Genomic DNA, 57671 nt, shown 5'->3' with positions numbered 1-57671 from the left:
GACGGAGATGATCCTTTTATCCGTCAGATATTCAGACATTGCCGGGCCCCATCCCTCACCATACCCGTTGTCGACGGTGCTGAGCGGATTGAACGCAAGTGTTAATGGAACGACGGGGCCGCAGAGGTTGTTGGTTTTAACTTCCGGCAATGAAATTGAAACGGTGTATAAACCAGTGCGTGAATCAACACCTGATTGAACGAAACTCAAGAAGTTAAACGCGTTGGAGTGGACAGCGGTAGACGCGGCCATGGGCGATCCCCTCATAGGGTAATAGAATCAGTTAATGACGATAGGAGTTGACGCAAGAAGATCTGCTGTATAGGTCGCCTGGCGCATTGTGAACCACGTCTCTATAGGTAAGGCGTGTACAAATACGTCGCACATCCTGTGCGTTCGCCATATCAACGGAGGTCGAAACTTTCATTGAGGTGCAGTGGTTCTTAATCGTGAGTACTTCGAATACCCACGACATTGCGAACGTCCAGTGCCCACGCATCTTACATGCCTTCTAATCTGTCTTGTCATTTCAAAATCGGCCAATTAATGGCCGCTCGGACAAAACACTAACAGCATTTTCGGTCGTGCGAACCTAACAGATCTGCTAGTACCAAAACTCGAAATTCAGGCGTAAAAACTGTTCTCAATGAACGCGGCGTCCACTCACCAGCCGACGATAAACGAATCAATGCAAGGAGTTCCAACCGTGGCCGATCCAAACCCTGCGCCGACAATCGACGCAATAGAAGCTGATAACACCATTGATCTCGTGAAACTGGGGCCGGCCCGGCTTATCACCTATATCGACTACGACGGTATCGCCGAAGGGCACTATGTTGATTTGAATTGGCGCGGCTGTGACCCCAATGGCGTTGTGTATGACGACCTGAGGTCTGGCGTAGAAGTGACCAAGGACAATCTGTCGACCAGGGGCGTGCAAATCGACATTGAAAACAAAACGCTCAAAGATGTGGATCAGGGCTGGGTATTTTACTCGTATCGGGTTGATTCAACCGGCACTGCGGGCGATGAGTCGAACCGGATCTTTTTTTACGTCGGCAAACGTCCCCGGGCCAAGCCGTACCTGCCGGTGTTGCAGATCAAGGAGTCCCATGACCTGCATCTGGACCTCGCCACTGTTGGCATGACAGCGGGTGTTTGGGCTGGGCCTTACGAAGCCATGGCCGCGGGCGATACCCTTAATTTCCACTGTCGTCGTTTCGATTCCAGTGGCAAAGAGCTGACGCCGGCGATTGAAAACTCCGAAACAGTGTCTAAAGAGCAGGTCGGTAAACCGTTTCCGCTGTTCCTCAGCAAGTCTGATCTGAACCGGATCGCAGGCGGCCGGATTGAAGTGAACTACGGCATCCAATACGTCGACACACCGGACGAAAGGACATTGTCGTCCCTGCAGGTGATACACATCATCCCGCCGACATCACCTGTGTTACCAGCGCTGGAGATCGTCGGCCATACCCCGGGCCAAGTGATCAGCCCGGCACGGTATGCCGGCGGAATGCCGGTCCGAATCGCAGCCTATCCCGGCATGAGCGTCGGTGACCGGGTGTACTGTTACGCAAACTCTGAGGCGGACGATGCTGAACAGCTTGTCCTGGAAACGCAGGTAGATGCCTCAACGATTGACAAAGGCTTTATCGAGTTTTTCATCGATTCGCGGTGGTTGAAAGCCAGCAACGGTAATGCCATCGACTTGCGATACCAGTTCGCCTGGATTGGTACCGCAATGTCCGCTCCTTCTTACCCCGCGACGGTTCGTGAAGCTTTGAACTTACCAATGGCAATCGTCGTAGGGGCTGTGCCCGGTGAGGATCCGGTAGAAGGTGAGGGTGAGCTGGACGTTTTTGCCCTCAATATCAAGGGCGTAAACATCAAACTTGATGAGCTGACCAGCTACCAGCCTGGTGACGGGATTGAGATGCTCTGGGATGGGTATGGCACAACAGGCCACTACATCGCCACTGATCCAATCCCGGAGGATGCGCGTACGTTCAACATCCCGCCCCAATACATACCGGCGAACTTCGGTAAAACAGTGCAGGTGTACTACAAGGTGACACCGAGAGGCGAGACAGCGGCTGAAACATCGGGTGTATTTGGTGTACGCGTCTTGGGAATACCAGCGACAAGATACCCAAGTATTCAGTCCAGACAAGCGCAACAGGCTGGCGGAAAGATCTCTGTGAAAGCGGTGCCCGCTGCGGGTGAACTTTTCTCCTATCCAACCGGTTGGCCCTATATCCGTGCAGGCCAACGCGTGAACGCCGTGCTGGTCGGGAGAAATATTGCGAACAACGAGCGCCTGACCCTTCCGATATTCGACAACCACACTGTCAGTGCATCCGAAGGCAGCAGCCAGAAGCTTGAGATATACGTGAAACAAACTGAGTTGGCGAAATTCAAATTGGAACAAGTCGCCGTTCAAGCGACGATTACTTATGAGCCCGGTGCAGAAATAACTCTACGAGAAACGCATTTTACATTGGTTTCTTGATGTCATTTGCTTTGAAAAAAAACAAGTTTTTATAATTTAATTTTAGTGAGGTTTAACGTCATGGCTGTTAAAAAAGTAACGCAAGCAGAATACCTTGCTTGGATGGCCAGTTCATCGCGCATGAACGGTTGGGGTGCGTTCGTCGCCTACGATCGTGACAAGTGCAATCAATTGTTGCTCCAGGAATACATTGCAAAATTCGATGAAAATGAGTACGAATACGCGATCGATGACACCTACGCAGATGGGGACACTATTTGGAATTGGGTCACCAATTATCAAACAGACACGCCACGATTGAGTTTTGAAAATAATCCTGATGACGCTGGTAACAACGTCGCAGAGGCGAACTTGAGCATAGCGGTTGTCGGAGGCGTGACGGTCCAACTGACCGGTGCTTCCAAAAATCCCGAAGTGACCAAAATCAATTCTTATGATCCGCTAGACCACCCCGAGCTCAAGGCAGACAGGGTGATGCTTAGCGATATCCAGGGTGGAGTGGATAAAAATGGAAAGGTAGTACTTGACCTGGGGGCCGATGCGACACAGAGGCGCATTTGGGAGTTGAGTGGATCGCGCTACCAGCATGAGCGTCGTATGGGCGGCGCTTTTATGAAACGTAAATTCCGGGAAGCAGGCCCCGAGCGCAGTACGTTTCCACTTGGACAACTGGCTTATACCGACCAGGACTATCTGAAGCCGCATAGATTCCAGTCACGCATTGTTATGGAACAGGGTGCGAATTTAGCGAAAGCATCTAACTTTGGCAATGGTGCATTGGAATTGCGCATTGCAATGAAAGACCAACCATTAGGTGGTTTTCCGGGGGATGATTGGTTGTATCCGTTTCCGAGTGATCGGCCGGAGATTGATGCTAGTTTGATGATCGGTAATAAGCTGCTGATGCGTGAGATCATTGCCATTGGCGCCAAGCGGGTTTTTAACTCTGACGATGCGACGTTTGAAGAAGCGGTTGACGGCGGGGGAAACATTTGGAGACTAAAAGTTAACCCCTCCAACGGTTTTTTATACGTGCCATCGACTGAATATTCTGCGGACCGCTATAGATTTCGGTGGTTCGAAATACCTATCTACATTAATCCCGACCATAGGTTGACCGTCACAAATTATGGTGATGGGAATATGGGGGTCGGCATGGGGACAGTCGAGCATGGTATCGGATGCGGCGTCTGGATTGGTGACGATTTGCAGATCAAGCAGTTTAGTATGGGTGTTAATATCAGCGGTACGTTTTCGTTTGAAATTGATCCGGATCTTCGAAGGATTATCGTTAAGGTTGTGAACTTCAAGGTGGATGTTGCAGTCAAGGAAAAAGGAGAAATATCCGATGCGGTCGCGGGGTTCATCAATGCTGAGAATTCACCTTTAAAACAACAGATCACAGAACATTGTAAGTCTGAGGTTGCCAAGATTTTCGTTAATGCATTTGAGCCCATTGACGCGTTTGTGCTGCATAGTCTCTTATTTACCAGTGAAGACGCGATAGAACTGAAAAGTGTTCATGCCCCTGTTGATCTGGTTAGTTTTGGCTCCATTAGTCCACGCTTGACCACCTTTGCCATAAATCCTCAGGAAAAACTCCTCGGTTACGGTACTGCCCACACCTTTGCAACCTCACCCGTCACAACGGGGGTAAAGTGGAGTGTAAAAAACATTGATGGCACCACGAGCGGAGCCGGACAAATCAATGAAAGTACCGGGCGATACACCGCGCCCGGGCTTGACGACATTGATGGTACTTTCAAGCGGGTAAAAGTGACGGCCACTGCCGCAGGTCATACCAGCACAGCACTGGTAACGATTGCCGCCCGCGCTATTACCCTCAATCCGCTGGTGCAAACGTGTGATGCCTCCAGTGAGGGCTCAGCGGAAACGGTAGCGTTTTCAGCCAATGCAATGACCGGCGCGTTGAAGTGGTCGGCAACGGAAGGCGAAATTCCGGAAGACGCTAATGAGGATCGGACAAACGTTTACACGGCCCCGTTGAAACAGCCGTTTGAGGATAAAACATTTACCATTGACGAAGTCAAGGTAACTAACACTACGGGGCAAGTACAGTCCTCTTTTGTTGTGGTGAAGCATAATAGGCAGGGCTTGACGATTGATGTTGAACTTGACGGACAAGCTCCCGGGAAAGCGCAGTTTTCTGCATCGCTCGGCAGTAGACCGGTTCCTGATGCCGTTTGGAGTTGCTTTCCTGCGGAGGGCGCCGGTTCAATCGACCAGAACGGTCTTTATACTGCTGACCCTACCAGTCAACATCAATTTGTTATTATAACTGCCAATTTCACAATGAATGGCTGGTTGATGGGCGATAACTTTTCTATACAACCCCTGCCCTTGGGAGCATTACCGCCAAAACCTGCCCCTGAAATCCCACAATAGCCCTAAGAGGTAATCGCGCAATCAGCGAAACGCCTTTTTTGTAGCCTGACGCAATTGTTCATTCCTCTGAAAAGTTCAGAGGACTTTCCACGCACGCCCACATTATTGTTTTGAGGATCATTATCATGGCCGGCAACTCACTTACCGATATTTTAGAAAAAATGACTGCAGGCTCCATCATGGAAAAATGGGGAGCGATATGTGCGTTTGACCGCGAGCGAGTTAACCTGATTTTACAACAACAATGGTTGAAAAAATACGAGGGATTCAACCACATGCCGGGGTTTTCCGGGAAGGTGTATTTAAATGATGCGAAAACAGAGGAGGGCGAACTGACTGATATTGTATTGGGTACACCTTTGTTGTCATTTGAACCCTCAGTGCTCAGTAACTCTAAAGCCAGGCTGACACTCAGTATCCTGAGTGGGACGTTTACCGCCCAGGAAAAGAACATGGGTGTGATGTACAGCTACGCCATCACAGAAGCGCAAGGTTACACGGTCACGCTGCATTTGGATTTGTCGTACGTCAAAGGAGAGGTTGATCTGTTCGGCCGGGTGATCCTGAATATCTCCCAGGGCACCACGTTTTCATGCAATCTGGCGGCGCCAGCTACCAGCCAGGAAAAGCTTGGGGCGTTCTTCGACGAGCGATTCAAGGCACTGGATCCTGAACGGCAAGTATATGAACTGGGGATGCTGAACCTGAGCGGGGTCAGTGATTTGCACCCTGACAGTTTCAAAATTCTGACGCAACGAGCGCCTGGCGCAGCGGTGGCCGGGGCTTTGAACGCTGCAGATGGCGCTGTCGTGGTGATGGTTAAACTTAAAGGCAGCGAACACGGTGGGGACTATCCGTCGCCTGAGACCTTCCCCTACCTCATTCCTGATGATGAAGAAAATGGACTCAAGAAGTACTCGGCGACGATGGTGCTGGCCAGGGAGTTCAGCGGGCGTTGTGAACACGAGAAGCTGGAGTTGATTCAGAGCCTGCTTTTCCCGGAGGGGAAAAACGTTTTCGTCGAGCATTCGCGTTTCGAACCTCATGACATGGTTATTTTCGGTAGTCTGGACCCGTCTAAAACCTCACTGACCATCGAGCCCTCGTTATACAGCCTCAAGGCCGGTGGTGAACCGCTCAACTATCTAGCCTATTTGAACGGTGAACGTGTCGCTGCGCAATGGAGCGTCAAAAGCCTCAACACTTTCGCGTCCGGAGGTGAAATGGATCCTTACGGTAGATATATGCCAGTGGACGCAGATGAAATCGGTAAGGATGTTGCGCGCAATATTGTGACCGCGACCTTTGTTGACCCGATAACAAGGCTGGAATATGTAACTTCGGCACTGCTGTTGGTTACTGCGGAAGACATGACCGTGTCGCCCAAGTCTGCGGCGAGGCGCGCAGGCGGTGAATCCGTGACCCTTGTCGCAACAGCGCTCAGTGGGAGTACCCTGACCTGGAGCAAACCGGAGTTGGGTGACTTGGAGGTCACTGGCAATGTAGCGATCTACACGCCGCCCACCACTATGGATCCGAAAGTTCCATTTGTTACCCAGAAGATCTCGGTCACCAACTCGGACGGTGAAACTGTAACAGCCAACGTGGTGTTGTCCGCTTTTGACGCAACGGTGGCGATTAGTCCTCCTTTTGTGAGCACGCTACCTCGCTCCGGCGTCGTAGAACTGAGCGAAAGTTCGGCCGCTCCACCTGAGTTTGAACGTCAGTGGTCAGTTATCTCTGGTGGCGGAAGCGTTTCAACGAAGGGTGTGTTCACTGCCCCTGCCGGCCGTTCAAGTGAGGTCAACGTTGTCCAGTGCCTTATTTATGCACAGGGGTGGCTTGTACGCGCCGGATACAGCGTCATAAATAACCGCAACCATGTTTTGGAAGAAGGGTGGGACCAGCTCGACTCGTTTCACATAATGTCTCGCAGAGGCGAAAGAAAATTGTATGCCAATGGCTATCAACAACTGGCCCTTGATATAAAACTCAAGACGCGGGGCGACGTGCCTATTACATTAGAGGATTTGTCTACCTTGAGAATCTTCTATATGGATTCGAAACAACAAGTTGTTGATTTGCCGGCAGGGCAAATCGGTGTTCCGAAGGGGAACGTAAAATGGGCTCAAACACGTGTGACCAATGATTACACACCGGCGGGCAGTACCAACGGCAAGACGTTGACAGATAACGCTCCTGCCGCTGAAGATCAACATGTCTATGTCTACATGATGGCGAGAGATACGACCGACATCACGAAGTTTTACGCCGTGTTTCATTCGCAGGGCAGACCCTACAGTTCGCTTGATTCAACACACGAACTCCGTTCCATTGAATTGCTTCCCGAACGCAGCCCTACCGTTAATTTCGGCAATTATACCCTCAAACGAAATCGTATTGAGGGCGGTGGGCAAAGTGAAAGTGACCAGGACGATGATCGTAATTTCGATTATTTTCTCGAAACGCTGGATTACTGGGAGTTATCTTTTAAACAGCCTTCAGGGAAAGTGCTGAAGTTCATGACGGTCAAACCGATGAATAAAGGTTCGCACGTTCAGTGGGAAAGTACGTTCTATAACGAGAGGATGTTCAGTTGCACGGGCTGGGCGTTTAGAGGGATGGGCAAAAAAAGCTTGCCGCCTGTAATGACGTACAGCCCGATACTGAAGTGCTCCACTCAAGTAGGACAGGCACTCAAATCTGAAATCAATAATTTCAGTCTGTCGGAGGGGGATCTTCTTTTTTCCGTGGTTCGCCGCAAGGATGTCCGCCAGGACAGTGCTGGCGATTTCAACGAACTCAAGGCAGAAGGCATGCAGTTTTACATGACTGACGAGGAAGGCCATCAACATGCCATTGAGGTGAAGTTGAAACCAGACGATCGGAATCGAATTCAGGTCAGAACGATTGCACCGCCCACTCTCTGACGACTGTTTTACAAGCGGTGCATCGCGCACCGCTTTTACCTAATTGTTGACTGACGAGATCGAACCATGAAAAACGAAGAAAAAACGGCACTTCACTCCAATGCGTTCAACTTTCGCAGCTTTGTACAATCCGGTGTCGACCCGCGCACCGGGTTATATACCGTGGCACTTTCGCTGCACGAAGTAGAAGCCAACGATCTGCGAGGTCCGGTACCCAAACTGTCGCTTTCTTTTAACCCGACCAATCCCTTGAACTACGGGTACGGGGAAGGGTGGAGTCTGGGTTTAACGCAGTTCATCACCGATTCACAAGTCATCTCAGTATTTTCAGGCGAGACGTTCAAAGTCACGGGCGATTATGGGGACGATGCAGAAAACCCGGATGCCACTCGCCAGAAAATGAAAGAACAGAAAATCCAGAGCTTCAAATTCTACGAACTGTCCGACGATGATGCACAGCGCGAGTTTGGCGAGTACAAAGTCGTGCACGCCTCCGGACTGGTAGAAGTCCTCAAGCGCATGGGCTCAAGCCCGGAAGTGGCCATGCCGGTGAAAATGTACTCCCCTCAGGGGCATGCCGTTACATTGACCTATGGCGGCGGCGCGCAGGGACGGATGCTGAGTACCATCAAAGATAGCCAGGGCGTGTTGCTGGAAGTCATCAAGAGCTCATCCACGATTGAACTTCGAATCAAGCCGGTACGAGACGTACCGTTGGCAGTGTTCACCTTGGAACTGGACAGTGACCGGCTAACGCGCGTCAACTTGCCTGTCACCAACGACGCCGGCTGGCGTTTCGAATATGGGATCGAACGCGAGCAGCTGTGCATCAAGGAAGTCTGGACACCACTGGGTGCTCACGAGACCCTCTTGTACAACGACCTCGGCCACGGTTTCCCTGGTGGCAGCGATCGTCTGAACCTGCCCCGTGTCACTGATCATGTCACCGACCCGGGTGGTGGTCAGAACTCGATTACCGTGAAGTACAGCTACAGCGACAGTGGCAACAACTTCCTGGGTAAAAACTCGCCCATCAGTTGGACTGATGACGGGCTGGACAACCTCTATAAAATCCTCGGTACGTATGTATATGAGTCCACCGAAAAGCTGATGGTGGAGAACGACGCCGTTCGTACCGTCACCCGGACGTTCAACCGGTTTCACCTGCTGACCTCGGAAGTCACCACCCAGGGCACTCATCGTCAAACCGTCAAAACCACTTACTACGCTGATGATTCGTTGTCGTTTGACGAGCAGGTGCGTCAATGCCAGTTGCCGAAAGAGGTGGCAACACGCTGGAATTTGACCGATAACGCGACGCAATTTCGTGAAGACAAGGTAATCAGTGAGTACGACATTCACGGTAACCAGACACTTAGCGTTCAGGCCAACGGCATTACCGAAACCACATCTTATTACCCTGCCGATGGTGTGCCTGGGGTGTGGAAAGACCCCTATGGTTTTGTCCGTCATGTGAAAGAAAAAACCGTCTCCCCGGCCAAGGACCCAGCACTCGTGCCTGACTTGCAAGCCGGCGCCCCGGTTTTACGTGCACGCTACAACTATGTCGAACAACCACCTCTGAGCACCAGCGCGACTCATTGGGTGGCTCTGGCCGAAGAACAATTGCTGGAAGGCACAGGCGAAACCGCACCGCTACTGGAGCGCACGACCTACACATACTTCAACGAGCCGCTCACCCCGTTTCTGCATGGTCAGCCTAAACGCCAGGGGGTCGCACGTGGTGGCGCCAACGACCTTCACACTACGTTTACCGACTATGAATACAGCAAGCCCGCCGCCACTTTTGCGACTTTTGCCGGTGAAACCGTTTTACTCACCAAACAGACGCTGACCACTGATTTCGACAGCGTGCACAAAGAAATTCTCGAGGAGCGCTCGCTGCTCAATGGTCAGCCGATCCTCTCCAGTGATAAAGACGTCAAGATCCGTTATACCTACGATGCCTTGGGTCGGGTGCGTACCGAAACAGTGGCGCCTGACAGCGCGCTCAATAACGCCACACGTACTTACACTTACCGACTGATCCGCCCGGCTGATCAGGACCAAGCGCCGGTAACCGACCCGGTTACCCAGGAAGTCGAAGATGTCAAACAGGTAAAAAGTCGAACCTGGCTGGATGGCCTGGGTCGCCCAATCAGAGAGCAACGTCAGGATAAGGACAATGGCACCGCCGCTTTTCGCGACATTTACGAAGCCACCTATGACGCGCTGGGCCAGTTGACCACCGAGACCGAGATCGACTGGTTGGAGAAAACCGATCTCAAGTTGACCAGTACTTTCACCTATGACCTGTGGGGCCAGCAGTCCAGCGTCACCGGCCCGGACGGGGTCAAAAGTTTTACCGATAACAACCCCATCACCTTCACCAGTGAAGAATGGGTCGAAGGGATGGGCAAGACCAAAACCCTCAGTAATCGCTTCGAAAAACCGGTCACGGTCGAGCGCTTCGAGCTGGACGGCAAGACGCGTGTCAGTTTGCACAGCTACAAATATGACGGGCTGGCACGGACCGCATCGGAGAAAAACGCAGCCAACCTGGAAACCAAGTACGTCTACGATGCTTACGACCGCATGATCGAGACCACGTTGCCTGATCGCAACAAGGTTGTGCGTGAATATGCAGTGCACAGCCGTGCAGACTTGCCGACGCTGATTCGGGTCGGTTCAACCGTGCTAGGGACCCAGGCGTTCGATGGTCTGGAGCGAATGACGAAGTCAGTCACGGGGGGGCGTGTCACCGAATATGAATTCGACGGCAGCACCAGCCAGCCAGATCGGGTCAAGCGGCCAAGCGGTGACGTGATTGCTTATACCTACATGCCTGAATTGACCGAGGAGCCAATCACGCGTGTCACCATCCCCAAAACGGCAGCGTTGACGGCGATCGAGTCGACTTATGATTACGATCCGAAAAATGCACGGTTGATCGAATCTTCAGAACAGGGCCTGGCGCTTTCCCGTACCTACAACAGCAACGGTGAAGTGATCACCGAAAAACGTACCCAGGGCGGCGAGCCCTATGAAATGACCTACGTGTACAGTCGACTGGGGCGTTTGGTGCGTTACACCGATGTACTCAATCAAGTGCAGCGATACGAGTACGATCAAAAAACCGGCCAACTCAACTGGACGGCGCTGGGTGAAGCAGGTCAACCGGGCTATATCAAGACGGACTTTACCTACAACGCCCAAGGGCAGACCGCCACCATTCACACGGTGGACGGCTCCGCAGATCAAAGCCTCAAAATCACCCTGAAGTACGACGCTCAAGGTCGTGAGACGGTGCGGGACTTTGATTTCGGCGCATCGGCTTCTCGTCTGAGCCAGAGCTGGAATGGTCTGGATCAGATCGTGCACAAACTGCTGAGTGAAGGTGCCGATGAGGGCGGCGAGATCCTGCGTGACGAGCACTATGAGTATGAGTTGCGCGGACGTCTTGAGAATTATCAATGCGCCGGACCACAATCCCCCGTGCACCCTTGTGGCAAAACACTGAAATCACAAATGTTCTTTTTCGACGCTATCGATAATCTCGAAGAGGTTACCTCCACATTTGCCGATGGTGGTTCCATAAAATCAACGTTCGCCTATGCATACGAAGACCCGGCGCAGTTGAGCAGCATTACCGATGTACATTCAGAAAATCCCGATGATCCCCTCGTCCAGAAATTTGAATACGACGAAAATGGCAATTTGCTCGAGGACGAAGCGGGTCGACGCCTGGCTTATGACAGCCTGGGTCGCCTGGAAAGTGTCAGCGAAAAGGATGGTGGAACGCCCAGAGGTCACACATACGACAGTGAGGACAAACTCTCGTCAGTCGGCGGTGCGAGCAACAACGAACAGCGTTTTTACAATGGCGATACATTGGTAAACCGGATTAGCGGTGATCAAACAAGCACCTTCGTGCGTGCCAACGAAACACTGCTCGCTGAGCAGCAGGGCGGTGGGGGCCCAAAGTCCTGATGCTGGCCAGCGACCAGAAAAATACGGTCCTGTCAGAGATGAGTGGTGGCGTGGCCAATACCATCGGCTATACCGCGTATGGTCATCAGAATGCGCAACGGCCGGTTGAAACGCAGCTGGGCTTCAACGGCGAGTTTGGTGAACCGGATACGGGTTGGCAGCTGTTGGGTAATGGGTATCGGGCTTATAGCCAGAAATTGATGCGGTTTCAGAGCCCGGACAGTTGGAGTCCGTTTGGGGACGGTGGGTTGAATGCGTATGCGTATTGCGAGGGGGAACCGGTTTCTAATTCGGATCCGGAGGGGCATAGCGTATGGAAAATGATTGTTATGGGGCTGATGGTTGGCGGCGACGATGCAACTGGGAGCGCCACCAGCGGGGCGAAAGCAGTGAAAGGAACTCGTGGAGTGGATAACATTGCGGATGGTATGACGGACCTCCGCATTTCGGGACGCTCCAGAACCAAAGCGCGCGGGACAACTGCGAAAAGAAGCGACACTCCCCCTCCGGATTACGACAGCTCTCCTACTCGAACTCAACTTCCAAGTACATCTAGGTCTGCACAGTCTGCGCAGAAGGTAAAAAGACCACCTCAACCTAAATTTAAAGTGGGTGATTATGAGCATAATAAGATCAACTTTCCCGAGGCTTTTAAGGCTGCTCAAGCACGGCATGTAACAGGTGCCGTAGTGGGAAAACACGCGTTAGGTGACTTAGTCAACACCACTAAGAAAGGCTCGGTTGAACAGTGGTTTGGTTTGCCTGAATTCAATACCGCAGTACGTCAAACCCTTAAGAGGCAGGTTGGGAAGCACGTCGACAAAAGATAGTTAAGCTTCATTGTATAAGGCTGCGGTTCCAACCGCAGGCTTTAACTTAAACCCTCATGGCCCTGTTCGTAACGGGCACTCTGGAGAGCGCGTCGCGACAATCCTGTTTCGATTTGACTGTCGTGGCGCATCAGGGTCGCATTCATCAAATTTGAGGTCTTACCTTGATGGTTGCTAAATCAACTACGACTGAAAGATCGCTACTATTTGCCGTTGATGAAAAAAACACTGTGTTGTGTGAAGTCAGTGCACGAGGAAACAAAGATATCGCTTACACGGCCTACGGTAACCGCTCGAATGAATCGTCGAGCAGTCAGCTGGGTTACAACGGCGAGTTGCGTGAGGACAAATGGGGTTGGTATTTGTTGGGTAATGGCTACAGGGCTTTCAATCCCAGGCTGATGAGATTTCATAGCCCGGACAGTTTGAGTCCGTTTGGGGAGGGTGGGTTGAATGCGTATGCGTATTGTGGAGGGAATCCGATTATGCGTTCGGATCCGACGGGGCGTATGGGTAAGTGGGTGAAACTGGCTACCGGCCAGTGGTCCGAAACTGTTATGTCGAGCGTAAACTCAGGGCCTTTAATGCCAAGCAGTCACTTGGCGCAAGTTCCTGTAGTGGCGAGGGTTGAGCTGCCTACTTCGTTTTCAGGCTCGGCTTCCCAACTTCAATTACACCGAAACGTTACTGCCGGCGTTATGCAGGATTCTGTCGTACAACAGCCAAGCGGATCTCATGTGCTTGTTACGACCGCAAGCAATGCTCGAAGTAGGTTGCAACAGGGCGATGCCGTGTATGGTCAGGCACGTTCTGCAACAACAGTTAGTTTTAGCGAGATGGCAGAGCGTGTGCATTTTGATAGTAGTAAAAAACTCAACAAAAGTTGGGTAGGGGTCGATGATGTTCCGGCCGATGCTACATTTGACTACAAAAGAAGAGGGGGTTTGATGTGTCGGCCTAAACAACTTGCCGAGGTGAAACCTTCTTTCATAAGGCAAGGGATTAAAGAGGCCAAAGTGACAGCTTTATCATGAGTAGATAAACGGAGTATACGTAGGTAAAACTCCCCGGTTTTAATCATGAGAATGCGGGGTTTAGCCTTTTAACCCACTCACCCTCGCAAACTCCACCAACGCACCGCCATGTCCAACCCCCAACTTGTCCATCGCGGTGCGTTTCTGCCGACTGATCGTTTTCTCACTGCGATTCAGTTGCGCGGCAATCTGGCGCCCCGACATGCCCTGCACAAACAATCGCACCACTTCCAGCTCCCGCTCCGACAACGCCGCCTTCGGTGCTTCGTCGGCATGACGCGGCAACGTCTGTGCGTCCAGCATCCGCTCAAAAGACGGACTCAAATACCGCCGACCTTTTGCCACTGCATGCACGGCCTGTTTCAACTCGGTCAGCGAGCTGTGTTTGTCGAACAAGCCGTTAACACCGGTGTTGAGCAGCGCCTGGAGCAAACCCGGGTTACACAGCATCGTCATGACAATCAGCTTCACGTGACTGAAGTGTCGTTTGACGTAGCTCATCAGTTTCAGCCCGTCGGGGGACTGACTGTCGGGCATTGAGTAGTCGCACACCAGAATCTCGCAGGGATAGCGTTCCAACTGTTGAAGAAGTTCATCGGCATTGTACGCTTCAGCGACTACGGAGAAGGGTGAACCGATCGGTAAGGTCAGCGCCATTTTGACGCCTAGCAATACCACGGGATGGTCGTCGGCGAGGATGATCCGGTATGTAGTTTGAACACCCCGACCGGCTACGCCGCTGCGATGTTCTGGCATCGGGTTGTCGGTGGGTGTCAGGGCAGATAGAGGTCCGGGGTTCATGTGGCTTCTCGGTTCAGGCTGATTGGGGCACTGAACAGAAGGGTGGATCCGGATCAAGGCAAGTGAATCAGACCTTGCTCCAGTGCCTTGACCACAGCGGTCCAGCGCGAGCTTGTGCCGAATTTTCGGCGAATGTTGTTGAAGTGGTAATTCACACCGGCTTCGGTGCAATTGACGATTTGGGCGATCTCCCATGAGGATTTGCCTGCGGCGCTCCACTGCAGCACCTCTGCTTCTCGGTTGGTCAGTGATATGGATGTCGCGTGTTCGGGCACCTGAGGCTGAAAATGGACCTGGGTTGGCGATGACCGGACGGGCGTCACATTGGTACGGTTCATATCGGAATCTCCCATTTATCATCAATGATCGCGTGGGCGCGGAGGAATCTTCCTACTGCAAATTGGACAATTCACGCGGCCGCCTTCAGGCACGGTGTAGGTGGCTGGAGGTTCGGCCTATTTATAACGCGAAAAAAAAGCCACGGAACCTGTCACAAATTACAGGTAGGCGACTTTATCGACGTGCGGACTTCATGGCTGTAGTCCGATGGATAATGTTTTGTGGGACTTTTCCGGAGGACGACCGTAGGTACTGAATCGAATTTTTTTTTGAATTGCACGCCCGAAGTGGCGCCTTTGGCGAATTGAGATAGGGTTGAATCAGGATTTCGCGCGACAGGAGAACCACATGCGCTATTCAGGCTTGACCCATCGCATCGCCGGAGAAGGCGCTGCGGCCTGGCACATTCATAACCGCGCACTGCAATTGCGCGAGCAGGGCGTCGACATCCTGTTGCTTTCGGTCGGCGACCCGGATTTCGATACACCCCAACCCATTGTTCAAGCAGCTGTCGGAAGCTTGCTGGCTGGTGACACCCATTATTCGGAGGTGCGCGGCAGTCGAGGGCTGCGCAACAGCATTGCCCGCCGTCATCAGCGACACACTGGCCAGGTGGTGGACGCCGAACAGGTGGTTATCATGCCGGGCGCCCAGTGTGCGGTGTATTCGGTGGCGCAATGCGTGCTCGATCCCGGGGATGAAGTGATTGTTGCCGAACCGATGTACGTGACCTATGAAGGCGTGTTCGGTTCAATCGGGGCGAAAGTGGTGCCGGTGGCGGTGCGTTCAGAGTACGGTTTTCGGGTTGATCCGGAGGATGTCGCGGCGCTGATCACGACGAAAACCCGCGCTGTTTTGTTAAACAGTCCAAACAATCCTTCCGGTGCGAGTCTGTCGCTGGATATCTGGCGGGAACTGGCTTCGTTGTGCATCCGTCACGACCTGTGGCTGATCAGCGACGAGGTCTACAGCGAGCTGCTGTACGAGGGCGAGCACATCAGCCCGGCCAGCCTGCCGGGCATGGCCGAGCGCACCGCGACCATCAACAGCCTGTCCAAATCCCACGCCATGAGCGGCTGGCGAGTGGGCTGGGTGATCGGACCCAAGCTATTGGCTGATCACCTCGAACATCTGTCGCTGTGCATGCTGTTCGGCATTCCGGAGTTCGTGCAGAAGGCCGCACAACTGGCGCTCGATGAGGACTTGCCGGAGGTGACGCTGATGCGCGAGGAATACCGTCAGCGCCGCGACCTGGTGTGCGCGAGCCTTTACGGATGCGCGGGTCTGCGGCCGATCTGTCCGGACGGCGGGATGTTTGTGATGGTCGACGTGCGCCAGACCGGTTTATCCGCGCAGCGGTTTGCCGAATGCCTGCTGGAGGGGTATGGGGTGTCCGTACTGGCCGGGGAAGCGTTCGGGCCTAGTGCGGCGGGGCACATCCGGATTGGATTGGTGGTGGATCGGCTGAAGCTGGCAGATGCGTGTCAGCGTATAGCATTGTGTGCGTCGAACGTGCTGGAGGCGCGGCGGGCCTGATCAAAACATCAAAAGATCGTAGCCTGCGGCGGCTCCTACAGGTATTGAGTTCACCAGAAATTGTGGATGATTAAGTCCTGTAGGAGCTACCGCAGGCTGCGATCTTTTGACCTTCAGCCTTTCCAGACCCCGGCATTCACCAGATTCTTCGGCCGCTCCCCAGCCAATGCCGCCAGCAGATTGTCCACCGCACAGGTGGCCATGGCCTCGCGTGTTTCATGGGTCGCCGAACCAATGTGCGGTGTGGCCACGACGTTGTTCAACTGCAACAGCGGCGAGTCTGGATTCAACGGTTCCCGCTCAAACACATCCAGCCCGGCCGCCCGAATTTGCCCGTCACGCAATGCCTCGATCAACGCGGCTTCATCCACCACCTTGCCCCGGGAAATGTTGATGAAGATCGTCTCAGGCCCCATCAGCGCGAACTCTTCAGCGCCGATAAGTTTTTCGGTTTCCGCCGTTAGCGGCAACGTCAGGCAGACGAAATCGGCTTCCCGCAATAACTGCGCAAGGCTCCGGTACTGCGCGGCGAAACGCTGTTCCACCGCCGGTTTCGGCGAGTGACTGTGATAGATCACCGGCATGCCAAATCCAAAGTGACCACGCTGCGCCAGCGCCTCGCCGATCCGCCCCATGCCGATGATGCCCAGGGTCTTGCCATGCACATCGGTGCCGAATTGCGCCGGGCCGACGTTACGCGTCCACTCGCCAGCACGCACCACATTGGCCAGTTCTACCACGCGCCTGGCCGTCGCCAGGATCAGCGCGAAACCGGTGTCAGCGGTTGTTTCCGTGAGCACATCGGGCGTGTTGCTGAGCAAGATTCGTCGTTCGGTCAGGTAGTCGATGTCGTAGTTGTCGACGCCTACGGAGACGCTGGCGATGGCTTGCAGATCAGGCGCGAGGTCGAGCAATTCGGCATCCAGCTTCAAGCTCGCGCCGAGCAAGCCGTGCGCCTGGGGCAGGGCTTCGCGCAATTGGGCGAGACCCTCGGCGTCATGGCGTTCGATCAACGTCACTTCGGTCTGTTCGCGCAGACGCGCCATCAGCAGCGGTGAGAGTTTCTTGTACAGAACAACCTGCTTTTTCATCGTCGTCATCTCAATTTCAATTCAGGAATGGGCCGCAGTGCGGGGCGTCAGCGCGACCTTGGGCTGCTCCCGGTCACTGGCACCGGGCTTGAGAAAAATCGTCAGCACCACCGACAGCATCAAGGCGCCGCTCATCAACAGGTATGACGCGCCCGGCGAACCGGTGGAGCTGTTCAGGTAACCGACCAGGTAAGAGCCGCCAAACGACCCGAGCGCGCCCATGCTGTTGATCAACGCCATGGCGCCACCCGCCACGTTGGCCGGGAGAATCTCAGGGACGATGGCAAAAAACGGTCCGTACGGCGCATACATGCACGCGCCGGCGATCACCAGCAGGGTGTAGGACCACCAGAAATGTTCGGCACCGAGGGCGTAGGAACCGTAGAAGGCAATCGAGGCGATCAGCAACGGAGGCCAAACGAAGCGTTTACGTTTTTGCAGTTTGTCCGAGCCCCAGGACACCAGCAGCATGGCGATCACTGCCGCGAGATAAGGCAGCGCCGAGAGCCAGCCGGCTTCGATCATGTCCATTTGCGCACCGGCCTTGAGGATCGACGGGAGCCACAGTACGAAACCGTAAACACCGATGCTCCAGCAGAAAAACTGCAACGCCAGGATGATTACTTTGGGTGAGCGAAAGGCTTCGGCGTAATTCTTCACCGCCTTGATGCCCACCTGTTCGGCGGCCAGGGCGCTTTCCAGGTCGTGTTTTTCCTGATCGGTGAGCCACTTGGCCTGGGCCGGACGATCATCGGCCAGGCGCCACCAGATAAACGCCCAGAGCACTGCGGGCAAGCCTTCAATAATGAACATCCAGCGCCAGCTGTAATGCTGCACCAGGTAGCCCGACACCACTGACATCCACAGCATGGTCACCGGGTTGCCGAGGATCAGGAAGGTGTTGGCGCGGGAGCGTTCGGCACGGGTGAACCAGTGACACAGGTACACCAGCATGGCCGGCATCACGGCGGCTTCGACCACGCCGAGCATGAAGCGGATGACGATCAGCCAGTAGGCGTTGGAGACGATGCCGGTCAAGGTCGCCAGGCCACCCCAGAGGATCAGGCTGACGAAGATCAGTTTCTTCACGCTGTGTTTTTGCGCGTAGATCGCCCCCGGCACCTGGAAGAAGAAGTAGCCGAGGAAGAACAGCGCGCCGAGCATGGAAGACAGGCCCGGTGTGATCATCAGGTCGGCGGCCATGCCGGAGGCGGCGGCGAACCCGTAGTTGGCGCGATCCAGGTACGCCAGGCTGTAGGTAATGAACACAATGGGCATGATGTACCACCAGCGGCGGGCGGCAAGGGTTGCGGTTTTCATGGTGGTGCTCCTGAGCTTGTTGTTTTTTTCGCAGCAGGTAACGGGTTCAAATCTTCGGTGATTGAGCGGGCCTCATCGCTAGCAGGCTAGCTCCCACACTGGATCTACAGGCGACACAAATCCCCTGTGGGAGCCAGCCTGCTGGCGATGGCGTTTTCGAATTCGACGGACAGCTCGGACCGGGTCGGCAACCCCTCCATATCCCCGCGACTCTGCACCGCCCGGCTGCCAACCCAGTTGGCGCGCTTCACGGCCTCGGCAAAGCTGTGGTTCTCCAGCAGCGCGCTGATCATCCCGACAGCAAACCCATCGCCGGCACCGACGGTATCGACCACGGTCGCCACCGGCACACCCGCGACAAATCCCTGATCCAGATGCGTGCGGTAGTACGCCCCGTGCGGCCCCAGTTTGATGGCCACCGCTTCGGCGCCCTGATCCAGATAAAACGCCGCGATGTCGGCCGGGTCATCGAAACCGGTCAGCAAGCGACCTTCACTCAAACCCGGCAGCACCCAGTGGGCGAGGGCGGCGAGGCGGTTGATCTCGGTGATCATCTGCTGTTCGCTGGCCCACAGGCTCGGGCGCAGGTTGGGGTCGAAGGACACACTGCGCCCGGCCTCACGCATGCGGGTCATCAACTCGACAGACATTTCCCGCGCGCTGGCAGACAGCGCCGGGGGAATACCAGTGGCGTGCAGGTGTCGAGCATTGAGCAGTGCGGGATTGATCGACTGCGGTGAAAGAAGACTGGCCGCCGACCCTCGACGAAAGTACTCGACCACCGGATCGCTGCCATCCTCGGCGCGGGACTTGAGCTGAAAACCGGTGGGGTGCAGGTTGTCGACAGCGACATGGCTGCAATCCAGGCCTTCCTTAGCCAGGGTGTCGATCACGAAACGCCCAAGCGAATCATCGCCGACCCGGCTGAGCCACGCCACTTTGAACCCCAACCGCGACAAACCAATGGCGACGTTGCTGTCGGCACCGGCAATGCGTTTGTGAAAGTGGCCAACTTGGGCCAGTTCACCGCTTTGCTCGGCGACGAACATCGCCATGGTTTCACCGAAGGACAGAATATCGATCTCAGACATGAGCGATCTCCAGTCGGGATTGGCCCAGAAGGGCGAGGGTGGCGACATGCTCGGTGGTCAGCTGAATCAGGTCATCGCCTTGCAGTGGATATTCCGCCGCGCGCATGACGCCGTGGTCCATGTGTCGCAACAGTTGTTCCCATGCCTGCAGGTCACTCGCGGCAGGCGGGATGGCGACCAGTTTGCCGTCGGTGCGGCGGGTGACGGCTTTGCAGTGAACATAGCCGACATGGCGGCCCAGCAGTCTTGCAGCGCTGGCTGCCGATTGGTCCTGCCAGTGCCAGTTGCCGATGTCGAAAGTCATCTTGATCGGCAGCGTGTGTTGCTCGACATCGGCGAAAAAGCGCTGGAACGGTTCGATGCGACCGCCCTGCAGGGTCTGATCGTTTTCCACCAGCAACTGCACCGAGCTTTTGCTCAGCACTTGATTCAGGGACTGGAGGTCGCAGGTGTCGGTGAAGTAACCGAGGGACACCTTCAGCGATTTCGCGCCGAACGCCTGAGCGCGTTGCAGGGCAGTGATCAGCTCCGGATTGGGCTTCGACTGGCCGGCCAGCCACAGCTCCATGGGCGAGGAATAGACGCTTTCCAGTCCTTGGGCCTCAGTGGCGTCGGCCAGGAGCGCGGGGTCTTCAACGGTGAGCAATTCTTCGCGCCATTCGATGCGCGTGGCGCCGGCGGCGGCCAATATTTCGATGAAACTGCCCTGGCCGCGTTGGCGGACGAGGTCGGCACCATAGCTGGAGAGGCTGATGGAAACGTGTGGTTTGTTCATTGTTTTTATACCTCTGAAACCGGTTTCATTTTTGTTCAGAAAAAAAGGCTGGTCGGGTAGAGATGTTCAGTGCCGATGAGGCCATCCGTGTCACCGAGAATTCCCAAGCGTCGACCCCCGCACAATCAACCGCGCCGAAAAATCCAGCGTCCGCACCGGCCCGTCATCCCCCCGCAAACGCTTGAGCAAACACTCAAATGCGCTTGCACCGATCTCGGCAGTAGGCTGGGCGAGGGCGGTAATGCCGCTGCCCACCAACGGATACCAATCCAGGTCATCGAGGGCGATCAGGCCGACATCTTCAAACAGATTGCACGTCAATTCGCGCAACGCATGGGTGCTGGCCAGCGCTGCAATGCCGTTGGCGCAGAACAGTGCTTTCGGGCCATAGCCTGGGGTATCAAGGAAGGTTTTCAGCTGTGCTGTCAGGTCGCTGCCGGTCTCTACGAGGGTGCCGCGCAGTACCGGACGTTGGGCGATGTGCGCTTTGAAACTGCTGACCCGTTCGATCCGCGAACTGGTGCCGTCGTACGGTTCGGTGACCAGCAACACGTCGCGATAGCCGCGCTCTTCCAGGTGATCGAGGGCCATTGCGACGGCTTCCGGATTGTCCAGCCCGACCAGATCGCTTTCAAGCTGATCGACTTTACGGTCCACCAGCACCAGCGGCATTTCACGATGCAGTTCATGCAACGCATCGCGGTGGTGGCCAAGAGTGTTCACAATCAAGCCTTCGATGTTGTAAGACCGTAGTAGCGCCAGGTGCTGGCGTTCCTGCTCGTCATCGCGGTCGGTGTTGCACACCACCAGGCTGTAGCCGTGCTGACGGCAGGCGGTTTCCACCCCGTGCATCACGGCAATTGAATAGGGGTTACGGATATCGGCCACCAGCATGCCGATCAGGCGGGTTCGCCCGCGTTTCAGGCCGCGGGCCATCTGGTTGGGCCGGTAGCCCAATTCGGCAATCGCCTGCTCGATGCGCAGGGCAATGGCATCGGAAAGCAGTGCGCGGTCATCGCCAATGAAGCGCGAGACGCTGGCCTTGGAGACCTTGGCGTGTTCGGCCACATCAAGCATCGTCACGCGGCTGCGCTGGGCGGCGGAGAAGTCGTTCACGGTCTGAAACCTTTTTATTGGATTTGTAAGGTTCGGTGCATGGCACTGAAACCGGTTTCAGGAGACACCATTTGCCAATCTGTCGTCAAGCCCCAGTGTGGAAATGCGCCGACAAGTGGTGGTCACGCCAACACGCTCAGCCACGCAGAAATCAGCAGCAACACCGCCATGCACCGGTTGAACCGCTGAAACGACTGCGGGGTTCGCAGCCAGCGTGTCGAGCCCGCGCCCAGCAATGCCCAGGCACCCAGGCACGGCAAGGAAATCAGGAAAAACGTCAGCGACAACCAGGCCACATGCAGCCACCGTTGTTCACCGCCACCGGCGAAAACACTCACAACCGCGAGCGCCATCATCCAGGTCTTGGGGTTGATCAGTTGCAGGCTGGCGGCCCCCACCATACCTAGGCGGCGGTCGGCGCGTTGCGCAGAGAGGGGCTGGGTCGGGACCCTGAAAATTTGCCAGGCCAGGTAACTCAACCACATCACGCCTATCCAGCGCATAACGGTTTGCAGCGCGGGCAGGGCAACCAGTGACGCGCCGGCGCCGGTGCCGACCAACAGCACAATCAGCGCAGCGCTGGCGCACGCACCGAAAATGATCGGCATGGCCGCTGCCAGTCCATATCGGGCACTGTTGCTAAGCACCAGAATATTGGTCGGCCCCGGCGTAATCGACGCCACGAACGCAAATAATATGAAGGGTAGAAAAGTCGGGAAAGAAGACAACATCACGGCAAACTCCGGCGAAGATCATTGATACCGATCTTCGCTATCGTGAACGCTATCTGTCTGGAAGATTTGAGCAGCGCTTGCGGTACAACGCGGGGGTAAATCCATAGGCGCGCACAAACCAGCGGCCCAGATGGCTCTGATCGGCAAACCCCAGTTCCATGGCCACTAACGCCGGTTGCTCACCTCGTGCCAGCATCCGACGCGCCGTGGCCAGACGTAATTGCACCAGATAGGCATGCGGTGCGATGCCATAAGCGGCCTTGAACGCGCGGGTCAACCTGAAACGATCGACGCCCGTCACCGCCGCGAGCTGGTCAAGGCCGATGTCGTGTTGAGCGTTGGCGTGCAGGTACTCCTGCGCTTTTTTCGCCACCAACGGCAGGCGCGGGTCCTCGCCGTAACGAGCGCGCCAGTGCAGATGTCGGGTAAGGCGTTCGAGCAACCCGTCGAGTGCAGTCTGGCGTACGATTTTCAGTTCACCCTGATGCAGGGCCCAGAATGCCAGGTCGGTGGCATGGGCCAGACGCACGTCAGTGGTCAGGGTATTGGCGAAACTCAACTGACTGCGGTCGGGGGCGTTGTCGAACACCGCATTGATTTCACGCTGCAACCATTGCGGATCGAGGTACAGCATGCGGTAAGTGAAACCGTCCTCGGTCGGTGCTTCTCCGTCATGGATATCACCGGGTTCCAGCAGGAATACCTTGCCCGGCGTACTTTGGTGTTTTGTCCGTCGGCAGTTGAACTGTTGGACCCCTTGCTCGGTGACGCCCACCAGAAAGCTGTCGTGCCAATGCGGGTCGTAGGCATGCCCTTTGAAATGCGCGCGCAGCGTCTCGATGCCGGTGTCGGCGTCCCGGGCCAGGTCGATCCAGTTGGGAGTGTTCATGCTGCACCTATGGGTCGGATCACCGAGCTATTTAACGTCTGTGTCGTTGGCTGTGAATAGAACGTTTGTGCATGGCTCAGTTGAACAGGCCTGCTGCGTTGTTGATCGAGCAGCCGAGAGTCGTCTTTGCAGAGGGCCCACAGGTGCGCAGTTTGCAAAGTGATGCCGACCGCTAGCATATAAAACGAGTTGCGCAACTATCAGATCTGTGAGTGGCTCTGCGAAAGCCGATGAGCGTTAATGGCTGCTCGAATGCCCACTCGAGAAATATCAAAATGACCTCTGACGAACAATCATTGTCCGACCCGGTATCACCAGGCCAGGTAATCCTGGTGCAGGCTACGGTGTCGTCTCTCAAAATCAGCTGGGTGTTTGAAAGCCCCCACAATCCTAATACAGGCGTGCGAATCAAGTGGGGGCGCAAGCCATACGACAGTGCGAATGATAAGTATCAAATGGACCTGCCGTTTACTACGCCAGCTGGAAAGTACACGATCACAGCGTTAGCGCCGGACACCCTCTATGAGATCTTTGTTTGGGGAACTGTCGGCGAGGTTGAATCTCGCAATAGAGGCAGGGTGGAAGGAATGACCACACCCGCCGCTTCCGGGCCGGCCAGTCCGACGAATCTCAATGCATCGCCTTCCGGCTATAGCATGAAGTTGACATGGTCAGGCGCCGCCAATGCATCCAGCTACAAGATCAGTTACGGCACTGAGCCCGGCGGCCCGGCCACACAGGTTACTTCTATAACAACTGAGTCTACGATCAGTGAGTTGCGGTCCAATACCCCTTACTACTTCGAGGTTCGCTCGTCTAACAACAACGGCGATTCGGAACCGGCACGTGTCGTCAAGCAGACGTTGCCGGTGCCCCCGACACCTGCAGATTTGCGCGCTGCACCAGCGATTGTTTCGATGGACCTCACTTGGTCGGCTTCTGCAGGCGCGGCTTTTTACATCATTCACTACAAAGTCGAACCTGATGGTGAGTATCAGCGCCAGGACACAGACGTCGCCCACCACACGCTAACGGGACTCACCAAAAATACGTTGTACGCCGTCATGGTGTCCGCGGCCAACGCCAACGGCGCTTCGTTGCCATCGCACATCACCCAAAGAACTCAGGAAGGGCCAGAATTGCCTTCGACCCCAGGCGCTATTTCGACGTTCCCGACCCGCGACACCGTACAGGTTATTTGGGAGCCGCCGCGATCCGCTGAATTTCAGGTCAGCTATGGATTGGAAGATCATGAGCGTGAAGTCATTGATACCCAGATAACGAAGAACATGACGTATACGTTTCGAGGTTTGCAGCCGGATACCCGATATTTCATCGATGTCAGCGGTTCCAATGCCAGCGGAGTGTCTGAGCCTCGCAGTAATTCCTTCACGACCAGGACGTTTGAAGCGCCACGCAACTTGTCTGCCATCGAGCTGACCGATGAATCGGCCACCTGGCAATGGAGCGCTGGCGCCGATTATCCGGCGGGTACCCGGTACGAGGTATATCTGGGAGATCGACGCCTGGACACGGTCCCCGATACACACTATGTCCTGACCGATCTGATCGAAAAGACTGAATACCTGTTCAAAGTCCGCGCGATAGCGGTGGAGGGTTACTGTTCTGACTATTTGACAGACAACTTCAAAACACTTGCTTATTCCGGAATGCTGATCTGCTCGCCAGGCAATTTAAAAGGCATTCGCCAATCTGCAACCACCGGTATATTGACGTGGGACGAGCCCTACGCGACATGTACTACATGTCCCGAAGCGGTGGGTTATGAAATATCCGGCGCAGGCATCGAGACATTTGAGGTAACTCGCCCTCCCTGCGAAATCAAAAACCTGGATGCGCAGCTTGAGTATTGGCTGGCTGTTCGTGCAAAGGGCGGGGGCAATAATATTTCGCAAGCAAGCCGCGTTCTGATTGAAAGGCGTCCAGGAAAACCCGAAGCACTGCAGGTCACCGCCATTACCGCGTCCTACGCCACCTTATCGTGGAGTGTTGCGACGGATGACGTCGCGGTGTTGGGTTATCTGGTTTATCGCAATGGGACGTTCGTTGGCGCGACCTCAAGCTTTCAATATCATCTCCAGGCATTAGAACCCGGCACTGAATACACCGTTGAGGTGCGCGCACGCACCATTGCATTAACGCTATCGGACCCAGCGCAAAAACGTTTTTTTACTATTGAGGAAAATGACGGAGTGCCGAATGCGCCAAGCAACTTTCAATGCTCGCAAAACGGATTGCTCTCGACCCTGAAATGGGATGCGCCAACAGAGGGCGCGCAAGTGACCGGCTATCGCGTTGCCTTGACCACTCCAATGGGGAACGAGGTTGCTAGCAATGTCACCAGGCCGATGCTGCAAACGGTCCTGGTTCCACGAACGCGCTACAAAGTAGATATTGTTGCAAATAATGCAGCGGGGTATTCCGAATCGCTGCTTTCTGAGTTAACCACCAACTGAGTCAGAGCACTGGTTGGCGCGAAAAGTCGTGCGTTCTGTTTTTTCACCCAAACAACCCCGCCGCGATATTGATCGAAAAGCCCAATATCGCGGTGTTAAACAAGAACCCGATCAACGACTGCGCCAGGACTATCTTGCGCATGTCCCGTGTAGCCACACCCACATCGGACGTCTGCACCGCCACGCCGATGGTGAACGAGAAGTAAAGGAAGTCCCAGTAGTTGGGTGTCGTGAGGCCTTCGGCAAAACGCAATGCCTGTTCCTTGCCCTCCCAGGTGTAAAACAGACGGGCGTAGTGCACGCTGAAGATCACCCCGATCAGCAGCCAGGAGCCGATGACGGTCAACGCCGTGAAGCCGTAGTGCATCAGCTTGTGGGTGCTGTCCAGGTCCTTGCTGCCGGCCAGTTCGAAGGTGATGGTCGCCAGGCTCGCGATCGCGGCGATGCACACCACGAACAGCACCAGCCCGGCATTTTCATCTTCGATCTCGGCAATGCGCTTTACATCGGGTGCCTTGGCCCGCGAGGTAAGCCAGAGCATCAGCACCAGATACGTCCAGACGCCGGCGTTCCAGCCGTAAAGGATTTTACTGATGATGGAATCGGCCGGTGCCAGGATACCCACGGCGATGCCGAGGGTGGTGGCGGCGGACAGGCGAGGGTGGGTACGGGCAAGGAAGGGCATGTGAGCTCAATATGGCGGCGCGTCTGTGCACCATAGCGCACGCAACTCCGCTTTTGTAGGAGCTGCCGCAGGCTGCGATCTTTTGATGTTGTTCTTGAGAGATCAAGATCAAAAGATCGCAGCCTGCGGCAGCTCCTACGAGGGATCTACGGTGTTATTTGGGCATGTGGCGTTTGCGCACCAGCTTCATCACCACCACAAAAAACACCGGCACGAACAGCACCGCCAATGTCGCGGTGATCATCCCGCCGATGACTCCGGTACCAATGGCCTGCTGGCTTGCCGAGCTGGCACCGGTGGCAATCGCCAGTGGCACCACGCCGAGGATGAACGCCAATGACGTCATGACAATCGGTCGCAGACGCAAGCGCGCCGCTTGCAGGGTGGCATCGATCAGGTCGTGGCCTTCGTCATACAGACTCTTGGCGAATTCGATGATCAGGATCGCGTTCTTTGCCGACAGGCCGATGATGGTAATCAGCCCGACCTTGAAGAACACGTCGTTAGGCATCCCGCGCAACGTCACCGCCAGCACCGCGCCCAGCACGCCGAGCGGCACGACCAGCAGTACCGACGTAGGGATCGACCAGCTCTCGTACAACGCCGCCAGGCACAGGAACACGATCAGCAGCGACAGCCCGAGGAGAATCGGCGCCTGACTGCCGGACAGGCGTTCCTGCAGTGACAGCCCGGTCCATTCCTGACCCAACCCGGCGGGACCTTGAGCGACCAGTCGTTCGATTTCCGCCATGGCTTCGCCGGTGCTGTGACCGGGTTTCGGTTCGCCGGAAATGCTGATCGCCGGATAGCCGTTGTAGCGCGTCAATTGCGCCGGCCCCTGGGTCCATTCGGCCTGAACGAACGCCGACAGCGGCACCATTTTCCCGGCACTGTTTCGTACGTGCATTTTCAGCAAATCGGCCACCTGACTGCGTTGATCGCCTTCAGCCTGAACCACCACCCGCTGCATCCGCCCCTGATTGGGGAAGTCGTTGACGTAGGTCGAACCGACGGCGGTGGACAGCACGTTGCCAATGTCGGCAAACGACACGCCCAACGCATTGGCCTGCTTGCGATCCACGATCAGTTGCACCTGCGGCGCCTCGGCCAGGGCGCTTTCGCGCACGTTCATCAGGACCGGGCTCTTCTCAGCAGCGGCCAGCAACTCGGTGCGTGCCTGCATCAGCGTGGCATGGCCGAGACCGCCACGGTCCTGCAGACGGAATTCAAAACCGCTGGAGGTCCCGAGACCATCGACCGGAGGCGGCAAGACGGCGAACGCAACGGCGTCCTTGATCTGGCTCAGGGCGATGTTGGCCCGGTCAGCAATGGAACTCGCCGAGTCGTCACTGCCACGTTCGGACCAGTCCTTGAGGGTGGTAAACGCCAACGCGGCGTTCTGTCCGCTGCCGGAAAAACTGAAACCCAGAATCACCGTGCTGTCGCCAACGCCTGGCTCGGTGGCGTTGTGCGCTTCGATTTGTTCGACGACCTCGACCGTACGGTTTTTGCTCGCACCCGGCGGAAGTTGCACGTCGGTGATGGTGTAGCCCTGATCTTCAACCGGCAGGAACGAGGAGGGCAGGCGACTGAACATCACTCCCAGACCGATCAACAGCACGCCGTAGATCAACAGGTATCGACCGCTGCGCTTGAGCGCGTATGAAACCCAGCCTTGATAACGCTCGGTCAGCTGCTCGAAGCGGCGGTTGAACCAGCCGAAGAAGCCGCCCTTGGCATGATGCTCGCCCTTGGCGATCGGCTTGAGCAATGTTGCGCAGAGTGCCGGGGTCAAGGTCAGCGCAAGGAACGCCGAGAACAGGATCGAGGTGGCCATCGACAAGGAAAACTGGCGATAAATCACGCCAACCGAGCCCTGCATGAACGCCATGGGTATGAACACCGCCACCAGCACCAGCGTAATACCAATGATCGCGCCGGTGATCTGCTTCATCGCCTTGCGCGTCGCCTCCTTGGGCGAGAGGCCCTCGGTGACCATGATTCGTTCGACGTTTTCCACCACCACAATCGCGTCATCCACCAGGATGCCGATGGCCAGCACCATGCCGAACATGGTCAGCACGTTGATCGAAAACCCGAGCGCCAGCATGGTCGCGAAAGTCCCCATCAAGGCGACCGGAACCACCAGCGTGGGAATCAGCGTGTAGCGAATGTTCTGCAGGAACAGGAACATCACCGCGAACACCAGCAGCATCGCCTCGCCGAGGGTGTACACCACTTTGGTGATCGAGACTTTGACAAAGGGCGAGGTGTCGTACGGAATCTTGTATTCAACCCCTGCCGGGAAGTAGCGCGAAAGTTCATCCATCTTCGCCCGCACCAGCGTTGCGGTGTTCAAGGCGTTGGCGCTGGGTGCGAGCTGCACGCTGACGGCGGTCGACGGCTTGCCGTTCAGGCGAGTGCCGAACTGGTATTCCTGACTGCCGATCTCCACACGCGCCACATCGGCGATGCGCACCGTAGAGCCGTCGGGATTGGCCTTGAGCACGATGTCGGCGAATTCTTCCGGGGTCGACAGCTGACCTTTCACCAGAATGGTCGCGGTGATTTCCTGGGTGCTGCGGGTCGGCAAATCACCAATGCTGCCGGCGGAAACCTGAGCGTTCTGCGCGACGATGGCCGCGTTGACGTCGGCGGGCGTGAGGTTGAAGCCGATCAGTTTCTGCGGGTCGATCCAGATTCGCATGGCCCGCTCGGCGCCGTACAGTTGCGCCTTGCCGACACCGTCCAGGCGCTTGATTTCGTTCATCACGTTGCGCGCCAGGTAGTCACTGAGCGCCACTTCGTCGAGCTTGCCATCGCTGGAGGTGAGGGTGATCAACAGCAGGAAACCAGAGGAGACTTTCTCTACCTGCAAACCTTGCTGATTCACCGCTTGGGGCAAGCGCGACTCCACCACTTTCAGGCGGTTTTGCACATCGACCTGGGCCAGTTCAGGGTTGGTGCCCGGCTGGAAGGTGGCCTTGATCGTCGCGCTGCCCAGGCTGCTCTGGGACTCGAAATACAGCAGATGATCAGCACCGTTGAGTTCTTCCTCAATCAGGCTGACCACGCTTTCATCAATGGTTTGCGCCGAGGCGCCGGGGTACACGGCATAGATCTCGACCTGCGGCGGCGCAACGTCGGGGTACTGCGCGACCGGCAACTGCGGGATGGCCAAGGCACCGGCCAGCAGGATAAACAAGGCGACCACCCAGGCGAATACCGGGCGGTCGATAAAGAACTGCGGCATAAAAAAGCGTCCTGCTTACTGACCAGAAACCTGGGCAAGTGGAAGAGGGGTGTCATCGATCTGCACTTTTTCACCGGGACGGGCGTGTTGCAGGCCCTCGATGACGATGCGGTCGCCGGCCTTCAGGCCGCCGGTGACGATCCAGCGATCGTTCTGCACCGCACCCAGTTCGACGGGTTGCTGGCCGACCCGCAGTTCGGAATCCAGCAGCAGCACTTGGGCGATACCCGCGCTGTCTCGCTGAATCGCCCGTTGCGGCACGCTGATGCCTTGCTGATTGACGGCTTGCTCCAGGCGCACCCGAACAAAGCTGCCCGGCAGCAAATCAAGGTCCGGGTTGGGAAACTCGCTGCGCAGGATGATCTGGCCGGTGCCTGGGTCAACGGTGATGTCGGTGAACAGCAGCTTGCCCGGCAACGGATACAGGCTGCCGTCATCCTGGATCAGCGTGGCTTTGGCCTGGCCTTGACCGACCTGCTGCAACTGGCCGGAGCGGAAAGCACGGCGCAGGTCGTTAAGTTCCCGGGTCGATTGGGTCAGGTCGGCGTGGATCGGGTTCAGCTGTTGAATCAGTGCCAGAGGGGTGGTTTCGTTCTGTCCGACCAAGGCCCCTTCGGTGACCAGGGCCCGTCCGATACGTCCGGAAATCGGCGCTGTGACGGTGGCGTAGCCAAGGTTCAGCTTCGCCCGCTCTACTGCGGCCTTGTTGGCGGAAACTTCGGCGGCTGTTTGCCGGGTCGCGGCCCGGGCGTTGTCGTAATCCTGGCCGCTGATGGCGTTGCCTTCGATCAGTTGGGCGTAACGCTGCTCTTGCAGGCGTGCCTGGAAGGCGTTGGCCTCAGCCTTGCGCAGGGACGCCTCGGCGCTGTCCAGGTCGGCTTTGAACGGCGCCGGGTCGATGCGAAACAGTACATCGCCTTTTTGCACGTCGCTGCCTTCACGGTAAACCTGCTGCAGCACGACCCCGGCCACGCGCGCGCGGACTTCGGCGATGCGCGGCGCGACGATCCGCCCGCTGAGTTCACTGCTGATCGACAACGGCCGTGCTTCGATAGTCTCGATGCGAACGGTGGCCAACGGCGCCGCTTCTTCAGCGACCGATGACTTGTCACAGGCGCTGAGCATCACGGCCAGTGCAATCAGGCTGAGCCTGGCGAGCAGATTCTTCGACATGTAATTACCCCAAAAATAACCACCAGCATGCTACTGGCAGGTGGCGAGGGTAGCGGTGAAGCTTTGTAGGTGCTGTGTGAAATTGTGTAAGGGTTTTACTCAGGTGTGTGCGGGGGCGTATATCCTTTGCAGCCTGAGACTTTTTTGCGACTGTAGGGCCGCCATCGCGGGCAAGCCCGCTCCCACAGTGACCGGGGATGTTCACCCAATCCATGTCCACATCCGATCCCTGTGGGAGCGGGCTTGCCCGCGATAGCGGCATAACTGGCGCCACCGTACTTTCTGGAAACACCCATGCCCAACATCCTCCTGGTCGAAGACGACACCGCGCTCGCCGAACTGATTGCCAGCTACCTGGAACGCAATAGCTACTCCGTGAGCGTGATCAGCCGCGGTGACCAGGTGCGCGAACGTGCGCGGCTCAATCCGCCGGACCTGGTCATCCTCGACCTGATGCTGCCGGGCCTCGACGGTCTGCAAGTCTGCCGTCTGCTGCGCGCTGATTCGGCCACGCTGCCGATTCTGATGCTCACCGCCCGCGACGACAGCCACGATCAGGTACTGGGCCTGGAGATGGGCGCCGACGATTACGTCACCAAGCCCTGCGAACCGCGGGTACTGCTGGCGCGGGTGCGAACCTTGCTGCGTCGCAGCAGCCTCAGCGAACCGCAGACCGCCAATGACCGCATCCTCATAGGCAACCTGTGTATCGACCTGTCCGAGCGCACTGTGACCTGGCGCGATCAGTTACTTGAGCTCTCCAGCGGCGAGTACAACCTGCTGGTGGTGCTGGCCCGGCATGCCGGCGAAGTGCTGAGCCGCGACCAGATTCTGCAACGCTTGCGCGGTATCGAATTCAACGGCACTGACCGCTCGGTGGACGTGGCGATTTCCAAGCTGCGGCGCAAGTTCGACGACAACGCGGGCGAGGCGCGCAAAATCAAGACCGTGTGGGGCAAGGGTTACCTGTTCAGCCGCTCCGAGTGGGAATGCTGACGCCATGTTCAGACTTCTGTTTCGTCTGTACCTGGTGACCATCGTCTCGTACAGCGCGGCGATTTACCTGGTCCCCGACCTGGTGATCAAGCTCTTCCATGAACGCTTCATGGCGTACAACCTGGATTACTCCCGAGGATTGCAGACGCTCATTGCCAAGCAATTTCAAGCGATACCCGAGGCGCAATGGCCGGCCCTGGCCGACGAGATGGACAAGGAATTCCAGCCACTGCACATCGTCCTGGCACGCAGTGATTCCGACGATTTCACCCCCGCCGAACAGCAACGTTTGCAGCGTGGCGAGAACGTCGTGCGCATCGGTGACTGGGGATGGCGCACGCTGGCCGTGGCGCCGCTGAACCAGCACATGGCCGTGCAAATGGTGGTGCCGCCGGACCCGCTCGACGTCAACCTGTTGTACTGGAGCATCAACGTGCTGATCGGCGCGACCATGCTCGCTTGCATGTTGCTGTGGCTGCGTGGGCACTGGCGCGATCTGGAGCGTCTCAAGGGGACTGCGGAGCGCTTCGGCAAAGGACAGTTGGGCGAGCGTACGAAGATTTCACCACGTTCCAACATCGGCAGCCTGGCGAATGTGTTCGACACGATGGCGGGTGATATCGAGAGCTTGCTCAATCAACAGCGCGACTTGCTCAACGCTGTCTCCCACGAATTGCGAACCCCGCTGACCCGCCTGGATTTCGGCCTGGCACTGGCGCTGTCCGACGATATGCCGGCCGCCAGCCGTGAACGCCTGCAAGGGCTGGTCGCGCACATTCGAGAGCTGGATGAACTGGTGCTGGAATTGCTGTCCTACAGCCGCCTGCAAAACCCGGCGCGGTTGCCGGAGCAGGTCGAGGTTTCGCTGGATGAATTCGTCGACAGCGTGCTGGGCAGCGTCGATGAAGAACTGGAGTCACCGGACATCGTCATCGACGTGCGGCTTCACGGGCAACTCGAACGCTTCAGCCTTGACCCGCGCCTGACCGCCCGGGCGCTGCAGAACCTGCTGCGCAACGCCATGCGCTATTGTGAAAAACGCATTCAGGTCAGCGTGCAGGTCGTGGCTCAGGGGTGTGAAATCTGGGTCGATGACGATGGCATCGGGATCCCCGACGACGAGGTTGAGCGCATTTTCGAACCCTTTTATCGCCTCGACCGCAGCCGCGACCGCGCCACGGGCGGCTTTGGCCTGGGGCTGGCGATCAGTCGGCGCGCGCTGGAGGCGCAGGGTGGAACGCTGACGGTCGAGGCATCACCGCTCGGTGGCGCGCGATTCAGGCTATGGCTGCCAACGCCTGGCTGATCGTTCTTCAGGAGCACCACAAACCCTTCTCCAGACGCGACACACACGGTGGCGAGCAAGCTCGCTCGCCACCGTTCGTCACTCGACAAGATACTGTGCATTCAGCAATCAGGTTTTCGACGAGCCATTAATGGCCTCCGCCAGATCCTCGTACTCTTCGCACGTATTGCCGCAAATCAATTTGATTTCCTGCAACTGCTCCTGCGCCAGATCCAGCCGACCTTTGATCACATACGCTTCGCCAAGGTATTCGCGCACTTGCGCGTACTGGGGGTCGAGTTTGACCGATCGCAAGTAGTACCCGATGCCTTCGTCGGTGCGACCGAGTTTGCGCGTCGCGTATCCGCGATAGTTCAGCGCTTTGGCGGTGTTCGGCTCCTTGAGCGTATCCAGCAACGCCAAGGCTTCCTCGTAGCGTCCGTCCCTGGCCAGGCGATAGGCGTAATCGGTGCGATCCGCGTCCGGCAGCAAGCTGCTGTTTTGCATCAGGCATTTTTGCTGCTTGCTGTCCCAGACCTGGCCTTTGGGGCAATTGGGCTTGGCCGGCTCTTCCTCGTCGCCGTTGGCAAACGCAAAGGAACTGCACAGGGCGACGGCCAGCAACAGCGGGGTGCAGCACCAGGCAAGACGAGTATTCATAGGACCAATCCTCAGGGGTGAAAGCTATAGAACACCGCAGCGTGAACAATTGTTCATTACTTTCAGGCGATCTCTGTAAGGAAAGCTCAACCCCAGACGCTATGCTCGTTAGCATTCGTTGCCGTTCTGGAGCGCTGCCATGAAAGATCACGTCCACCATACTGCCGCTGCTGGCTACAAAACCGCTGCCGAGACGTACGTACGCGGTCGTCCGGACTATCCACCGCAACTTACTGTTTGGCTGACGGAGGTGCTCGGTCTGAATGCGCACACCACTGTCATAGACCTGGGGGCCGGAACTGGCAAGTTCACTGGTCGGCTGGTGGCGACCGGGGCACAAGTGATTGCCGTGGAGCCGGTGGCGCAGATGCTGGAACTATTGTCAGCCGCCTATCCGCAAGCACTGGCTGTCAGTGGTACGGCCACGGACCTGCCGTTGCCTGATGCTTCGGTGGATGTTGTGGTGTGCGCCCAGGCATTTCACTGGTTCGCCAGCCGTGACGCCCTGGACGAAATCGCTCGGGTGCTCAAGCCCGGTGGCAAGTTGGGCCTGGTGTGGAACCTGCGTGATACCCGCATCGGCTGGGTGCCGAAGCTGGATGCGATCGTCAATGCGCTGGAGGGTGACACGCCACGGTATTACACCGGCGCCTGGCGCGATGCGTTTCCCCATGACGCATTCGGGCCGCTGCAGGAGCAGCAATTCGCCCATGGACACACCGGGGCGCCGGAGGATGTGATTCTCAATCGGGTGCGCTCGACCAGTTTCATCGCTGCACTGCCGGCGATGGAGCGGGCAAAGGTTGATGAACAGCTGCGGGCGCTTATCGCGTCCGAGCCTGAATTGCGTAACAAGGATGTTGTGACAGTGCCCTATATGACTGCAGCCTTCGTGGCCGTGAAAGGTGGCTGAATCGTTGTGGGAGCTGAGCCTGCTCCGGGCGGTGTTCCGACGATGAACGATGACTCGGTTTCAGCTCAGCAGCCGAATCGGCGCTCCGGCAGCCCAGGCTTGAATGTCTTCGATCATCTGCGAGAAAAACAGGTGATAGTTCTGCTGGCTGACGTACCCGACATGCGGCGTCGCCAGTACAGTGTCCAGGGTCCTGAACGGATGATGAGCGGGCAGGGGCTCCTGTTCGAAGACGTCCAGTGCCGCGCCGGCAATGCGGTTTTTTTGCAGAGCCTTGATCAGCGCCGACTCATCGACAATCGGCCCACGAGCCGTGTTGACCAGCAGCGCGGTCGGTTTCATCCAGTCCAGTGCCTGAGCGTCGACGATGCCCCGGCTGCGATCGCTGAGTACCAGGTGCACCGATAACACGTCAGCCTGTTCGAACAATTCCTGTTTGCTGACGTAAGTGACATCTGCCTCGGCCGCACGCTCGGAGGTCAGGTTTTCGCTCCAGGCAATGACCCGCATGCCGAACATCTGACCGAAGCGGGCGACCCGTTGACCGATACTCCCCAGCCCCAGAATGCCCAGGGTTTTGCCGTGCAGATCACCGCCCAGACCCTGTTGCCATTTGCCTTGGCGCAGGGCGTTGGCTTCGTTCACCAGGTTGCGGGTCGCGGCCATGATCAACGCCCAGGTCAGCTCCGGCGCCGCGTGCTTGTAGCTGTCAGTGCCGCACACCTGAATACCCAGCGCGCCTGCGGCTTTGATGTCCAGAGCGGCATTGCGCATGCCGCCTGTCACCAGCAGCTTGAGGTTGGGCAAGCGACGCAGCAGGTCGTCATCGAAGCGGGTGCGTTCGCGCATCACACAGATCACCTGGAACGTTTCCAGGCGTTTGGCCAAGGCGTCATTGTCGGCTGGGTAGTCATGGACAAAGTGCACCTCGCCAATGCCCTCCAGCGCCGACCAATCCACTACGCCGCTCGCGACATCCTGCCAATCATCGATCACCGCTATCTGCACCGCCATCAGCGTTACCTCATCAACGAACGGGGTTGGTTTTGTTCAGCCAGGCGAGCAGGGCCTGGTGGAATTTTGTCGGTTCTTCCATTTGCGGTGCGTGGCCCATGCCGGGGAATTCCACCAGTGTGGAATGCGGAATGAGTTTGGCGACCTGTTTGCCAAGCACATCGTAATGGCCGATTTTCGCTTTGACCTCTGGCGGGGCAATGTCCTTGCCAATCGCTGTGGTGTCCGAGGTGCCAATCAACAACAGTGTCGGCATCTTCAGGTTCTTGAATTCGTAATACACCGGCTGGGTAAAGATCATGTCGTAGATCAGCGCCGAATTCCAAGCCACCAGGACTTTGCCCGGACCTTTGGCCAGACCCGCGTACATGTCTACCCAGCGGTCGTACTCAGGCTTCCAGCGGCCATCGTAATAGGTGGTGCGCTCGTAGTCGCGGATGCCTTGCGCCGTCACTTTGAGCTCGCGCTCATTCCACTGGTCGACAGTGCGATAAGGGACACCGAGGGCTTTCCAGTCTTCCAGGCCAATGGGATTGACCATCGCCAGCTGTTCAACCTGCTCAGGATATTGCAGGGCGTAGCGAGTCGCGAGCATGCCGCCGGTGGAGTGGCCCAGCAAGGTGGCTTTCTGGATGCCCAGGGCCTTGAGCAATTGTTGCGTGTTGGTCGCCAGTTGCTGGAACGTGTATTGATAATGCTCTGGCTTGCTGGAAGTGCAAAAACCGATTTGATCCGGTGCGATGACCCGATACCCGGCTTCGCTGAGCGCCTTGATCGACGTGTCCCACGTGGCACCGCAGAAGTTTTTGCCGTGCATCAGCACCACGGTGCGGCCGTTGGTTTTGCCTTCAGCGGCAACGTCCATGTAACCCATTTGCAGGGATTGGCCTTGAGACTCGAAGGCGAAATGCTTGACCGTGTAGGGGTACTCGAACCCTTGCAGCTCGGGTCCGTATTCCGGGCCTTCGGCGTGGGCGAGGGAGGGCAACGCAGCGGTCAACAGAAGGCCGGGCAGCCAGCGCGAGAGGGTGAGAGGCATGAGTAAACTCCAGTGGAAATCGGCCGATGCTGGAACGGCTTGATTAGGGCGACATTAAACACAGGCAATGACCGCGCCAGATCGTTCAACCCATCCAGCCGAGGGTCGCCAGGGCCCACACCCCGTAACGAGCGCCTTTAGCGAGGGTCACGATCAGCAGGAATCGACCCAGGGGCTCGCGCATGACACCGGCCACCAAGGTGAGCGGATCGCCAATGACAGGCAACCAACTGAGCAGCAGCGACCAGTGGCCGTAACGTCGATAGTGAATGCGGGCTTTTTCCAGATGACGGGGGCTGACCGGGAACCAGCGCCGATCGCGAAAGCGTTCAATGCTGCGCCCCAGCCACCAGTTCACCAACGAGCCCAGGACATTGCCCAGGGTCGCAACCGCCAGCAGTGACCATAGCCAATACTTGCCGCTGAGCAACAACCCCACCAGAACCGCTTCCGATTGCAGGGGCAGCAGGGTCGCCGCGCCGAAGGCCGCGAAAAACAGCCCGATGTAAGCGCCGAACATCACTGGGCGGGATAGTCCGCCACCACGACATCCGTACCGTCCTTTTTAAGGCCGATCACCTGATACGCATCGCTCATGCCGTCCATTTCCATGCCGGGCGAACCCATGGGCATACCGGGGGCGGCAACGCCCAGCAGGTCATCGCGCTTGCTCAAGGCCAGAACCTGATCGGCCGGAACATGACCTTCGACGAATTTGCCGTTGATCAGGCCGGTGTGGCAGGACGCCAGGCGCGGGGGCACACCGTGCTGTTGCTTGAATTGGCTCATGTCGGCTTCAACGTGATCCTCGACCTTGAAACCATTGGCTTCCAGATGGCTGATCCACTTTTTGCAGCAGCCGCAGTTGGCATCGCGATGAACTTCAATCGGGATCAAGTCGGCGGCCTGGGCCAGGGAGGAAATGAACAGGGCGCTCAGGGCAGCCAGTCGCAGGTGGGTTCGCATGGGCATCTCGTTTCGAACTGCGGCCAAAAAAATGCATTCTGACCATTTTCAGCGACCAGGCATTCAAGGAGTGTTTCGAATTAATTCAAAGCTCAACGACCTGATGATCGTAGATCAAGGCTGTCAGGCAGATGAAGCGAAGATGACAATGTTGTCAGGTTGGCCACTGAGCACCGGCAAGGGTGCTCAGGGTGAGAAGAAGTGAACGGTTAACGGTGCTGATAGTCACCCGGGCCGCCCCGGCCATAGTGGTCGTGATGCCCGCCGCCGTGTGGGAAAACGATGCAACCGCTCAGGGTTAAAAGGGCCAGCAGGGGAATCAGCCGTGTGATTCGACGGAACATGTGAAAATCCTCATGGTGAGCGCCGTGATAAAGCTAAAACTCTTCATCGGCTGTAACATGAGACCCCGTTTGCAGCGTGCCATCCCCGGAATACGGTAAGGGCTTGGCATGCGACCGGATACAAACCGGATACATTTTCATCAGCTTCAGGAACTCGCAATGACACAGTCGCAACGTTTGAAATATTCGATTCTGATCTCGCTGGTGGTACTGGCGATCATGTTTGGCCTGTCCTATTTGCAGAACACAGGCGTTATCACTGAAAAAATGTTCCAGTACATCGCCATCGCCGTGGCGGTGATCGTGGTAGTGGTGAACGGTGTAATGCGTCGCAAGGTCAAGCCTTGAGCGACGCACCTTGAAAACCGGTTATTCGCCGTGCAATGCGGCGAATGCCTGGGGGTTCAGGCGGTAGCTTTTGTCACTGTTGAGTTCGATCACGCCTTCGCTGCACAGGCGTTTCAACACTTCGCGCACGCTGAGAAACGACAGGGGGATGTCCAGATCCAGCAGTTGGCTGTGCAGCCCGCGGACACCCAGGGTGCGGTCGTGTTCGGCGGCGTTGAGTAAGGCGTCGATGACTTTCAGGCGAATCAGGCTGGTGCGCAGGCCGAAGCTCTTGAGCAGCATCCTGATGCGTTCGTTGCCATGGCGATCGGTACGTTGATCGAAAACGCCGGAGCCAATGGTGGTACTCATTGGCGCAGTGCTACCGTCCGTTGGCAGTTGCGAGTTGTGCATGCAAAAACTCCTTTTCAGAGCCTGATCCGGGAAATTATTGGTGCTCTCAATCAATAAGACGCATGAGCCTGGCAAATCATGAAGGCTCGAATGTAGAAATTTTGTCGACGCCGCGTCGACAAGTCGTGAGATGCCTTTGGTACGGGGTTTCATGCGCTAAATTTTTTGCCATTTGTTTCGTTCTTGGGGGATGAAGTGCGCTCCCACAATGGATCGCACCGGACATCTTCGATCAGGAGCGAGCGTGATTATTTCCAGGCAGTTAACCCGGTTGAGCCTTGCCGCCATTTTGGTGGGTTTAAGCCTTGCAGCGAACGCGCGCAGCCAGTCAGAGCAGGCCAGTGCAGACATCCGTCGAACCACGTTTGGTGTGCCGCACATTCGCGCCGATAACGAACGCGGTCTTGGCTACGGTATCGGGTACGCCTACGCGCAGGACAATTTGTGTTTGCTGGCCAACGAAATCACCACCGTCAATGGCGAGCGTTCGCGCTATTTCGGGCCTGAGCAGTTCACGGTCGAGGAACGTGAAAATCAGGTCAGCGACCTGTTTTTCACCTGGCTAAACACCCCCCAGGCCGTTGACGCTTTCTGGCAGGCGCAAACCCCGGCGGTGCGCGACCTCATTGAAGGTTATGTCGCGGGCTACAATCGCTCCCTTAAAGAAACCCGCGTGCAAGGCTTGCCCGCGCAGTGCCAGGGTGAGTGGGTGCGCGACATCACTGCCCAGGACCTGGTCAAACTGACTCGACGCCTGTTGGTCGAAGGCGGCGTCGGGCAATTCGCCGAAGCGCTGGCCGGCGCCACGCCACCCCAGGCCGTCGCGGCCACCGCCGATTCAGGATCATTCCAGCTAGCCGACTCGCGCCTGCAGCGATTCGCCCTGGACCGAGGCAGCAACGCCGTCGCCGTCGGCAGCGAACGTTCCTTCAACGGTCGCGGCATGTTGCTGGCCAACCCGCATTTTCCCTGGGTGGGCGGGATGCGTTTCTATCAGATGCACCTGACCATTCCCGGCAAGCTCGACGTGATGGGCGCCGCGCTGCCTGGTCTGCCGATGATCAACATCGGTTTCAACCAGCACCTGGCCTGGACCCACACAGTGGATTCATCCAAACATTTCACTCTGTATCGCCTGCAACTGGATCCCAAGGACCCGACCCGTTACCTGCTCGACGGCCAGTCATTGCCGATGACAAAACAGACCGTGACGGTGAACACGAAACAAGCCGATGGTCAGGTCCAGCCGATCTCCCATGTGGTTTACAGCTCGCAGTTCGGCCCGATTGTGCAGTGGCCCGGCAAGCTCGACTGGGACACCCAGTTTGCCTATAGCCTGCGCGACGCCAACCTGGAAAACGACCGGGTATTGCAACAGTGGTATGAGATGAACCGGGCGGACAGCCTTGAGGCGTTGCAAGCGTCGGTGCACAAGATCCAGGGCATCCCGTGGGTCAACACCCTGGCGGCGGACGACAAGGGCCAGACGCTCTATATGAACCTGTCGGTCGTGCCCAATGTGAATGCAGAAAAACTGGCCAGGTGCAGCGATCCACGCGCCGGCTTGCAGATGATTGTGCTTGACGGGGCCAGGAGCGAATGTGCCTGGGACATCGATCCTCAGGCGGCGCAACAAGGTATCTATGCGTCCGACCAGTTGCCACAGCTGCTGCGCAAGGACTTCGTGCAGCATTCCAACGATTCGGCATGGATGGCTAACCCGGCGCAACCGCTGACGGGTTTTTCGCCACTCATCAGCCAGGACAGCCAGCCATTGGGGCTGCGCTCACGCTTTGCGCTTGATCGCCTGGGTGCACTGCACAAGGCTGGCCCTATTGCGGCAGCGGACCTGCAACGCATGGTGATGGACGATCAGGTGTTTCTGGCCGCGCAAGTGATGCCGGACTTGTTGCAGTTCTGCACGGCGGATCTGGGCGCAGACGCACCGGTGCTCGCACCGTTGTGCGCCAGCCTGAAGGCTTGGGACGGCAGCGCGAACCTGAACAGTGGCCTGGGGTTTGTCCACTTCCAGAATGTGATGGAAGCGTTGCAGGAAATGCCTGATGTATGGCGAGTGGCGTTCGATCCGCAAGACCCGCAGCACACACCCCGAGGTCTGGCGATTGAGCAGCCTGAAGTGGTGAAGGCCGTTCGGCAGGCGATGTTGGCCTCTGTTGAAAACGTCGACAAACAAGGCCTCAACAAAGACAGCCGTTGGGGGGACATTCAGGTGGTGAGCAGCGGGGGGCAGCAGACACCCATCCATGGTGGACCGGGCACTTTGGGTGTTTACAACGCCATACAGAGCGTGCCCCGAACCGACGGAAAACGGGAGGTCGTCAGCGGGACGAGTTACCTGCAAGTGGTGACCTTTGACGACAGCGGACCGCGTGCCCAAGGCTTGTTGGCGTTTTCGCTCTCCAGTGATCCGGCCTCGAAGTATTCACGGGACCAGACGCTGGCGTTTTCGAAGAAACAGTTGAGCGTGATGCCGTTTACCGAACAGCAGATCAAGGCCGATGCGCAGTATCAGGTGCGCACGATCAGTGAGCGGGATGAGGCGGTTGGCAAGGTCGTAAACCAGTAAGATCAAAAGATCGCAGCCTCGCTTCGCTCGACAGCTCCTACAAAGGATCGAGTGAAACGAGGCCGCGAGTTTTCAGCTTTTAGGGGTTTGCTGCGGGAGGGCGTTCAATACCGGATTACCGTCCTTGTTGCGCGTCACGTAGACCGGCAATACCTTGGGCAAGGACGCCACAAGGCCGTTGAGTTCCTTGATGTTGTAGATGCCGCCGATGCGGATCGAACCGGTACTGTGATCAGCCACAATCAGCGGTTTGGCCAGATAGCGGTTGATCAAGGGCAGGGCGTCGGACAGCGTCAGATCATCCAGCACCAGCTTGCCCCTGCGCCAAGCCAATGAGTTGTCATTGTCATAGGTCTGACTGATGCGCGGAATGTAATCGCCGTGTCCGTAGCTCGCCTGCATGGCCGGCCCGAGACGTAGACCATCGCCTGGAAGGTCATCGTTGCTGCTGACCAGCACCGACCCTTCAATCAGGTTCACACGCACCTGATCTTCATACATCCAGACGTTGAATTGGGTGCCCGTCACTCGAATCTTGCCTTGCGCCGCTTTCACTATAAAAGGATGCGTGGTGTCGTGGCTGACCCTGAAGAATGCTTCGCCTTTTTTCAGGGTCACCCGGCGCTGGTCCTTGTAGTTGCTGAACGTCAGCTCGCTGCCCAGGTTCAATTCCACCTGGCTGCCATCGCCAAGGGTGACATGACGGACCGTATCGCTTGCTTCAATGTGTTCGTACGCGTTCGGCAGCCACCCCATGTTCCAGCCGCTGACGGCTGCCAATGGCAGCGCCACCGCGCACACGGCGGCAGCGATGCCGAAGGTACGCCAAGGTGTTGCGGGTTTGATGTGCTCCACCGGCGCGGCAATGGTCGGCGGACGAGGCAAATCCCCCGCAACGTCCCAGATCTCCAGCATCGCTTCGTACTCGAACGCATGAAGTGGATGCGCATCACGCCATTGTTCGAATGCGATACGCTCTTGCGCCGTACAGTCGTTGGCGTGCAAGCGCATGCACCAATGCGCAGCAGCATCGGTAATGGCGTCGTATTCGGCTTGGGAGAGGGGGCTGTCGGTCATTGACTCATCCTGATTTGCGCCATTCTAACCTTTGAGCTCACTCGTCGAGAACAACCGTCATGGCAATTACCCATCAAACTCGCAAGATTTTAATGATTCAAGGGGTGCTGACGTGCAATTGGCGCCCCAATCGGGTGATTAGCCAGGCAACGCTGTCTGCGTTGGCAAGCAGTACCTTCAGCCTGATCAGTGCATTTTTCTTGAATTGCGTACGGGCGCCGCTCAGGTTTACTGTCTTGGTCAAGGTCAGTACCAGCTTTTTTACATCACCCGTGTCTTCTTCAAACGTGTTACCCAGGTCATCGCGGTCTCCGGTAGCGGGATCGTAAAGCGTGAACAGGTCAGTGTACGGCGTCTTGACCGAGAGCGCGGTTTCTTGAAGTTTGCTTAATTCTTCTTTCAGCCCGCGGGCCGTTGGGCTGGATGTGTCAATAAGGTCGACAAAAGGTCTGCCGGAATCGAGGTAAGTTATGTCCTCCGCGTCCAGCGCAATGTGCGCGACCTCATGTACAAGCGTCGCTGCCCGGGCATGGGTGTTGATCGGGAAATCGGGATTACTCAGGTAGGGCTGGTAAACGTCGTACGCTGGCTTGAAGAATCTGTTCACCAGGTAAATTTTTCGCTTGATGTCAGACGGGACAGTAAATGCAAAAGTATTTGTTTCGCCCGAAACGGCCCTGCCAACCACAAATCGGCTGGAAGTTTCCTTCGTGAGTGAGGGTTCCAACAGGGTTGCAAATACATTACTTACCGCTTGTTCAAGCAGCTCGACGTGCTCGGGCAGAACGGTGGTGACACCCATGAAATCCTTGATGAGCTGATGCACCGGGGTGACGGTATCGCCAGAATCTTTCAGCATTTGCAGATTACGAAAACTGTTCCAGGCGTAGGTCGTGGCCAGGTCCAGCGCTTCGGTTATCTGACGTGCTTTTTCAGGAAACAGCATCCGGATCTCGGACATTCCGGTAGCGTCGACATTCATCCCGTCCCATACAGTAAACGTGGTCCTTAACCGATCGAAGATACTGAAGCGAGGATGCGTTGTTTTCCTGTCCACTGTCCATTGACCGGACACGTTCCGGTTTACATAAGGTCCCCGTTTTTTATCGCCGCCGATTCTCCAGCGCGTGCCATGTTTTGTGACGGGATACACTTTTCCTTGCGCAGGGCAGTAGTGTTTTTTAGTTGAAGGATGCTCATAAAGCCCAAGCTTGACGTCGTGTGTCAGCGAACCCAAGTCGATGTCGATGCTTTCATGGATGCTCAGGTGCGTGCGTTCGGGCGCGGTGATATTGATGTCTTGCCACTTGAACGGCGTCGTTGAAGGTGTTGATGCCGCCACGACGGGCGCCGAAGACGGTGTCGATTGAACATCCTGTGAGTCGCGTAACGTGGCGAGCTGAGCCATGCCATTGATGAACTCTTTTAATGCCGGTCCCCATCTATGCAACTGCAGATCCTCGGCGGATTGCTTGATGCGCTGATAGCTACGCCACACGGTGAGCGGGTAGGCCAGTTTTCCCGCAAAGAAGTTGAAGGCGGCATGCAGGCCTTCGCCCAGCACGTGCTTGATGGTTGCCCACGCACTTTGCTTTTTGTCATCTGCCTGGAAACCGAGCAAACGGGTCAACACATCAGCCGTGTCGTTAAATAGCCGTTTAAACAAATGACCCTTGATCGGGTTGAAAGCCAGGGTGACGTCGGCAAGGCGCTTGCCGGTGCTGCCTATTTCTTTTTCGAGCAGCGCTCGATCAGTCTGTGGCAGGTTCATCAATACCCAATCGATCAGCCCACCGCCCGATTTCAGTTCGGTCAGCAGCTGTGCCTCGTTTTGATACTCCTTTATGCCGTGCCCGCTGCTGTGAGGCGCGATGAGTATTTGAGTTGCCGCTTTATCACTTGAAGATCCGATCAGATAGACACCCGGCACGGTCATCGCCGGGGTGTTTTCAACACCGACAAGTTCAAGTGGGCGGATGATTGCATGGGCGCCCACGACTGCTGCACGGGCGATAGCATCTGGCAGGTCGGCGATCTGCTGGATCAGCTCGAATCCGGTTTGACTGAGTTTTCCCTGCAGTTTTTGTTCATGTGCGTAGTGCATCAACTGCCAAGGCACTTGCGTGTAAAACCGCTTGCGGCGATCCGCCGAATCTGCCTGGGTTTGCGCAAACGCGTCCTTCACTGTTTTTTGCTGATGCTCGCCAAGTTTCAGGTTTTTTATCAGATTTTTTATGTACTGCTCGTTCATATCCGCGGGGACTGCAGTTGAGGTCAGCGACACCAGTTTGAATCGGGTTTTGTCCAGGTCGGTGAAGTGGATCAATGCGAACTCGGTCAGGGTTTGCCTCATGACCTGGGCCGTCTTGGCGTCGTTGATTCGGATCTCTATATCGTCCGGATCGAAGTCGTAAGCGTCCGCCTTGAGTTGTTTTTGCAGGTGTTGCCGTGCGGTGTGTTGCAGCGAGCTGATACCGGATAGGTAGTCTTGGTCGTCAGTGACATTGTTGAGGTATTGCTGAAGCAGTTCGCAATGCAGCTTTTGATCCGCAATGCTTGCTTTGGCCAGCCACGCCGGCAGCTTCTGCCGTGTGTTCAAGCCCTCGGCCATTTGCGTTACGCGCTGCAATCCCGTCTGCGGTGCGCGCAGTGCCACTCGCGCCATAAGCTCGGCGAGTGCTGCAGAGGGAAGCGGTGAAGCCAGTGCGTCAGCGACGCGCGTGGTGTCCAGATGTACAAATGATTGTTGTACGTGCTCAAGAAAGTGCGTATCGATCAATTGCAGCGGCGCCAAGGTGCAGGTCTTGCCAGGCAGTCGTTCACTCGCCCCCAGGTTTTCCAGGAGCGTGTTGCGAAGAACCTTGTCCGCGAGGCGTTTTTCGAGCGCTTTCAGTAACGGTGTCAAACCAGTGAATGCTTCAAATCCGGACGCCGGCGTCCAGAGTACGGTTTTGCCCGACTTTGCCGGATCAAGGCCTCCCTTTTCCGTCAATGCAAAACAACTGGCCAGTTTCAACGGGACCGTGGCGTCGCCGACGTTCAACGCCAGGGAAAATACGTCGGGCACAAAGCCGTTCAGTTTGGCGCGCTGCGAGCGCACCGGTTTATCAAGCACCGCTTTAATGATCGCCTGCTCAGCGGCACCCAGAGTGCGCGTGACGGTGCGCAGGTCCAGTTCACTGCGTAATGCGGTCGACAGCGTTTGGGTGAAGCTCGATTTGAGTGTTGCAATTGACGTCGCCACGGCGGCCTCTGCTTCGGCAACCGTGCGGATGGTTGACGCGATAACCGGGTGTGCGTCGAGGTGTTGATCAAGCGTTTTCCTGGCAAGGGCGATTTTTTTCAATTGCGCTTTGGCGGACTCGCCACCCACGGTCGCTGGTTGGGCGTACCAGCGTGAATTCATGTGTTGACTGGCGTGATCTTCAGCGTCCACTGCCAGCAGTCCGTTATCGATTAACCCTCGGACATCCAGCGCCTGATCGAGTAAGACATACGGGTCCAGAGTGCCTTCGCTGTCACGGTAGAGACCCAATGCGTGGGACACGTTATCCCGTTGTTTGCCGAGGATGTCGCTCATCAACTGTTCAAACACCGAACCGGTGATCGGTTGCCCGACAATGTCTCGATCACCCGGCGCCATTGCGATAAAACGACCGCGTTCGGCGAACGACATTAAATTGAGCAGCGCGTCTTCATGCGTCTCGCTTTTCAAGCGTTCCAACAGGGTGTTCGTCACAGTGGACACGTCCTTTGTGGGTTCGATGCCCTTGTGCTGCGTGTAGATGAATCCGCGAGAACTGCTGCTACCCAGTATCAGGGTCGACGCCAGGTCTGTGTAGCTATTGGCCGGTGTTGTAACGCGTACAGTTTTTGCGAGAAAGGTGGACTCGGCACTCATATGGCTGGCGCCCGTGAGTGCCTGATACTCCTGTGTCGATAAATCACCTTGTTGTCGCTTGAGTAGAAGACGCGTGTAAAAGGTGTCGCGCAAACACTCGGCAAATAGGGCCAAGCGCGATAGCCCATGGCTCGTTGTGGTGTTCCAGTACGTTTCAAGCAGGTTGTCGAGTTGCGACGTCAAGCTGTTGGCGATCTCTTCTACCGCGATCTGCCATGCCTGGTTATCGCCAGAGGTACTGAAGCTGTGTTCGGGGTTGGAGAACACTCGAACGTCGCCTGCTGGCCAACCCTTGAGGTGGTAATGCAAGAGTGCCTGGCTGAGGGACAGTGACGATGTTTCCCGTAACTTGTCTTTTTCAGCCACTGCAGAGCGGTTACGAACGTAGGTTTGTAGACGGGTCAGGCGTTGATCCAGGGTTGGAAATGACTTGAGCAAAATGTGGCTGGCCTTGAGAGCTTCATCCAGCATCGACTGCAAGGTGGGCATTTTGAGCAGTTCGCCCATCAAGGTCGTCAGGTTCTGCGCCTGGTTGCGTTCGAAGACAGTCTCTTGATCCTGAAACACCGAACCCTCTATTTCTTGCGTGGTAATACCAGGCGTAATCGTGGCGGGTAGTTCGCTGCGTTGTTCAATGGAGAGAAAACGCATCAGCTCCTGCCTGCCGGTTTCCTGCCCCAGCCACTCCAGCAGTTTGCCCTTGACTTCGTCCATCTTCTTGAACTTGATCAAGCCTTGCCACGGGGTATAGAGCACGACTTCACCGTCGTCTGGCCGACTCATGGCGAAGGCCCCGGCCAACGGCGTGCCCTTTTCACCGTTTTGCATCAGAAGCAAGCGATGAACGAGCATCGGCGAGGTATGGTTTTTACGCGTGGTATGGGTCGCGAGGTAAACCGTGGAAAGCCATTTGAGATCGTCAAGGGAGAAGTTCAGGGCTTTTTCTTGAGCGCCCGTTTGCTTGGCAGTGGAGGCAAGTTCTGCCTCCTTGAAAAAATACGGCAGTGCTAATGTCGTCATTGTGTCTCCTCGAAGTGCTGCGAGTGCTGAGTCATCGCAGGTCATTGGGTCGAGGGAAAAACGTAGGGCAGGGGGCGATGTTGAGTGCGGTAGATATTGCTGGCACCGATTTGCATGCCCAAAACTTGACAGCAAGGCCGTATGAAAGCGCTTAATCGTCGTGTCGCGCTTTTCTAACAATAAAACCGGAGCTTCAGATGACCGCATCGCCAGAATTGGCCGTTAGTTCGTGCAAACAAACGCTCGATTTCGATTCTCTTGTTGTGTTGCTTGAACAGATTTTCGTCCGTCATGGCACCTCCATGGACGTCGCCCGGACCCTGGCGCAAAACTGTGCCGGTGCCGAACGGGACGGCGCCCACAGCCATGGCGTGTTCCGTATTCCAGGCTACGTATCGACGCTGCGAAGCGGTTGGGTCAATGGGCAGGCGGTGCCTGTGGTGGAAGATGTGGCGTCAGGTTTTGTCCGGGTCGATGCCGACAACGGTTTCGCCCAACCGGCGCTTGCGGCTGCGCGAGCCTTGTTGGTAGAGAAGGCCCGCAGCGCGGGTATCGCGGTGCTGGCCATTCGTAACTCTCATCATTTCGCCGCGTTGTGGCCAGACGTGGAGCCTTTCGCCTATGAAGGGCTGGTGGCGCTGAGCGTGGTCAACAGCATGACCTGTGTGGTGCCGTACGGTGCGGATCGCCCCTTGTTTGGTACTAACCCGATAGCCTTTGCCGCACCTCGGGCCGACGGTGATCCGATTGTTTTCGACCTGGCAACCAGCGCCATCGCCCATGGCGACGTGCAGATCGCCGCGCGTAAGGGTGAACGCTTGCCTGCGGGCATGGGAGTCGACAGCCTCGGTCAGCCGACCCAGGACCCGAAAGCCATACTGGAGGGCGGGGCGTTGCTGCCGTTCGGCGGGCACAAAGGTTCGGCGTTGTCGATGATGGTGGAGTTGTTGGCAGCGGCGCTGACCGGCGGGAATTTTTCGTTCGAATTCGATTGGTCGAACCATCCAGGGGCCAAGACGCCCTGGACCGGGCAATTGCTGATTGTGATCGACCCGAGCAAGGCTGCTGGGCAGGGTTTTGCCGAACGCAGCCAGGAACTGGTGCGGCAGATGCACAGTGTGGGGCTCAAGCGGTTGCCGGGAGATCGTCGTCACCATCAGCGGGCGAAATCGGCGGCCAACGGCATTGAACTGGATGTACAGACGTTGAAGGAGTTGCGGGAACTGGCGGGGGGTTGAAGCGTATGGCGCGGGAGTCCGGATCTCACGCCGGTCTCCTGTAGCAGCCGGACGCAGGCTGCGCCAGCTGCTACAGGGGGAGTGTTGCTACAAGCTGAATGCTATTAACGACGGCCCAGCAACAAGCCCACCACCAAACCGAAACCGGCGGAGATCGCCACGGTTTGCCATGGGTGACCGCCGATATAGGTTTCGGTGGCATCAACGGCGGGCTTTGTCCGGTCACGAACGTTTGTCACCGAATCCATCGCCTGCTGAAGCTTCTGGGCAATTTGACCACGAAGGGTCTCGGCTTCTTCACCGACCAGTGATGCGCTGCTTTTAAGCAGTTTGTCGGACTCCTCGATCAGCGCCTGCAACTCGCTGAAGGCTTGATCCTTGATTTGGTCTGCGGCGTTTTGTGCGGCGGTTTTCCGAGCCATTGAGGTACTCCTTACTGATTAATGGGCAGTGAACAATGGAGTCTGCTGCGATGGAAAAAGTTGCAGGGATTTTGCGCTAACCCGTGATCCTTCGGAAAATCCAGCGCAGGAGATTTCTGACTACAGTGTAAGATGTCGCCTATTTTACGCAGCAGGTAAATCCCATGAGCTTTAATCTGGCCGACAAACCCCTTGCCGAGCGCGCCGCGCTTGAAGATGAAAAATCCCGTCTGTTCGACCTTTGGCAAAGCAATCTGGGCAAAGCCAAGGGTGAGGCGGCACGGTTGTTCGGGGAGCGCGCCAAGCGCAAAGGCAAGTGGTCCGAGTGGGTCCGTTCCGAACTCGACGCCATGTCGCCTCCGGAATTCGCGAACATGGTGCGCAGTGAAGTGAACCGGCTGATGGCTGCCAAGTAACCCTGCGCCCGACACCGTCCCTGTAGGAGCTGCCGCAGGCTGCGATCTTTTGATCTTGCTTCTCGGCGATTTCATCAAGATCAAAAGATCGCAGCCTGCGGCAGCTCCTACGGGGTACGTTTGCACTCGCAAGATTGTCATTGATCGCTGGCAAAGCTCGCGACAATCGCCTCGCGCACTTTCAACACGACCGGATCGAGTTGCGTGCTGGTGCGCCAGCCCAGCTCGATCGGGTAACGCGGCAAGGCCAGAGGGCAGGGCAGTAGCGTCAGGCCACTGAGCGCTGCGATGCTCTGCGCGGCGTGGGTCGGAATGGTCGCCACCGCCTGACTGCCTTTAAGCAAAAAGGGGAGTGCCGCAAAGTGCGTCGTGGATGCGCACACCCGGCGAGTCAGCCCCAGCGCTGCCAATCCCTCATCCGTGATCCCGATAAAGCCGCCCGACGACACCAGAATGTGCTCACGGGCGACGAACGCCTCAAGGCTGAGGTTGTGCTGTCCCTCGGCAAGACTGGCGGGGTCGACCAGGCACGCATAATCCCCTTCACCCAACACCTGACGACTGAGCAGTCGCTCGGCAAATCCGCCGGCAGTAATGGCCAGATCGATGCTGCGGTCCATCAAGGCCTGCGCGACGATCTGGCTATGAGTCTGACGGAAAATCAGCCGCAGCTTCGGTGCACACCGGGCAATGTCCGAGATCAGGCGTCGACCGTAGGCGATTTCAAAATCATCGGACAAGCCGATGGCAACGGAACGACCTTCGTACTCATGGGCCGCAGGGTCGACCATGGCCAGGCTTTGCCGGCATTTGTTCAACGCATCGCTAATGACGGGCTTCAGCTGATTGGCCCGGAGCGTCGGCGCGAGGCCGCGACCGGTGCGGACGAACAAGGGGTCGCCATACACGTCGCGCAGCCGGCGCAGCGCGGCGCTGACGGCCGATTGCGTCACGCCCAGGCGCAGTGCCGCGCGGCTGGCACTGGATTCTTCATGTAACGCTTCGAAGACTTTGAGCAGGTTGAGATCGACAGTAGTGATATTCATGGTGTTCATATCATTCAGCAGTGAGTCGGGCTTTATTCATGATCCTGTCCCGCCGGAGAATGAGCAACACCCCAGCGCTTTTGGAGAGACCGACATGCCCAAGTCAATCGTTGCTGCATTGCAAATCGGCGCTTTGCCCGGTGGCAAAGCCGACACCCTGGAGCAGATTCTTGCCTGGGAAAACGCCATCATCGAAGCCGGCGCGGCGCTGGTGGTCATGCCCGAAGCCTTGCTGGGCGGTTACCCGAAAGGCGAGGGTTTCGGCACGCAACTGGGCTATCGCCTGCCGGAAGGGCGTGAGGCATTTGCCCGCTACTTCACCAATGCCATCGACGTGCCCGGCGCCGAAACGGAGGCGCTGGCGGGCTTGTCGGCGCGCACGGGCGCGAATCTGGTGATCGGCGTGATTGAGAGAGTCGCCAGCACGTTGTATTGCACCGCACTGTATTTCGATCCCATAGGCGGGTTGGTCGCCAGGCACCGCAAACTGATGCCCACCGGCACCGAGCGATTGATCTGGGGCAAGGGCGATGGCTCGACCTTGCCGGTGATCGACAGCCAGGTCGGGCGGATCGGCGCGGTGGTGTGCTGGGAAAACATGATGCCGCTGTTACGCACCGCGATGTATGCCAAAGGCGTGGAAGTCTGGTGTGCACCGACGGTGGACGAACGGGAGATGTGGCAGGTCAGCATGCGTCATATTGCCCACGAGGGGCGCTGCTTCGTTGTCAGCGCCTGCCAGGTTCAGGATTCGCCAAAAGCCTTGGGACTGGACATCGCCAACTGGCCGGCGGATCGGCCATTGATCTCGGGTGGAAGCATCATCGTTGGCCCCATGGGTGACATTCTCGCAGGCCCGTTGCGGGGTGATGCGGGGTTGCTCACCGCGACGATCGATACCGATGACCTGATTCGTGCCCGATACGATTTCGATGTGGTCGGCCACTACGCGCGCCCGGATGTGTTCGAGTTGACGGTGGATGAGCGGGCGAAACCTGGCGTTCGATTTACCGCATAGCGCCCACATTGGTTTCCACCGGTTCATAAACAACGCGTCGGCCAGCCAGTGAATTTCAACGTCGCTCGAGCCATTCTTCCCGAGTGATTTCCCAGATATCCTTGGGAAATTCCCCTCCGACAAACCGGCCTGTCCCCGTGTCGATCAACCGCATTCCACCCCGTTCCGATAGCTTGCGCGAGCCAATGTTCGGTGCCGCTTTCGGAACGCGCATCACCGGGCGACCCAGGGTTTCAAACCAATACGCCGTCACAGCGGCGCTGGCTTCAGTCATCAAGCCTTGCCCCTGCCATTGGGGCCCGAGCCAGAAACCGCGGTTGTTGTCCTGCTCGTCCATCAAACTGATGTTCCCGATCAGATGCTCCGGGGCGGTTTTCAAGCGAATCGACCAGTGCCACTCTGTTCCTGCGGCAATCGCCGGCAATGCGATGTCACGCAGATAAGTCTGGGCGCCGTCTGCCGGATAGGGCCAAGGCACAAACGCGTTGAGGTAACGAACAACCTCCCAGTGCGCGAAGTGTTGCTGGATGTCCGGCGCATCAGCCATTTCCAGCGGTCGCAGGATCAGGCGTTCGGTGTAGAGCGTGGGTGTCGGTTCCATGATGGATGGGGCTCCTTTGTCGGGCCTACCAGGTGCCGGATGTCGTCCCCGGCAGGCTGAGATTGCCAGTGTCCACGAATCGCATCGTGCCAAACAACCCGCCGGCGAGTTTGCCGCGCAACACATAGGGCAGATTGTTCAGCGACTGGGTTTGACTCAAGCCCAGGGTCTGACGCAGCACCGAGAAGGCTGACACGCTCACCGGCACCGTCAGCACAGTTTCCGAAAACCGAGCGATAGAACCCGACTGATCGCTGACGCCCGACGCCAGTGGCTGGCCATTGACCTCTAGATCCAGCGCGACGCCGTTGTAGTCGACAGGAGTCTCGTTGGGGTTCTGCACGCGTATTTTCACCGCGAAGCGCACTTCCATGTCCTGGCTTTGCAGGGGCTCCAGGCCGACGACATTGATGTTCAGCGGATCGCGATTGGGGAACAGGGCGCAGGCGCTCAGGGAGAGCAACAGCAAGGAAAGGATGACGGCGTGGACACTGCGCATAAACAGGCTCTCATGAAGAAAAGGGCTGAACCGCCGCCGGCTCAGCCCTCGAGCCTTTTTAGCGGTTCAACTGTGCGACCGCTGCAGGCGGGACCGGTTCACCTTTGGCGGGGACCTCCGGGTTTTCCATGACCTGCAGGATCGATGCTTCGGGATCGAAATCATCTTCTTCCAGTTCAAGGAATTCCTCAGGCAGGAAGATATTCAGCACGATAGCGCACAACGCGCCCACGGTAATCGGCGATTCAAAGATGTTGTGCAGCGCCATCGGCAGTTCGCGCAGCACCTCTGGAACGGCCGCAACCCCCAGGCCCATGCCGAGGGAAATCGCCACGATCAGCATGTTGCGCCGATGCAGCCCGGCTTCGGCAAGGATCTTGATTCCGGCCACCGCGACGGTGCCGAACATCACCAGTTCCGCGCCGCCCAGTACTGGTTTCGGCATCAGTTGCAGCACCGCGCCGATCATCGGGAACAGGCCCAGAATTACCAGCAGGCCGGCAATGAAAAATGCCACATAACGGCTGGCGACGCCGGTGAGCTGAATCACCCCATTGTTCTGGGCGAACGTGACCATCGGCATGCTGTTGAACACGGCCGCCATGGCGGAGTTGAGACCGTCGGCGAGGAGGCCGGACTTGATACGGCGGATGTAGATCGGGCCTTTGACCGGTTGCCGGGAGATCATCGAGTTGGCCGTCAGGTCGCCAGCAGCTTCCAGCGGCGACACCAGGAAGATCACCGCCACGGGCACGAACGCCACCCAATCGAAGTTGAAACCGTACTTGAACGGCACCGGTACGCTCATCAACGGCACATCGGGCATGCTGGCGAAACTCACGTCACCCATTGCCCAGGCCACGACATAGCCGAGGGTCAGGCCGATGACAATCGCGCCCAGGCGCAGGAACGGCACATCGACCCGGTTCAACACCACAATCGTGCCCAGCACCAATGCCGCGAGTGCCAGGTGATGAGCTCCGCCGAGGTCCGGTGCACCGAAGCCGCCGGCGATATCCGTCATCGCCACCTTGATCAACGACAGGCCCATGAGCGTGATGATGGTGCCGGTCACAACCGGGGTGATGAGCATGCGCAGCTTGCCGATGAACTGGCTCAGTACGACTTCGATGAAGGCGGCGAAAAAGCACGCGCCAAAGATCGTCGAGAGGATTTCGTCGGTGCCACCACCACGGGCCTTGACCATGAAACCGGCACTGAGAATCACGCTGATGAACGAGAAACTGGTGCCTTGCAGGCACAGAAGCCCTGAGCCCACCGGTCCGAAGCGCCGTGCCTGGACGAACGTCCCCAGGCCCGACACGAACAGCGCCATGCTGATCAGGTAGGGCACTTCACTTTGCAGGCCCAAGGCGCTGCCCATGATCAAAGTCGGGGTGATGATGCCGACGAAACTCGCCAGGACGTGCTGCAGCGCGGCGAAAATGGTCGCGGTGAGATGCGGGCGGTCGTTGAGGCCGTAAATCAGGTCGTTGTTTCGTGCAGGTGGGGCTTTTTCAGAGGCGGTCGTGGTTGTATGCGTGCCAACAGGCGGGCCGGGTCAGAAAATGGAGGCGCAGGATGCCAGAAAGCAGCAGAAACAGTAACCAGGCGTTTCAGCATTCCACTTCCGAGCGCGCTCCCTGCGCAGGCATTTCGACAAGCTCCCCTCGCCACGGGTTTACCCCTCATCCCGGATAAATCATTTGTCTCAGGTAAAGCCCTTGTCCCCAAAACACTGCACTCAACCAAACGCCGCCACCAAATCCTCCTCAAACGCCTGTTGCGCATCCCCCGGTACCTGGGCGCGGTGGCGGGCCAGTTGAAACGCCACGTCGAAACTCATTTCACCCTCACGCACCGTTCGCAGCAGTCCCTTGTCCTCCCAGCTGCGGGCATAGTGACTCGGCAGGTAACCCACGTGTTTGCCGGAGAGGATGAAGGCGAGGGTGCCTTCCACCTGCTCCGACCGCGCCGAACAGTGCTGGCCCTGGGACGGTTCATCATTGCGCAGGAAGCGGTAGGGGTGGTCCACGTGATCACTGGCCTTCAACACCGCTTCCTCAGCGTCACCGGTAAACAGCGGATGGCCAGGTGCGCAGTACAGGTGCTGGGTTTCGCTGAACAGTTCGCGGTAATCAAACGCGGTTTGTGCCATTGAGAAATAGCCGATAGCAAGGTCCAGCCGCTGTTGCAGCAGCAGTCGCTCCATTTCGCCCGGCATCGCGGTCATCAGTTCGATGCGCACCGATTCGTCACGCTCACGAAAGCGCCGGATGGCCTCTGCCACCTTTTGCAGTACGGATGGGTCAACCGCTTCTGATATTCCCAGGCGGACTTCACCGATCAGGCGCCCGGCCACGCCATTGGATTGATGGCGGAACGCCTCGATGGATTGAAAGAGCCCGCGTGTCGCACTGAGCAGTTGTTCGCCCTTGGGCGTTATCTTGAAACCCCCTTTACCGCGACTGCACAACCGATAGCCGAGGCGGGTTTCGAGCTTGGCCATTTGCTGGCTGATGCTCGACTGGCTCAAGCCCAGATCACCCTGAGCAGCGCTGAAACCGCCACATTCGACCACACGAACAAACAGCCGCAGCAGGTGCAGGTCGAGATCATGCAGTTGACCGAGCATTAAACATTACCCCTCGATAATGTCAGGTTAACAAACCTGATATTTCGCCAATGTATCCGACGTTGCATCCTGCGGTCACTTCCTCTGGTCAGGTGTTCGTCATGGCTCCCACGTTCAAGCGCTGTCTACCGGTACTTTTTCTTACCATGGCTGCCTCGGTGCAGGCGCAGGAACAAGTGGTCAATCTTTACAGCTGGGCGGATTACGTGGCGCCGGAAACGCTGCAGCGGTTCGAAAAAGAAACCGGCATACACGTGCGCTACGACACGTTCGACGCGCCGGAAGTGCTCGAAACCAAACTGCTCACCGGCGGCAGCGGCTATGACGTGGTGGTGCCGTCGTCCAGTGTTCTGGCGCGCGGACTCACGGCAGGAGCGTTGAAAGTGATTCCTCATGAGGGGCTAACGGGCTACGCCAATCTTGATCCGGACCTGTTGGAGAAACTGGCGGCGGTCGACCCTGGCAATCAGTACGGCGTTCCCTACACCTGGGGCACGCTGGGACTTGGGATGAATGTCGAAGCGGTGCAGCAGCGCTTGCCGAACGTGCCACTCAACAGCCTGGACCTGCTGTTCAAACCGGAGTACGCCAGCAAATTGAAAGACTGTGGCATTGCCATCATCGACTCGCCCCAGGAAGTGATTGGCCTGGCGTTGCACTACCTGGGTAAAGATCCCTACAGCACTGACAAGTCCGATCTCGACGCGGCGCAGGCCTTGTTGCACACACTGCAGCCTTCGGTGCTGTACGTGGCCAGCGGACGGCAGATCAATGATCTGGCCAACGGCAGCGTCTGCCTGGCGCTGTCGTACAACGGTGACGCCAGCATGGCGGCCGACCAGGCGCGAAAAGCCAACAAACCCTACGAAATCGCTTACCGGATTCCCAAGGAAGGCACCCTCGTGTGGCAGGACAATCTGGCGATCCCCAAGGACGCTCCGCACCCGGAAGCAGCCCGCCTGTTTATCGAATTCATGCTGCGCCCGGAGTCCGTCGCGGCGCTGACCAACACGCTGTTTTTCGCCACCGCCAACCAGGCAGCGACGCCATTGGTGGATGAAGCGGTGCGCAACGACCCTGATATCTACCCACCAGCGGATGTCCGTGACCGGCTGTACGCCGACCGGACCATGAGCCTCAAAGACATGCGTCAGCGCACCCGCTTGTGGACCACTTTCCGTAGCCGCCAATAATAAGGAGCTTTAAATGGACGCCCCCGTGCAAAACGATCAGGCCATGACTCGCGACAGTCTTTATGGCACTGCTGCAGAAAGTACCTACGCCGGCATCACCAGTTTCATGCGTCGTCGCTACAGCCGCGATTTGCGCGGTGTCGACGTGGCCGTGAGCGGTGTGCCTTTCGACACCGCCACCAGTAATCGTCCCGGTGCGCGTTTCGGACCGCGCGGCATTCGTGCTGCCTCTGCCGGGATTGCCTGGGAGCGTCACTGGCCGTGGACCTTCGATCCGTTCGATCATTTGGCGGTGGTCGACTTCGGCGATTGCGACTTCGATTACGGTTCACCGCACTCGGTACCGGGAAGCATCGAGGCGCATGCCAACCATATTCTCGAGTCCGGCAGCGCGATGCTGACGTTTGGGGGCGATCACTTCATCACCTATCCGCTGCTCAAGGCCCATGCCCGCAAACATGGGCCGCTGTCGTTAATTCACTTCGACGCCCACAGCGACACCTGGCCAGACGAGGAGGGCAAGCGCGTCGACCACGGCACCATGTTCTGGCACGCCGCCAAGGAAGGCCTGGTCGATCCGTCGCGCTCGGTGCAGATTGGTTTGCGCACCACGAACGACGATCACATGGGCTTTGAAGTGCTGGATGCCCGACAAGTGCATCGCCGCGGCTGTGAAGCCATCGTCGAGGCGATCCGCGCCCGGGTGGGCGATCATCCGGTGTACCTGACATTCGACATCGATTGCCTCGATCCGGCCTTTGCGCCGGGCACGGGAACGCCGGTGTGCGGTGGCTTGAGCACGGTGCAGGCGCTGGAAATTCTGGGTGGTTTGCGCGGCATCAACCTGGTGGGGATGGACGTGGTGGAGGTGGCCCCGGCTTATGACAGTGCGGAGATCACATCGCTGGCCGCGGCAACATTGGCGATGGAGATGCTGTGTTTGTATGCGGCCAGGCATAAGGTTGATCGGTAACCTGCTGACACTCCGAATCCTTGCCGACCACGGTGTGTAGGAACTGTGTAGGAGCTGCCGAGTGAAACGAGGCTGCGATCTTTTGATCTTGCTTTTAAAAGCCAA

Annotated in this window: 47 protein-coding genes (1 of these 47 running past the window's edge); 19 read left to right on the top strand and 28 right to left on the bottom strand. The window is 57.2% G+C overall.

Annotated features, from left to right (window positions below):
• Positions 1–252, bottom strand: partial view of an RHS repeat domain-containing protein gene (locus tag AC3ZVB_RS10595; RefSeq protein ID WP_490146485.1) — the 5' end (the start) only. The gene continues 4860 nt to the left of window position 1, outside the view; the window shows 252 of its 5112 coding nt (coding positions 1–252); the start codon lies at positions 250–252; the stop codon falls past the left edge of the window.
• A gap of 454 nt (positions 253–706) precedes the next feature.
• Here AC3ZVB_RS10595 and AC3ZVB_RS10590 point away from each other — a divergent pair, with 454 nt between their 5' ends.
• The 6 genes from AC3ZVB_RS10590 (at position 707) to AC3ZVB_RS10565 (ending at position 13702) form a co-directional block, all read left to right on the top strand.
• A complete protein-coding gene (locus tag AC3ZVB_RS10590; protein WP_490146484.1) occupies positions 707–2512 on the top strand; it encodes a hypothetical protein in 1806 nt (601 codons plus the stop codon).
• A 60-nt stretch (positions 2513–2572) separates the two neighbouring features.
• A complete protein-coding gene (locus AC3ZVB_RS10585; protein ID WP_490146483.1) occupies positions 2573–4918 on the top strand; it encodes a hypothetical protein in 2346 nt (781 codons plus the stop codon).
• 125 nt (positions 4919–5043) lie between these two features.
• Positions 5044–7848: a hypothetical protein gene (locus AC3ZVB_RS10580; RefSeq protein WP_490146482.1), complete on the top strand. Its 2805-nt coding sequence runs from the start codon at positions 5044–5046 to the stop codon at positions 7846–7848.
• Positions 7849–7914: 66 nt separating this feature from the next.
• On the top strand, positions 7915–11838 hold the full coding sequence (locus AC3ZVB_RS10575; protein WP_490146481.1) for an RHS repeat domain-containing protein: 3924 nt from the start codon (positions 7915–7917) through the stop codon (positions 11836–11838).
• A complete protein-coding gene (locus AC3ZVB_RS10570; RefSeq protein ID WP_490146480.1) occupies positions 11838–12668 on the top strand; it encodes an RHS repeat-associated core domain-containing protein in 831 nt (276 codons plus the stop codon). Before AC3ZVB_RS10575 ends, AC3ZVB_RS10570 begins: the two co-directional genes overlap by 1 nt.
• Before the next feature lie 167 nt (positions 12669–12835).
• Positions 12836–13702 carry an RHS repeat-associated core domain-containing protein gene (locus tag AC3ZVB_RS10565; protein ID WP_490146479.1) on the top strand — a complete coding sequence of 289 codons (867 nt, stop codon included), beginning with the start codon at positions 12836–12838 and terminating at the stop codon, positions 13700–13702.
• Positions 13703–13762: 60 nt separating this feature from the next.
• Here the strand turns inward: AC3ZVB_RS10565 and AC3ZVB_RS10560 are convergent, their stop codons facing one another.
• Both AC3ZVB_RS10560 and AC3ZVB_RS10555 read right to left on the bottom strand, forming a co-directional pair.
• On the bottom strand, positions 13763–14503 hold the full coding sequence (locus tag AC3ZVB_RS10560) for a response regulator (RefSeq protein WP_162436468.1): 741 nt from the start codon (positions 14501–14503) through the stop codon (positions 13763–13765).
• A 53-nt stretch (positions 14504–14556) separates the two neighbouring features.
• Complete coding sequence (locus AC3ZVB_RS10555; protein ID WP_281508179.1) at positions 14557–14841, bottom strand: helix-turn-helix transcriptional regulator; 285 nt, start codon at positions 14839–14841, stop codon at positions 14557–14559.
• A 349-nt stretch (positions 14842–15190) separates the two neighbouring features.
• Here AC3ZVB_RS10555 and AC3ZVB_RS10550 point away from each other — a divergent pair, with 349 nt between their 5' ends.
• Positions 15191–16378, top strand: coding sequence for a pyridoxal phosphate-dependent aminotransferase (locus tag AC3ZVB_RS10550; protein ID WP_490146478.1), 1188 nt, complete (start codon positions 15191–15193; stop codon positions 16376–16378).
• A gap of 113 nt (positions 16379–16491) precedes the next feature.
• On the opposite strand, the gene AC3ZVB_RS10545 is transcribed toward AC3ZVB_RS10550, so the two are convergent.
• The 7 genes from AC3ZVB_RS10545 to AC3ZVB_RS10515 form a co-directional block, all read right to left on the bottom strand.
• The gene (locus tag AC3ZVB_RS10545) at positions 16492–17469 is read right to left on the bottom strand and encodes a 2-hydroxyacid dehydrogenase (protein ID WP_490146576.1); all 978 of its coding nucleotides are present in this window, start codon (positions 17467–17469) and stop codon (positions 16492–16494) included.
• A 21-nt stretch (positions 17470–17490) separates the two neighbouring features.
• Entirely contained in the window at positions 17491–18789 is a 1299-nt protein-coding gene (locus tag AC3ZVB_RS10540; protein ID WP_490146477.1) for an MFS transporter, read from the bottom strand.
• Between the two features lie 104 nt (positions 18790–18893).
• Positions 18894–19880 (bottom strand): sugar kinase, encoded by a 987-nt coding sequence (locus tag AC3ZVB_RS10535; RefSeq protein WP_490146476.1) that lies wholly within the window; start codon positions 19878–19880, stop codon positions 18894–18896.
• Positions 19873–20655: a sugar phosphate isomerase/epimerase family protein gene (locus AC3ZVB_RS10530; RefSeq protein WP_490146475.1), complete on the bottom strand. Its 783-nt coding sequence runs from the start codon at positions 20653–20655 to the stop codon at positions 19873–19875. The genes AC3ZVB_RS10535 and AC3ZVB_RS10530 overlap by 8 nt, the downstream gene beginning before the upstream one ends.
• A 90-nt stretch (positions 20656–20745) precedes the next feature.
• Positions 20746–21771, bottom strand: a complete 1026-nt coding sequence (locus AC3ZVB_RS10525) for a LacI family DNA-binding transcriptional regulator (RefSeq protein ID WP_162436462.1) — start codon at positions 21769–21771, stop codon at positions 20746–20748.
• A 122-nt stretch (positions 21772–21893) separates the two neighbouring features.
• A complete protein-coding gene (locus AC3ZVB_RS10520; protein ID WP_490146474.1) occupies positions 21894–22502 on the bottom strand; it encodes a LysE family translocator in 609 nt (202 codons plus the stop codon).
• Positions 22503–22554: 52 nt separating this feature from the next.
• On the bottom strand, positions 22555–23394 hold the full coding sequence (locus tag AC3ZVB_RS10515; protein WP_490146473.1) for an AraC family ligand binding domain-containing protein: 840 nt from the start codon (positions 23392–23394) through the stop codon (positions 22555–22557).
• Between the two features lie 275 nt (positions 23395–23669).
• Here AC3ZVB_RS10515 and AC3ZVB_RS10510 point away from each other — a divergent pair, with 275 nt between their 5' ends.
• Entirely contained in the window at positions 23670–25871 is a 2202-nt protein-coding gene (locus AC3ZVB_RS10510; protein WP_490146472.1) for a fibronectin type III domain-containing protein, read from the top strand.
• Between the two features lie 43 nt (positions 25872–25914).
• Here the strand turns inward: AC3ZVB_RS10510 and AC3ZVB_RS10505 are convergent, their stop codons facing one another.
• The 3 genes from AC3ZVB_RS10505 to AC3ZVB_RS10495 form a co-directional block, all read right to left on the bottom strand.
• On the bottom strand, positions 25915–26556 hold the full coding sequence (locus tag AC3ZVB_RS10505) for a DUF1345 domain-containing protein (RefSeq protein ID WP_490146471.1): 642 nt from the start codon (positions 26554–26556) through the stop codon (positions 25915–25917).
• 154 nt (positions 26557–26710) lie between these two features.
• Positions 26711–29809 carry a multidrug efflux RND transporter permease subunit gene (locus tag AC3ZVB_RS10500; protein ID WP_490146470.1) on the bottom strand — a complete coding sequence of 1033 codons (3099 nt, stop codon included), beginning with the start codon at positions 29807–29809 and terminating at the stop codon, positions 26711–26713.
• 15 nt (positions 29810–29824) lie between these two features.
• Complete coding sequence (locus tag AC3ZVB_RS10495; protein WP_490146469.1) at positions 29825–30982, bottom strand: efflux RND transporter periplasmic adaptor subunit; 1158 nt, start codon at positions 30980–30982, stop codon at positions 29825–29827.
• Positions 30983–31276: 294 nt separating this feature from the next.
• Here AC3ZVB_RS10495 and AC3ZVB_RS10490 point away from each other — a divergent pair, with 294 nt between their 5' ends.
• Positions 31277–31978, top strand: a complete 702-nt coding sequence (locus tag AC3ZVB_RS10490; protein WP_162436455.1) for a response regulator — start codon at positions 31277–31279, stop codon at positions 31976–31978.
• Positions 31979–31982: 4 nt separating this feature from the next.
• Positions 31983–33284, top strand: a complete 1302-nt coding sequence (locus AC3ZVB_RS10485) for an ATP-binding protein (RefSeq protein ID WP_490146468.1) — start codon at positions 31983–31985, stop codon at positions 33282–33284.
• Between the two features lie 108 nt (positions 33285–33392).
• Here the strand turns inward: AC3ZVB_RS10485 and AC3ZVB_RS10480 are convergent, their stop codons facing one another.
• Positions 33393–33923, bottom strand: coding sequence for a tetratricopeptide repeat protein (locus tag AC3ZVB_RS10480; protein ID WP_490146467.1), 531 nt, complete (start codon positions 33921–33923; stop codon positions 33393–33395).
• Positions 33924–34062: 139 nt separating this feature from the next.
• Between AC3ZVB_RS10480 and AC3ZVB_RS10475 the strand changes: the two genes are divergently transcribed.
• Entirely contained in the window at positions 34063–34836 is a 774-nt protein-coding gene (locus AC3ZVB_RS10475; RefSeq protein ID WP_490146466.1) for a class I SAM-dependent methyltransferase, read from the top strand.
• Positions 34837–34896: 60 nt separating this feature from the next.
• Here AC3ZVB_RS10475 and AC3ZVB_RS10470 read toward each other — a convergent pair whose 3' ends face one another.
• The 4 genes from AC3ZVB_RS10470 to AC3ZVB_RS10455 all read right to left on the bottom strand — a co-directional run bounded on the left by AC3ZVB_RS10470 (position 34897) and on the right by AC3ZVB_RS10455 (position 37855).
• Entirely contained in the window at positions 34897–35850 is a 954-nt protein-coding gene (locus AC3ZVB_RS10470) for a D-2-hydroxyacid dehydrogenase family protein (protein WP_490146465.1), read from the bottom strand.
• Between the two features lie 13 nt (positions 35851–35863).
• Positions 35864–36889: an alpha/beta fold hydrolase gene (locus tag AC3ZVB_RS10465; RefSeq protein ID WP_490146464.1), complete on the bottom strand. Its 1026-nt coding sequence runs from the start codon at positions 36887–36889 to the stop codon at positions 35864–35866.
• 85 nt (positions 36890–36974) lie between these two features.
• The gene (locus AC3ZVB_RS10460) at positions 36975–37409 is read right to left on the bottom strand and encodes a YqaA family protein (RefSeq protein WP_490146463.1); all 435 of its coding nucleotides are present in this window, start codon (positions 37407–37409) and stop codon (positions 36975–36977) included.
• A complete protein-coding gene (locus AC3ZVB_RS10455; protein ID WP_490146462.1) occupies positions 37409–37855 on the bottom strand; it encodes a DUF411 domain-containing protein in 447 nt (148 codons plus the stop codon). The genes AC3ZVB_RS10460 and AC3ZVB_RS10455 overlap by 1 nt, the downstream gene beginning before the upstream one ends.
• On the opposite strand from AC3ZVB_RS10455, the gene AC3ZVB_RS10450 reads away from it, so the two are divergent.
• Positions 37854–38060, top strand: coding sequence for a hypothetical protein (locus tag AC3ZVB_RS10450; protein ID WP_490146461.1), 207 nt, complete (start codon positions 37854–37856; stop codon positions 38058–38060). The two genes, AC3ZVB_RS10455 and AC3ZVB_RS10450, sit on opposite strands and share 2 nt — an antisense overlap.
• Positions 38061–38064: 4 nt before the next feature.
• Here the strand turns inward: AC3ZVB_RS10450 and AC3ZVB_RS10445 are convergent, their stop codons facing one another.
• Positions 38065–38199 (bottom strand): hypothetical protein, encoded by a 135-nt coding sequence (locus AC3ZVB_RS10445; RefSeq protein ID WP_490146460.1) that lies wholly within the window; start codon positions 38197–38199, stop codon positions 38065–38067.
• A gap of 159 nt (positions 38200–38358) precedes the next feature.
• Between AC3ZVB_RS10445 and AC3ZVB_RS10440 the strand changes: the two genes are divergently transcribed.
• Entirely contained in the window at positions 38359–38547 is a 189-nt protein-coding gene (locus tag AC3ZVB_RS10440; protein WP_162436446.1) for a hypothetical protein, read from the top strand.
• A 21-nt stretch (positions 38548–38568) separates the two neighbouring features.
• Here the strand turns inward: AC3ZVB_RS10440 and AC3ZVB_RS10435 are convergent, their stop codons facing one another.
• Positions 38569–38940 carry a fe2+ zn2+ uptake regulation protein gene (locus AC3ZVB_RS10435; RefSeq protein WP_162436445.1) on the bottom strand — a complete coding sequence of 124 codons (372 nt, stop codon included), beginning with the start codon at positions 38938–38940 and terminating at the stop codon, positions 38569–38571.
• 244 nt (positions 38941–39184) lie between these two features.
• Between AC3ZVB_RS10435 and pvdQ the strand changes: the two genes are divergently transcribed.
• Positions 39185–41527: a bifunctional acylase PvdQ gene (pvdQ, locus tag AC3ZVB_RS10430; protein ID WP_490146459.1), complete on the top strand. Its 2343-nt coding sequence runs from the start codon at positions 39185–39187 to the stop codon at positions 41525–41527.
• Between the two features lie 72 nt (positions 41528–41599).
• Here pvdQ and AC3ZVB_RS10425 read toward each other — a convergent pair whose 3' ends face one another.
• Both AC3ZVB_RS10425 and AC3ZVB_RS10420 read right to left on the bottom strand, forming a co-directional pair.
• Complete coding sequence (locus AC3ZVB_RS10425; RefSeq protein ID WP_490146458.1) at positions 41600–42604, bottom strand: FecR family protein; 1005 nt, start codon at positions 42602–42604, stop codon at positions 41600–41602.
• Positions 42605–42701: 97 nt separating this feature from the next.
• Positions 42702–47525 carry a dermonecrotic toxin domain-containing protein gene (locus AC3ZVB_RS10420; protein WP_490146457.1) on the bottom strand — a complete coding sequence of 1608 codons (4824 nt, stop codon included), beginning with the start codon at positions 47523–47525 and terminating at the stop codon, positions 42702–42704.
• Between the two features lie 197 nt (positions 47526–47722).
• Here AC3ZVB_RS10420 and AC3ZVB_RS10415 point away from each other — a divergent pair, with 197 nt between their 5' ends.
• Entirely contained in the window at positions 47723–48763 is a 1041-nt protein-coding gene (locus AC3ZVB_RS10415) for an Ldh family oxidoreductase (RefSeq protein WP_490146456.1), read from the top strand.
• Positions 48764–48867: 104 nt separating this feature from the next.
• On the opposite strand, the gene AC3ZVB_RS10410 is transcribed toward AC3ZVB_RS10415, so the two are convergent.
• A complete protein-coding gene (locus AC3ZVB_RS10410) occupies positions 48868–49185 on the bottom strand; it encodes an ElaB/YgaM/YqjD family protein (protein ID WP_162438148.1) in 318 nt (105 codons plus the stop codon).
• A gap of 164 nt (positions 49186–49349) precedes the next feature.
• Between AC3ZVB_RS10410 and AC3ZVB_RS10405 the strand changes: the two genes are divergently transcribed.
• Entirely contained in the window at positions 49350–49601 is a 252-nt protein-coding gene (locus AC3ZVB_RS10405) for a hypothetical protein (RefSeq protein ID WP_162438149.1), read from the top strand.
• Between the two features lie 137 nt (positions 49602–49738).
• On the opposite strand, the gene AC3ZVB_RS10400 is transcribed toward AC3ZVB_RS10405, so the two are convergent.
• Complete coding sequence (locus AC3ZVB_RS10400; RefSeq protein WP_490146455.1) at positions 49739–50656, bottom strand: LysR family transcriptional regulator; 918 nt, start codon at positions 50654–50656, stop codon at positions 49739–49741.
• 85 nt (positions 50657–50741) lie between these two features.
• Between AC3ZVB_RS10400 and AC3ZVB_RS10395 the strand changes: the two genes are divergently transcribed.
• On the top strand, positions 50742–51665 hold the full coding sequence (locus AC3ZVB_RS10395) for a carbon-nitrogen hydrolase family protein (RefSeq protein WP_490146454.1): 924 nt from the start codon (positions 50742–50744) through the stop codon (positions 51663–51665).
• Positions 51666–51720: 55 nt separating this feature from the next.
• Here AC3ZVB_RS10395 and AC3ZVB_RS10390 read toward each other — a convergent pair whose 3' ends face one another.
• The 4 genes from AC3ZVB_RS10390 to AC3ZVB_RS10375 form a co-directional block, all read right to left on the bottom strand.
• Positions 51721–52266 carry a GNAT family N-acetyltransferase gene (locus AC3ZVB_RS10390; RefSeq protein WP_490146453.1) on the bottom strand — a complete coding sequence of 182 codons (546 nt, stop codon included), beginning with the start codon at positions 52264–52266 and terminating at the stop codon, positions 51721–51723.
• A gap of 25 nt (positions 52267–52291) precedes the next feature.
• The gene (locus AC3ZVB_RS10385) at positions 52292–52765 is read right to left on the bottom strand and encodes an LEA/WHy family protein (RefSeq protein WP_490146452.1); all 474 of its coding nucleotides are present in this window, start codon (positions 52763–52765) and stop codon (positions 52292–52294) included.
• A 58-nt stretch (positions 52766–52823) separates the two neighbouring features.
• A complete protein-coding gene (locus AC3ZVB_RS10380) occupies positions 52824–54254 on the bottom strand; it encodes a nucleobase:cation symporter-2 family protein (RefSeq protein ID WP_490146575.1) in 1431 nt (476 codons plus the stop codon).
• A 255-nt stretch (positions 54255–54509) separates the two neighbouring features.
• Positions 54510–55400, bottom strand: a complete 891-nt coding sequence (locus AC3ZVB_RS10375) for a LysR family transcriptional regulator (protein ID WP_490146451.1) — start codon at positions 55398–55400, stop codon at positions 54510–54512.
• Positions 55401–55501: 101 nt separating this feature from the next.
• Between AC3ZVB_RS10375 and AC3ZVB_RS10370 the strand changes: the two genes are divergently transcribed.
• Both AC3ZVB_RS10370 and speB read left to right on the top strand, forming a co-directional pair.
• Positions 55502–56593, top strand: coding sequence for a polyamine ABC transporter substrate-binding protein (locus AC3ZVB_RS10370; protein ID WP_490146450.1), 1092 nt, complete (start codon positions 55502–55504; stop codon positions 56591–56593).
• Positions 56594–56606: 13 nt separating this feature from the next.
• On the top strand, positions 56607–57566 hold the full coding sequence (gene speB / locus AC3ZVB_RS10365) for an agmatinase (RefSeq protein ID WP_490146449.1): 960 nt from the start codon (positions 56607–56609) through the stop codon (positions 57564–57566).
• Positions 57567–57671: the final 105 nt, after the last annotated feature.

Source organism: Pseudomonas sp. MDV22-iso1, assembly GCF_058145095.1.
Note: the sequence above shows the minus strand (reverse complement) of the source record. Positions and strands in the feature narration are given on the sequence as shown.

What these genes read in the sequence shown, in the direction of transcription:
- AC3ZVB_RS10585 (WP_490146483.1), top strand. Translation starts at nt 2,573, where the DNA reads ATGGCTGTTAAAAAAGTAACGCAAGCAGAATACCTTGCTTGGATGGCC.
- AC3ZVB_RS10580 (WP_490146482.1), top strand. Translation starts at nt 5,044, where the DNA reads ATGGCCGGCAACTCACTTACCGATATTTTAGAAAAAATGACTGCAGGC.
- AC3ZVB_RS10575 (WP_490146481.1), top strand. Translation starts at nt 7,915, where the DNA reads ATGAAAAACGAAGAAAAAACGGCACTTCACTCCAATGCGTTCAACTTT.
- AC3ZVB_RS10570 (WP_490146480.1), top strand. Translation starts at nt 11,838, where the DNA reads ATGCTGGCCAGCGACCAGAAAAATACGGTCCTGTCAGAGATGAGTGGT.
- AC3ZVB_RS10565 (WP_490146479.1), top strand. Translation starts at nt 12,836, where the DNA reads ATGGTTGCTAAATCAACTACGACTGAAAGATCGCTACTATTTGCCGTT.
- AC3ZVB_RS10560 (WP_162436468.1), bottom strand. Translation starts at nt 14,503, where the DNA reads ATGAACCCCGGACCTCTATCTGCCCTGACACCCACCGACAACCCGATG.
- AC3ZVB_RS10555 (WP_281508179.1), bottom strand. Translation starts at nt 14,841, where the DNA reads ATGAACCGTACCAATGTGACGCCCGTCCGGTCATCGCCAACCCAGGTC.
- AC3ZVB_RS10550 (WP_490146478.1), top strand. Translation starts at nt 15,191, where the DNA reads ATGCGCTATTCAGGCTTGACCCATCGCATCGCCGGAGAAGGCGCTGCG.
- AC3ZVB_RS10545 (WP_490146576.1), bottom strand. Translation starts at nt 17,469, where the DNA reads ATGAAAAAGCAGGTTGTTCTGTACAAGAAACTCTCACCGCTGCTGATG.
- AC3ZVB_RS10540 (WP_490146477.1), bottom strand. Translation starts at nt 18,789, where the DNA reads ATGAAAACCGCAACCCTTGCCGCCCGCCGCTGGTGGTACATCATGCCC.
- AC3ZVB_RS10535 (WP_490146476.1), bottom strand. Translation starts at nt 19,880, where the DNA reads ATGTCTGAGATCGATATTCTGTCCTTCGGTGAAACCATGGCGATGTTC.
- AC3ZVB_RS10530 (WP_490146475.1), bottom strand. Translation starts at nt 20,655, where the DNA reads ATGAACAAACCACACGTTTCCATCAGCCTCTCCAGCTATGGTGCCGAC.
- AC3ZVB_RS10520 (WP_490146474.1), bottom strand. Translation starts at nt 22,502, where the DNA reads ATGTTGTCTTCTTTCCCGACTTTTCTACCCTTCATATTATTTGCGTTC.
- AC3ZVB_RS10515 (WP_490146473.1), bottom strand. Translation starts at nt 23,394, where the DNA reads ATGAACACTCCCAACTGGATCGACCTGGCCCGGGACGCCGACACCGGC.
- AC3ZVB_RS10510 (WP_490146472.1), top strand. Translation starts at nt 23,670, where the DNA reads ATGACCTCTGACGAACAATCATTGTCCGACCCGGTATCACCAGGCCAG.
- AC3ZVB_RS10505 (WP_490146471.1), bottom strand. Translation starts at nt 26,556, where the DNA reads ATGCCCTTCCTTGCCCGTACCCACCCTCGCCTGTCCGCCGCCACCACC.
- AC3ZVB_RS10500 (WP_490146470.1), bottom strand. Translation starts at nt 29,809, where the DNA reads ATGCCGCAGTTCTTTATCGACCGCCCGGTATTCGCCTGGGTGGTCGCC.
- AC3ZVB_RS10495 (WP_490146469.1), bottom strand. Translation starts at nt 30,982, where the DNA reads ATGTCGAAGAATCTGCTCGCCAGGCTCAGCCTGATTGCACTGGCCGTG.
- AC3ZVB_RS10490 (WP_162436455.1), top strand. Translation starts at nt 31,277, where the DNA reads ATGCCCAACATCCTCCTGGTCGAAGACGACACCGCGCTCGCCGAACTG.
- AC3ZVB_RS10485 (WP_490146468.1), top strand. Translation starts at nt 31,983, where the DNA reads ATGTTCAGACTTCTGTTTCGTCTGTACCTGGTGACCATCGTCTCGTAC.
- AC3ZVB_RS10480 (WP_490146467.1), bottom strand. Translation starts at nt 33,923, where the DNA reads ATGAATACTCGTCTTGCCTGGTGCTGCACCCCGCTGTTGCTGGCCGTC.
- AC3ZVB_RS10475 (WP_490146466.1), top strand. Translation starts at nt 34,063, where the DNA reads ATGAAAGATCACGTCCACCATACTGCCGCTGCTGGCTACAAAACCGCT.
- AC3ZVB_RS10470 (WP_490146465.1), bottom strand. Translation starts at nt 35,850, where the DNA reads ATGGCGGTGCAGATAGCGGTGATCGATGATTGGCAGGATGTCGCGAGC.
- AC3ZVB_RS10465 (WP_490146464.1), bottom strand. Translation starts at nt 36,889, where the DNA reads ATGCCTCTCACCCTCTCGCGCTGGCTGCCCGGCCTTCTGTTGACCGCT.
- AC3ZVB_RS10460 (WP_490146463.1), bottom strand. Translation starts at nt 37,409, where the DNA reads ATGTTCGGCGCTTACATCGGGCTGTTTTTCGCGGCCTTCGGCGCGGCG.
- AC3ZVB_RS10450 (WP_490146461.1), top strand. Translation starts at nt 37,854, where the DNA reads ATGGGCATCTCGTTTCGAACTGCGGCCAAAAAAATGCATTCTGACCAT.
- AC3ZVB_RS10455 (WP_490146462.1), bottom strand. Translation starts at nt 37,855, where the DNA reads ATGCGAACCCACCTGCGACTGGCTGCCCTGAGCGCCCTGTTCATTTCC.
- AC3ZVB_RS10445 (WP_490146460.1), bottom strand. Translation starts at nt 38,199, where the DNA reads ATGTTCCGTCGAATCACACGGCTGATTCCCCTGCTGGCCCTTTTAACC.
- AC3ZVB_RS10440 (WP_162436446.1), top strand. Translation starts at nt 38,359, where the DNA reads ATGACACAGTCGCAACGTTTGAAATATTCGATTCTGATCTCGCTGGTG.
- AC3ZVB_RS10435 (WP_162436445.1), bottom strand. Translation starts at nt 38,940, where the DNA reads ATGCACAACTCGCAACTGCCAACGGACGGTAGCACTGCGCCAATGAGT.
- AC3ZVB_RS10425 (WP_490146458.1), bottom strand. Translation starts at nt 42,604, where the DNA reads ATGACCGACAGCCCCCTCTCCCAAGCCGAATACGACGCCATTACCGAT.
- AC3ZVB_RS10420 (WP_490146457.1), bottom strand. Translation starts at nt 47,525, where the DNA reads ATGACGACATTAGCACTGCCGTATTTTTTCAAGGAGGCAGAACTTGCC.
- AC3ZVB_RS10415 (WP_490146456.1), top strand. Translation starts at nt 47,723, where the DNA reads ATGACCGCATCGCCAGAATTGGCCGTTAGTTCGTGCAAACAAACGCTC.
- AC3ZVB_RS10410 (WP_162438148.1), bottom strand. Translation starts at nt 49,185, where the DNA reads ATGGCTCGGAAAACCGCCGCACAAAACGCCGCAGACCAAATCAAGGAT.
- AC3ZVB_RS10405 (WP_162438149.1), top strand. Translation starts at nt 49,350, where the DNA reads ATGAGCTTTAATCTGGCCGACAAACCCCTTGCCGAGCGCGCCGCGCTT.
- AC3ZVB_RS10400 (WP_490146455.1), bottom strand. Translation starts at nt 50,656, where the DNA reads ATGAACACCATGAATATCACTACTGTCGATCTCAACCTGCTCAAAGTC.
- AC3ZVB_RS10395 (WP_490146454.1), top strand. Translation starts at nt 50,742, where the DNA reads ATGCCCAAGTCAATCGTTGCTGCATTGCAAATCGGCGCTTTGCCCGGT.
- AC3ZVB_RS10390 (WP_490146453.1), bottom strand. Translation starts at nt 52,266, where the DNA reads ATGGAACCGACACCCACGCTCTACACCGAACGCCTGATCCTGCGACCG.
- AC3ZVB_RS10385 (WP_490146452.1), bottom strand. Translation starts at nt 52,765, where the DNA reads ATGCGCAGTGTCCACGCCGTCATCCTTTCCTTGCTGTTGCTCTCCCTG.
- AC3ZVB_RS10375 (WP_490146451.1), bottom strand. Translation starts at nt 55,400, where the DNA reads ATGCTCGGTCAACTGCATGATCTCGACCTGCACCTGCTGCGGCTGTTT.
- AC3ZVB_RS10370 (WP_490146450.1), top strand. Translation starts at nt 55,502, where the DNA reads ATGGCTCCCACGTTCAAGCGCTGTCTACCGGTACTTTTTCTTACCATG.
- speB (WP_490146449.1), top strand. Translation starts at nt 56,607, where the DNA reads ATGGACGCCCCCGTGCAAAACGATCAGGCCATGACTCGCGACAGTCTT.